Origin of the sequence: Acinetobacter sp. WCHAc060006, assembly GCF_004209135.1 — a bacterium.
Classification (GTDB): Bacteria; Pseudomonadota; Gammaproteobacteria; order Pseudomonadales; family Moraxellaceae; genus Acinetobacter; species Acinetobacter cumulans.
This window is the reverse complement of sequence record NZ_SGSS01000018.1, coordinates 1-57,671: the sequence shown is the minus strand read 5'-3', so window position 1 is coordinate 57,671 and position 57,671 is coordinate 1. Positions and strand designations below refer to the sequence as shown.

The 57,671-nt window shown below is 40.2% G+C and carries 55 protein-coding genes (1 of these 55 running past the window's edge); 20 read left to right on the top strand and 35 right to left on the bottom strand.

Annotated features, from left to right (window positions below; translation table 11 throughout):
* The 6 genes from EXE29_RS11520 to efp all read right to left on the bottom strand — a co-directional run.
* Window positions 1-798, bottom strand: the start of a protein-coding gene (locus EXE29_RS11520) for a transglutaminase TgpA family protein (RefSeq protein ID WP_120364308.1). The gene continues 1,203 nt to the left of window position 1, outside the view; the window shows 798 of its 2,001 coding nt (coding positions 1-798); its start codon is at window positions 796-798; the stop codon falls past the left edge of the window.
* A 3-nt stretch (window positions 799-801) separates the two neighbouring features.
* Window positions 802-1,707 (bottom strand): DUF58 domain-containing protein, encoded by a 906-nt coding sequence (locus EXE29_RS11515; RefSeq protein WP_117007242.1) that lies wholly within the window; start codon window positions 1,705-1,707, stop codon window positions 802-804.
* Between the two features lie 12 nt (window positions 1,708-1,719).
* Window positions 1,720-2,673, bottom strand: a complete 954-nt coding sequence (locus tag EXE29_RS11510; protein ID WP_410159313.1) for an AAA family ATPase — start codon at window positions 2,671-2,673, stop codon at window positions 1,720-1,722.
* A gap of 253 nt (window positions 2,674-2,926) precedes the next feature.
* Entirely contained in the window at window positions 2,927-3,229 is a 303-nt protein-coding gene (locus EXE29_RS11505) for a YbdD/YjiX family protein (protein ID WP_106984723.1), read from the bottom strand.
* A gap of 13 nt (window positions 3,230-3,242) precedes the next feature.
* A complete protein-coding gene (locus tag EXE29_RS11500) occupies window positions 3,243-5,342 on the bottom strand; it encodes a carbon starvation CstA family protein (RefSeq protein ID WP_106984722.1) in 2,100 nt (699 codons plus the stop codon).
* A gap of 182 nt (window positions 5,343-5,524) precedes the next feature.
* The gene (gene efp / locus EXE29_RS11495) at window positions 5,525-6,094 is read right to left on the bottom strand and encodes an elongation factor P (RefSeq protein WP_106984721.1); all 570 of its coding nucleotides are present in this window, start codon (window positions 6,092-6,094) and stop codon (window positions 5,525-5,527) included.
* 386 nt (window positions 6,095-6,480) lie between these two features.
* Here efp and epmB point away from each other — a divergent pair, with 386 nt between their 5' ends.
* Genes epmB through EXE29_RS11480 form a run of 3 tightly spaced genes read left to right on the top strand, consistent with a single transcriptional unit; the run spans window position 6,481 to window position 11,410 of the window.
* Window positions 6,481-7,497 (top strand): EF-P beta-lysylation protein EpmB, encoded by a 1,017-nt coding sequence (gene epmB / locus EXE29_RS11490; RefSeq protein ID WP_106984720.1) that lies wholly within the window; start codon window positions 6,481-6,483, stop codon window positions 7,495-7,497.
* A gap of 14 nt (window positions 7,498-7,511) precedes the next feature.
* Window positions 7,512-9,257: a cyclic-di-GMP receptor FimW-related protein gene (locus tag EXE29_RS11485; protein ID WP_120364309.1), complete on the top strand. Its 1,746-nt coding sequence runs from the start codon at window positions 7,512-7,514 to the stop codon at window positions 9,255-9,257.
* A complete protein-coding gene (locus EXE29_RS11480; RefSeq protein WP_106984718.1) occupies window positions 9,239-11,410 on the top strand; it encodes an EAL domain-containing protein in 2,172 nt (723 codons plus the stop codon). Before EXE29_RS11485 ends, EXE29_RS11480 begins: the two co-directional genes overlap by 19 nt.
* 143 nt (window positions 11,411-11,553) lie before the next feature.
* Here EXE29_RS11480 and rpmE read toward each other — a convergent pair whose 3' ends face one another.
* The 5 genes from rpmE to EXE29_RS11455 form a co-directional block, all read right to left on the bottom strand.
* Window positions 11,554-11,778, bottom strand: a complete 225-nt coding sequence (rpmE, locus tag EXE29_RS11475) for a 50S ribosomal protein L31 (protein WP_106984717.1) — start codon at window positions 11,776-11,778, stop codon at window positions 11,554-11,556.
* Window positions 11,779-11,977: 199 nt separating this feature from the next.
* Complete coding sequence (locus EXE29_RS11470; protein ID WP_137287921.1) at window positions 11,978-12,481, bottom strand: hypothetical protein; 504 nt, start codon at window positions 12,479-12,481, stop codon at window positions 11,978-11,980.
* Between the two features lie 119 nt (window positions 12,482-12,600).
* The gene (locus tag EXE29_RS11465) at window positions 12,601-13,575 is read right to left on the bottom strand and encodes a bile acid:sodium symporter family protein (protein WP_106984715.1); all 975 of its coding nucleotides are present in this window, start codon (window positions 13,573-13,575) and stop codon (window positions 12,601-12,603) included.
* A gap of 175 nt (window positions 13,576-13,750) precedes the next feature.
* On the bottom strand, window positions 13,751-14,152 hold the full coding sequence (gene gloA, locus EXE29_RS11460; RefSeq protein WP_106984714.1) for a lactoylglutathione lyase: 402 nt from the start codon (window positions 14,150-14,152) through the stop codon (window positions 13,751-13,753).
* A gap of 195 nt (window positions 14,153-14,347) precedes the next feature.
* Window positions 14,348-16,489, bottom strand: a complete 2,142-nt coding sequence (locus EXE29_RS11455; protein WP_120364310.1) for an AmpG family muropeptide MFS transporter — start codon at window positions 16,487-16,489, stop codon at window positions 14,348-14,350.
* Window positions 16,490-16,669: 180 nt separating this feature from the next.
* Between EXE29_RS11455 and EXE29_RS11450 the strand changes: the two genes are divergently transcribed.
* Window positions 16,670-19,309, top strand: a complete 2,640-nt coding sequence (locus EXE29_RS11450) for a Lon protease family protein (RefSeq protein ID WP_120364311.1) — start codon at window positions 16,670-16,672, stop codon at window positions 19,307-19,309.
* Between the two features lie 57 nt (window positions 19,310-19,366).
* On the opposite strand, the gene grxD is transcribed toward EXE29_RS11450, so the two are convergent.
* A complete protein-coding gene (gene grxD / locus EXE29_RS11445; protein ID WP_106984711.1) occupies window positions 19,367-19,708 on the bottom strand; it encodes a Grx4 family monothiol glutaredoxin in 342 nt (113 codons plus the stop codon).
* A 198-nt stretch (window positions 19,709-19,906) separates the two neighbouring features.
* Here grxD and EXE29_RS11440 point away from each other — a divergent pair, with 198 nt between their 5' ends.
* Entirely contained in the window at window positions 19,907-21,118 is a 1,212-nt protein-coding gene (locus EXE29_RS11440) for an aspartate aminotransferase family protein (protein ID WP_120364312.1), read from the top strand.
* A gap of 76 nt (window positions 21,119-21,194) precedes the next feature.
* Here EXE29_RS11440 and EXE29_RS11435 read toward each other — a convergent pair whose 3' ends face one another.
* The 3 genes from EXE29_RS11435 to surE form a co-directional block, all read right to left on the bottom strand.
* Window positions 21,195-22,124 carry a LysR family transcriptional regulator gene (locus tag EXE29_RS11435; protein ID WP_106984709.1) on the bottom strand — a complete coding sequence of 310 codons (930 nt, stop codon included), beginning with the start codon at window positions 22,122-22,124 and terminating at the stop codon, window positions 21,195-21,197.
* Between the two features lie 91 nt (window positions 22,125-22,215).
* Complete coding sequence (locus EXE29_RS11430; RefSeq protein ID WP_106984708.1) at window positions 22,216-23,040, bottom strand: peptidoglycan DD-metalloendopeptidase family protein; 825 nt, start codon at window positions 23,038-23,040, stop codon at window positions 22,216-22,218.
* Between the two features lie 111 nt (window positions 23,041-23,151).
* Window positions 23,152-23,928 carry a 5'/3'-nucleotidase SurE gene (gene surE, locus EXE29_RS11425; protein ID WP_106984707.1) on the bottom strand — a complete coding sequence of 259 codons (777 nt, stop codon included), beginning with the start codon at window positions 23,926-23,928 and terminating at the stop codon, window positions 23,152-23,154.
* Window positions 23,929-24,040: 112 nt separating this feature from the next.
* Between surE and EXE29_RS11420 the strand changes: the two genes are divergently transcribed.
* The 4 genes from EXE29_RS11420 to EXE29_RS11405 all read left to right on the top strand — a co-directional run bounded on the left by EXE29_RS11420 (window position 24,041) and on the right by EXE29_RS11405 (window position 26,919).
* Entirely contained in the window at window positions 24,041-24,418 is a 378-nt protein-coding gene (locus tag EXE29_RS11420; protein WP_117007249.1) for an MCR_0457 family protein, read from the top strand.
* Between the two features lie 212 nt (window positions 24,419-24,630).
* Window positions 24,631-25,005, top strand: coding sequence for an MCR_0457 family protein (locus EXE29_RS11415; protein WP_106984705.1), 375 nt, complete (start codon window positions 24,631-24,633; stop codon window positions 25,003-25,005).
* Between the two features lie 116 nt (window positions 25,006-25,121).
* Window positions 25,122-26,270 (top strand): D-alanyl-D-alanine carboxypeptidase PBP5/6, encoded by a 1,149-nt coding sequence (dacC, locus tag EXE29_RS11410; RefSeq protein ID WP_106984704.1) that lies wholly within the window; start codon window positions 25,122-25,124, stop codon window positions 26,268-26,270.
* Window positions 26,271-26,379: 109 nt separating this feature from the next.
* Window positions 26,380-26,919, top strand: a complete 540-nt coding sequence (locus EXE29_RS11405) for a gamma carbonic anhydrase family protein (protein WP_120364313.1) — start codon at window positions 26,380-26,382, stop codon at window positions 26,917-26,919.
* Window positions 26,920-27,018: 99 nt separating this feature from the next.
* Here the strand turns inward: EXE29_RS11405 and EXE29_RS11400 are convergent, their stop codons facing one another.
* Window positions 27,019-27,981 carry a DMT family transporter gene (locus tag EXE29_RS11400; protein ID WP_120364314.1) on the bottom strand — a complete coding sequence of 321 codons (963 nt, stop codon included), beginning with the start codon at window positions 27,979-27,981 and terminating at the stop codon, window positions 27,019-27,021.
* 116 nt (window positions 27,982-28,097) lie between these two features.
* Here EXE29_RS11400 and EXE29_RS11395 point away from each other — a divergent pair, with 116 nt between their 5' ends.
* From EXE29_RS11395 to purB, 5 genes are all read left to right on the top strand, one after another.
* On the top strand, window positions 28,098-28,628 hold the full coding sequence (locus EXE29_RS11395; RefSeq protein ID WP_106984700.1) for a helix-turn-helix domain-containing protein: 531 nt from the start codon (window positions 28,098-28,100) through the stop codon (window positions 28,626-28,628).
* A 163-nt stretch (window positions 28,629-28,791) separates the two neighbouring features.
* Window positions 28,792-29,277: an NUDIX hydrolase gene (locus EXE29_RS11390; protein WP_106984699.1), complete on the top strand. Its 486-nt coding sequence runs from the start codon at window positions 28,792-28,794 to the stop codon at window positions 29,275-29,277.
* Window positions 29,278-29,281: 4 nt separating this feature from the next.
* Window positions 29,282-30,418 (top strand): tRNA 2-thiouridine(34) synthase MnmA, encoded by a 1,137-nt coding sequence (mnmA, locus tag EXE29_RS11385; RefSeq protein ID WP_106984747.1) that lies wholly within the window; start codon window positions 29,282-29,284, stop codon window positions 30,416-30,418.
* Between the two features lie 13 nt (window positions 30,419-30,431).
* Window positions 30,432-31,163 (top strand): high frequency lysogenization protein HflD, encoded by a 732-nt coding sequence (gene hflD / locus EXE29_RS11380; RefSeq protein ID WP_117007253.1) that lies wholly within the window; start codon window positions 30,432-30,434, stop codon window positions 31,161-31,163.
* A 59-nt stretch (window positions 31,164-31,222) separates the two neighbouring features.
* The gene (gene purB / locus EXE29_RS11375; RefSeq protein WP_106984697.1) at window positions 31,223-32,611 is read left to right on the top strand and encodes an adenylosuccinate lyase; all 1,389 of its coding nucleotides are present in this window, start codon (window positions 31,223-31,225) and stop codon (window positions 32,609-32,611) included.
* 184 nt (window positions 32,612-32,795) lie between these two features.
* Here the strand turns inward: purB and EXE29_RS11370 are convergent, their stop codons facing one another.
* Window positions 32,796-33,038 (bottom strand): hypothetical protein, encoded by a 243-nt coding sequence (locus EXE29_RS11370; RefSeq protein WP_120364315.1) that lies wholly within the window; start codon window positions 33,036-33,038, stop codon window positions 32,796-32,798.
* 286 nt (window positions 33,039-33,324) lie between these two features.
* On the opposite strand from EXE29_RS11370, the gene EXE29_RS11365 reads away from it, so the two are divergent.
* The gene (locus tag EXE29_RS11365) at window positions 33,325-33,927 is read left to right on the top strand and encodes a DUF2238 domain-containing protein (protein WP_120364316.1); all 603 of its coding nucleotides are present in this window, start codon (window positions 33,325-33,327) and stop codon (window positions 33,925-33,927) included.
* A gap of 31 nt (window positions 33,928-33,958) precedes the next feature.
* Here the strand turns inward: EXE29_RS11365 and EXE29_RS11360 are convergent, their stop codons facing one another.
* The 10 genes from EXE29_RS11360 to EXE29_RS11315 form a co-directional block, all read right to left on the bottom strand.
* A complete protein-coding gene (locus EXE29_RS11360) occupies window positions 33,959-34,381 on the bottom strand; it encodes a hypothetical protein (protein ID WP_117007254.1) in 423 nt (140 codons plus the stop codon).
* A 36-nt stretch (window positions 34,382-34,417) separates the two neighbouring features.
* The gene (locus EXE29_RS11355) at window positions 34,418-34,834 is read right to left on the bottom strand and encodes a hypothetical protein (RefSeq protein WP_117007255.1); all 417 of its coding nucleotides are present in this window, start codon (window positions 34,832-34,834) and stop codon (window positions 34,418-34,420) included.
* A gap of 21 nt (window positions 34,835-34,855) precedes the next feature.
* Window positions 34,856-35,317 (bottom strand): hypothetical protein, encoded by a 462-nt coding sequence (locus tag EXE29_RS11350; protein WP_106984692.1) that lies wholly within the window; start codon window positions 35,315-35,317, stop codon window positions 34,856-34,858.
* A gap of 107 nt (window positions 35,318-35,424) precedes the next feature.
* Window positions 35,425-36,387 (bottom strand): protease SohB, encoded by a 963-nt coding sequence (gene sohB, locus EXE29_RS11345; protein WP_106984691.1) that lies wholly within the window; start codon window positions 36,385-36,387, stop codon window positions 35,425-35,427.
* Between the two features lie 137 nt (window positions 36,388-36,524).
* Window positions 36,525-37,202 carry a hypothetical protein gene (locus EXE29_RS11340; protein ID WP_120364317.1) on the bottom strand — a complete coding sequence of 226 codons (678 nt, stop codon included), beginning with the start codon at window positions 37,200-37,202 and terminating at the stop codon, window positions 36,525-36,527.
* A 228-nt stretch (window positions 37,203-37,430) separates the two neighbouring features.
* Window positions 37,431-38,105, bottom strand: a complete 675-nt coding sequence (locus EXE29_RS11335) for a hypothetical protein (protein ID WP_106984689.1) — start codon at window positions 38,103-38,105, stop codon at window positions 37,431-37,433.
* Window positions 38,106-38,208: 103 nt separating this feature from the next.
* Window positions 38,209-39,135 (bottom strand): phosphate ABC transporter ATP-binding protein PstB, encoded by a 927-nt coding sequence (pstB, locus tag EXE29_RS11330; protein ID WP_106984688.1) that lies wholly within the window; start codon window positions 39,133-39,135, stop codon window positions 38,209-38,211.
* Between the two features lie 12 nt (window positions 39,136-39,147).
* A complete protein-coding gene (pstA, locus tag EXE29_RS11325; protein WP_106984687.1) occupies window positions 39,148-40,539 on the bottom strand; it encodes a phosphate ABC transporter permease PstA in 1,392 nt (463 codons plus the stop codon).
* Window positions 40,539-41,918, bottom strand: coding sequence for a phosphate ABC transporter permease subunit PstC (pstC, locus tag EXE29_RS11320; protein ID WP_120364318.1), 1,380 nt, complete (start codon window positions 41,916-41,918; stop codon window positions 40,539-40,541). The genes pstA and pstC overlap by 1 nt, the downstream gene beginning before the upstream one ends.
* A 98-nt stretch (window positions 41,919-42,016) precedes the next feature.
* A complete protein-coding gene (locus EXE29_RS11315; protein WP_106984685.1) occupies window positions 42,017-43,042 on the bottom strand; it encodes a substrate-binding domain-containing protein in 1,026 nt (341 codons plus the stop codon).
* 429 nt (window positions 43,043-43,471) lie between these two features.
* Between EXE29_RS11315 and EXE29_RS11310 the strand changes: the two genes are divergently transcribed.
* On the top strand, window positions 43,472-44,524 hold the full coding sequence (locus tag EXE29_RS11310; protein ID WP_120364319.1) for a Rieske 2Fe-2S domain-containing protein: 1,053 nt from the start codon (window positions 43,472-43,474) through the stop codon (window positions 44,522-44,524).
* 110 nt (window positions 44,525-44,634) lie between these two features.
* Here the strand turns inward: EXE29_RS11310 and EXE29_RS11305 are convergent, their stop codons facing one another.
* The 3 genes from EXE29_RS11305 to EXE29_RS11295 form a co-directional block, all read right to left on the bottom strand.
* Window positions 44,635-45,240 carry a hypothetical protein gene (locus EXE29_RS11305; RefSeq protein ID WP_120364320.1) on the bottom strand — a complete coding sequence of 202 codons (606 nt, stop codon included), beginning with the start codon at window positions 45,238-45,240 and terminating at the stop codon, window positions 44,635-44,637.
* 341 nt (window positions 45,241-45,581) lie between these two features.
* Window positions 45,582-47,114, bottom strand: coding sequence for a pyridoxal phosphate-dependent decarboxylase family protein (locus EXE29_RS11300; RefSeq protein WP_120364321.1), 1,533 nt, complete (start codon window positions 47,112-47,114; stop codon window positions 45,582-45,584).
* Window positions 47,115-47,117: 3 nt separating this feature from the next.
* Window positions 47,118-48,491, bottom strand: coding sequence for a diaminobutyrate--2-oxoglutarate transaminase (locus EXE29_RS11295; RefSeq protein WP_120364322.1), 1,374 nt, complete (start codon window positions 48,489-48,491; stop codon window positions 47,118-47,120).
* A gap of 481 nt (window positions 48,492-48,972) precedes the next feature.
* Here EXE29_RS11295 and EXE29_RS11290 point away from each other — a divergent pair, with 481 nt between their 5' ends.
* The gene (locus EXE29_RS11290) at window positions 48,973-49,677 is read left to right on the top strand and encodes an SIMPL domain-containing protein (protein ID WP_106984681.1); all 705 of its coding nucleotides are present in this window, start codon (window positions 48,973-48,975) and stop codon (window positions 49,675-49,677) included.
* A gap of 193 nt (window positions 49,678-49,870) precedes the next feature.
* Complete coding sequence (locus EXE29_RS11285; protein WP_120364333.1) at window positions 49,871-50,467, top strand: undecaprenyl-diphosphatase; 597 nt, start codon at window positions 49,871-49,873, stop codon at window positions 50,465-50,467.
* 71 nt (window positions 50,468-50,538) lie between these two features.
* On the opposite strand, the gene proB is transcribed toward EXE29_RS11285, so the two are convergent.
* On the bottom strand, window positions 50,539-51,672 hold the full coding sequence (gene proB / locus EXE29_RS11280; protein WP_120364323.1) for a glutamate 5-kinase: 1,134 nt from the start codon (window positions 51,670-51,672) through the stop codon (window positions 50,539-50,541).
* A 30-nt stretch (window positions 51,673-51,702) separates the two neighbouring features.
* Complete coding sequence (gene cgtA / locus EXE29_RS11275; protein ID WP_106984679.1) at window positions 51,703-52,917, bottom strand: Obg family GTPase CgtA; 1,215 nt, start codon at window positions 52,915-52,917, stop codon at window positions 51,703-51,705.
* A 266-nt stretch (window positions 52,918-53,183) separates the two neighbouring features.
* Between cgtA and EXE29_RS11270 the strand changes: the two genes are divergently transcribed.
* Entirely contained in the window at window positions 53,184-54,398 is a 1,215-nt protein-coding gene (locus tag EXE29_RS11270; protein WP_120364324.1) for an MFS transporter, read from the top strand.
* 179 nt (window positions 54,399-54,577) lie between these two features.
* Here EXE29_RS11270 and EXE29_RS11265 read toward each other — a convergent pair whose 3' ends face one another.
* Window positions 54,578-54,958, bottom strand: a complete 381-nt coding sequence (locus EXE29_RS11265; protein WP_120364325.1) for a winged helix-turn-helix transcriptional regulator — start codon at window positions 54,956-54,958, stop codon at window positions 54,578-54,580.
* Between the two features lie 118 nt (window positions 54,959-55,076).
* Here EXE29_RS11265 and EXE29_RS11260 point away from each other — a divergent pair, with 118 nt between their 5' ends.
* A complete protein-coding gene (locus EXE29_RS11260; protein ID WP_120364326.1) occupies window positions 55,077-55,931 on the top strand; it encodes an SDR family oxidoreductase in 855 nt (284 codons plus the stop codon).
* Between the two features lie 88 nt (window positions 55,932-56,019).
* Here EXE29_RS11260 and EXE29_RS11255 read toward each other — a convergent pair whose 3' ends face one another.
* Both EXE29_RS11255 and EXE29_RS11250 read right to left on the bottom strand, forming a co-directional pair.
* Window positions 56,020-56,700, bottom strand: a complete 681-nt coding sequence (locus EXE29_RS11255; protein ID WP_120364327.1) for a hypothetical protein — start codon at window positions 56,698-56,700, stop codon at window positions 56,020-56,022.
* Between the two features lie 3 nt (window positions 56,701-56,703).
* Entirely contained in the window at window positions 56,704-57,411 is a 708-nt protein-coding gene (locus tag EXE29_RS11250) for an MFS transporter (RefSeq protein ID WP_120364328.1), read from the bottom strand.
* Between the last annotated feature and the right edge of the window lie 260 nt (window positions 57,412-57,671).

Below are 57,671 nucleotides of genomic sequence, written 5' to 3'. Positions count from 1 at the left end.
CTGCAAACGGCTAGGTACAACTTCACGTTGGTTAAAATGGCTACTGGTCCATCGCTGTCCATCATAGAGATCCAGCACCATTGCCCGCCAATATAATTCATGACGTACGGGTAATTGACTCATCTCGCCAATAACCCGAAAGGCCAACTCACTAGACTGCGATAGTTTGGCAATATCTCCCGGCGACATGCTATCGCTAATACCTGTCACGCTTGAATCATCGGGAATGGGTATATGCCACAGGGGTGGCAAGCGTGGGAAAAACAAAAAGAGCAACACAAAAAATGGCACCGCATACAATAAAAACTTAGCCACATGCGCCAAGTCTTGTTTTAAAGCTATAGTTTTTTGATGCTCGAACTCGCTGGTTTGTATACGGTACAAGCCCGTAAAACAGCTCAGCAAACTTAAAATGACGATCACAGCCATCGCAAAGGATTGACTGAACAGAAATGAACTTGCAGATACAAATAAGGCAAAATTAAATAAAATGATCAGATCGCGCTTATTTTTACTTTCCAAAGCTTTGGCAAATAAAAATGTACTCAGCACTGCAACGCCTGCTTCTACCCCAATAAAGCTTCGATAACTAAAATAGATACTCAATAAAGCAATAAAAGTGAGTAAAAAAGTCCAATGCCTTTTTAAAGAACCATCTACATGATGGCGTCGTAAAAATAAGCATAGCCACATCACAAAAAAGCTAATACTCAATGCAACAGGTAAAAACATGGCCTGAGCGATGAGTAGTAAAGCCAAACTCAAGAGCATTGAAACGCGAACAGAATACGCAACCATAATTTAAGCCTGTGCCAATAAAAGTTGAGCTTGGTACAACTGTGCATCCCCCAAACCGCTGCTTAATTCAGCATGGGGCAAATACATGGCATAATTCAATTGCTGTTGCTCACACTGTTCCACCAACCCCATCATCATGCTCAGCTTCTCTTCATGTGAGGCACTTGGCATGTGATTGTAGTCAATATCAATACGATGCTGATCCGAATACTGCTCAAACACTTTGATATATAGCCCCTGCCCACGTGCAACTTGCTTCCACGATACGGCCTGTAAGGAATCTCCTTCCCGAAATGCCCGTAGTTCACGAAACTCATCCATTTCTTTATCAAACTGCTGTGGATGATGTTTATTTTCCAACTCAGGAGACAGCGCCTGTGGTGCAATCCAGCTGGATTTATTTAAATATAAATAGCTCCATGCACGCACCAAACCGAAGGGATAAATCGAATAAATCTGTATATTCGGATAATGAAATTGTCCTCTTTGCGGTGCATACAATGGTATACGCAACTGTTGCTTCTGCTCCGTCACACACAGTTTAAACAGTTGATCTTCACAACGAATCCACAGATAGCGCGTGAGTACTTGGTTTTGGCGTATGTATACATCTAAATGAAGGACTTGCCCAACTTGGCCCAATTCCGAGACATTGATTTCCAAACGCATGCCATGTAATTGCTTAAAAGTGAGATAAAAACTCATGCACAGTACAGCACTAATTAAAAAGCAAAAGCCTAAAATTAGATTGTTGGCATAGTTCACCCCTGCCACAAAAGTAATAAAAATGAGGACTAAAAATAAATAACCCTGCTGATACATAAACACCAAGACATCTTTTTGGGTCAGGGTTTTCTCACCTGTATATGCAAAGCGTTTCGTCAGCCACTTCTGCCATAAGGACGCCAAAATATTGCCTCCTTAGATTAACTTCACACGTTGCAACAGCAATTCTGCCTCATGCGGATTTAGCCCGATACGGTGCGATGCAACCGCTGTAAAAACTGCCTGCACATCATCTGGAATCACAAAAGATCGTTTTTCAATGAGCGCATACGATTGAGCTGCACGTTTTAAGGCCAATACCCCTCGAGTTGATAATCCATGTCGGCCTTTACGGCTTTCTTCCGCCAAGTCCAAAATATAATCCAAAACTTGATCGCCTACATAAATCTGATGGACTAAGGACTGAAGCATTAAGATGTCCTGTTCTTCAAAGACATGAGCCAAAGTTGCAATCAATTGTTGGCGCGTATTTTGTTGTAAGAGTAGTTTTTCGGCATGGCGCGATGGATAACCTAAAGATAAGCGCATGAGAAAACGGTCTAATTGTGATTCTGGCAATGCATAAGTACCACTTTGAAAGAGCGGGTTTTGTGTTGCAATGACCCAAAATGGCTTAGGCAAAGCATAACGTGCACCATCGACTGTCACGAATCCTTCTTCCATCGCTTCAAGAAGTGCACTTTGTGTTTTTGGACTACAACGGTTAATTTCATCCGCCAATAGTATTTGGGTAAAAACTGGCCCTTGTTTAAACTCAAACTGGTGTTCTTTTTGGTTAAACATATTCACGCCAATCACATCACTCGCGAGCATGTCATTGGTAAATTGAATGCGCTGAAATTGTAAGCCAGCCAAATGCGCCAAACTGCTTGATAGTGTGGTTTTCCCCAAACCTGGTAAGTCTTCAAATAAGACATGACCGCCTGCAAGTAAGCTACACAATGCCAATTTAGTTTGTTGGTTTTTATCTAAAATAATTTGATTAATTTGGGTTAGAAATTCTTCAATTTTCGGGTAATACAGCGCAAGTTGCTGTTCATCCAGCATTTCATTTGGCACTGTAATAGTCTTTTCTTTTCCCCAAAACACGCTTCATTCCCCAATAAAAAACGGTATGGCTTTAACATACCGTGTTTTTATGAATATGCAAAACTTATAACTCAATGATTTTTCTAATATCTAATGACATCAATAGCTATCTGTCTAATGCCAAATATATAAAAAATACCCATCAATAACGTGCGCCAATACAGCCTCTGTGTTTTTCTTATTCATATAACAGTATTTTAGCAGAACAAAAAAAAGCGCCTCGAAAGGCGCTTTTTTATCATTTAACGTGGTCTTAACAAGGACACTTCTTCATATTGCCGCCTGCTGTCGGATAGCGAGCATCCACACAGTAGCGATAAAAGGTTTTGGCATCCATGGCTTCCAAATCAGGATGGTGCTTCTTCATGTGTTCCAAATAATTTTGATAATCTGGCACACCTACCATCAAGCGAAAACTCTGCTGCAAGCGTTGCCACAAAGTCGCAATTCTTGACCAGTTTTTTGGATTCAGAATCAAATCCTTTTGCGACATGATGGTCATTTTAATGATTTTATAAATCACTGTTTTGCCACTTTTTGCAAATTTCAGATTCATCTCTGTCTCCTTATTAATGGTGATTAGATGCCACAATGTCTTTAGGATCACGGTACACAGCTTCACCCTCAACCACAGATGGTTGTGGATTTGCGAGTGCACGACGTACCACACCAATGGCCGCAAATAACATCACGAACGCCACAATCATAAAGAATGCGCACAATGCAGCATTAATTTGATTTGATAAAGCCACGGTATGCATTTCAGCCATAGTTTTTGCTGGCGCTAACAATTCATTTTTTGCTATTGCCGCATTAAAACGATCTGCCTGTGCCAAGAAACCAATTTTCGGGTTTTCGTGGAAGATTTTTTGCCAGCCAGCGGTCATTGATGTAACGAATAAGAATACTGTTGGAATGATTGTCACCCAAACGTATTTTTCTTTTTTCATTTTGAACAGAATAACCGTACCCAAAATAAGCGCCATGGCTGCCAAAATTTGGTTACCAATACCAAACAGTGGCCATAAGCTATTAATACCCCCGAGCGGATCGACCACACCTTGATAAACAAAGAAGCCCCAGCCTGCAACTGCGACAGCTGTGCCTAATAAGTTACCAAAGAAGTTGTGCGAGTTTTTCACTGCAGGAATCACAATACCAACTGTGTCTTGCACCATAAAACGACATGCACGCGTACCTGCATCCACGGCCGTTAAAATAAATAATGCTTCAAACAGAATTGCAAAGTGATACCAGAATGCCATCATTGAACGGTTATTAAAAATTTCCGTAATAATGTGTGCCATACCAATCGCAAAGGTTGGTGCACCACCTGTACGTGACAGAATTGAGTTTTCACCCACTTCTTGTGCAAGTAGCGTCAATGCTTCAGGCGTTACCACAAAACCAAGTGTACGTACTGCTTCAGCCGCGCTTTCAACAGTTGTTCCAAGTACAGCAGCTGGTGAGTTAATGGCAAAATACACGCCAGGTTCAAGAATCGTTGCGCAGACCATAGCCATAATCGCAACAAAAGACTCCATTAGCATGCCGCCATAGCCGATCACACGAATATCTTTTTCATTATTAACCAATTTTGGTGTGGTGCCCGAAGAAACTAAAGCATGGAAACCAGAAATTGCACCGCAGGCAATGGTAATAAATAAGAATGGGAACATCGAGCCTGCGAATACTGGCCCTGTACCATCGACAAAATGCGTCACAGAAGGCATTTTCAGCATTGGCATTGCCACCATAATCCCCACGGCCAAACCAGCAATGACGCCAATTTTTAAGAACGTAGATAAATAGTCACGTGGTGCCAATAACAACCATACAGGCAATACAGAAGCCACAAAACCATAGCCAATCAGCCACCAAGTCAACTCAGTACCTGTTAGTGTAAAGAATGGCCCCCAATACGGATGCTGTGCAACATCACCACCATAGATAATGCCTGCCATCATCAGTACAAAACCAATAATCGACACTTCTGCAATTTTCCCTGGGCGGATATAGCGCATATAAATGCCCATAAAAATTGCAATTGGAATAGTGGCTGCAATACTAAACACACCCCACGGGCTATTCGTAAGGGCTTTGACAACGACCAACGCCAAGACGGCAAGAATGATGATCATCACACCCAAAGCGCCCAACATCACAATGATGCCGGCAAATGAACCCAGCTCTTGCTTGGCCATTTCACCTAGTGAGCGACCATCGCGGCGTGTAGATATAAACAAGACTAAAAAGTCTTGAACTGCACCCGCCAAGACCACACCAACCAAAAGCCAAATTGTGCCGGGTAAATAACCCATTTGTGCTGCTAAGATCGGACCGACTAAAGGACCTGCACCGGCAATGGCTGCAAAATGATGCCCAAACAATACGCCTTTGTTAGTTGGCACGTAGTCCAAACCATCATTTAAGCGATGTGCAGGTGTTAAACGGCGCTCATTGAGTTCAAATACTTTGTTGGCAATAAATAAACTATAAAAACGGTATGCAATACTATAAACACAGATTGCTGCTAAAATTAGCCAGACGGCATTTACATGCTCTCCACGGCTAACGGCCAGTATCCCAAAAGATACTGCACCTACAATGGCCACTAAGAGCCATACAATTTTCGAAACCAAGCCTGGCTTCGATTGTATATTTTCCATGTCAATCCCTCATTTCTGTTGAAATAAATCAGCTTATTTTTTCTAGTTCGAGGTACTGCTGTTTCATCCTGTGAAACTGTACTCCTGTGACTGTTGATTTCCTCTACGACTTTGGCATAAACGCCCATAAAAAAGGGATGATTTTTCATCATCCCTTCTGATAATAGTCTAAAAATTAGCTATTATGCACGTTCTAAATAGTCACCAGTACGAGTGTCTACACGAACTTTATCTTCTTGTTGTACAAACAATGGAACACGTACAACTGCACCTGTTTCAAGTTTTGCAGGCTTACCGCCACCGCCAGAAGTATCACCACGTACACCTGGATCAGTCTCAACGATTTGAAGTACAACGAAGTTAGGTGCAGTTACGTTCAATGGCACGCCGTTGAATAACATAATTGTACATTTTTCGTTAGAATCGTCTTTTAACCATTTAGCAGCATCGCTCATTGCTGTTTTGTCAGCTGCGATTTGCTCAAATGATACTGGATCCATGAAGTTCCACATTTCGCCATCGTTGTACAAGTATTCCATTTCTACTTCTACAATGTCAGCTGCTTCTAAACTTTCACCAGATTTAAATGTTTTTTCTAAAACTTTACCAGTTTTAAGGTTACGTAATTTTACGCGGTTGAAGGCTTGGCCCTTACCTGGTTTAACGTATTCGTTTTCCATGATTGAACATGGGTTACCATCAAGCATGACCTTAAGGCCTGACTTGAAATCATTCGTAGAAAAATAGGCCATGACTGGCGCACTCCAAACTTACTAACTTTAATCTATTAACGTACAAGAACGACAATGCAAACCATTTAAAATGTTGTTATTGTGACCTATACAAAAGACACGTATCTATTATTTTACCATTCTATGCCCGCAAAACGAATAAAATCAGCATAAAAAATCCGTAACTATTCGTTTGCTGCTTAGCGCATACTCGAAAAAACCCGAAAAGCTTCCCCTACATGAGGCTTCGCATTAGAATTGTGCCATACTTCGGACGAGAACCTAACAGCTTCTAATCCGAACAATTCTTAATCTAGATTTATCTTCTATACCCTCAAAGATCTTCTTTTGAAGCCCTATATAAGCAGAATCAGATCATTCATCTAGCACAATTTCAAGCACGTGGCATGATAAACTATTTATACCAAGAGCAAAACTGGCAAACCCAACTGAGCAATTTAGTGACTGATCCAGCAGAACTGCTTGAGCTATTACAACTTTCTCCAGAGCAACTCTTGTCTGGCGCTCTATTGGCCAGTAAACAGTTCAAACTGCGCGTACCTCGTGCATTCGTCGGAAAAATGCAATTGGGTAATGCATTCGACCCCCTCCTTTTACAAGTTCTCCCGCATCATTTAGAGCTTGAAGAACACGAAGGATTTGTCACTGATCCACTGGGTGAAGAGCAAGCCAATCAACAGCCAGGCGTATTACACAAATATAAGTCACGCTTTCTTTTAACGCTCACAGGCGCATGTGCCGTTCACTGTCGTTATTGCTTCCGTAGGCATTTCCCCTATCAAGAAAACCTACCTAAACAAGATGATTGGCCAAATATTCGTGACTATTTAGTAAGTCAGCCTGATATTAATGAAGTGATTTTAAGTGGTGGCGATCCATTAACTTTATCTGATCGCAAACTTCAGCTTTGGATTGAACGCTTAGAATCACTTCCACAAATTAAATTTTTGAGAATTCATTCACGCGTTCCTATTGTTATCCCCAATCGGATCAATGATGCGTTTATTTCTATTTTAAAAAACAGTAGGCTGCGGATTATTCTAGTGGTACACTCAAACCACGCATCAGAATTAGATGATTTCACTTGTAGCCAACTTTCTAAGCTGGTCAAGGAACAAATTACAGTCCTCAATCAGGCTGTTTTACTCAAAGGAGTCAATGATTCTGCCGACGTTTTAGTCGATTTAAGCTATCGCTTATTTGATGCAGGCGTTATGCCATACTATTTACATGTCCTAGACAAAGTTAAAGGTGCTCATCATTTTGATCGATCACCGCAGGACATAGATGACATTTATAAAGCGGTTTTAGCGAACCTACCGGGGTATTTGGTTCCTAAACTAGTTCGGGAAATTGCGGGCGAGAAAAATAAAACACCGCTTTTTGGGGTTTCAACTTTTTGAGTTAAATAATAAAGATGACTAAGCGTACTTCAGACATATTTCAGAAATCGACTGAACTTAAGCTGGATCAACTCAGTTTTTGTCCTACCACTGCCAAAGGTTTGCAGGAATGGCTAAATAGCGTCTCCATTTTACAATTGGGGACTTCATCTAAATCATTATTTAATGCTTTGCTTGAAATTTCTGAATTGAAATGCCAAGAAATGTTGCGATTTGACTTGGTGCAAATCCTACATCCAACCTTAGAAAATGTACTCACTAGCTTAGAAAAGCATTTTGCCAATCACAGTTTAATTACCACTGATCGGAATGACCAGATTATTGAATTGGCGATGTTGTTGCGTAGCCATTTTGCCAAAATCTATATTGATATCGCGATGCGTTGCAATACGCAGCTCAATCAACAAAAATTTTCTATTTTTTCGTTTGGTCATAAAAAGAGTCTGCAAACAGCACGTACAGCATCTATTTTTTATGCTTTGCAACAATTGGCGATGTTGTTATATCAACAACAAATGCTTTATACCACACCTATTCCTGGTCAATGGCATGCAACACATCAATTGGTTGAATATGCGATTCAAAACAATTTTGATCAAACCAATATTAATCAGCTTCTAGGTACGCAACACGAAATCACCACCATTGCGCAAGTGTACTCACAGCTGATTTTATTGGATATATTTAATACCAACCAAATACGACCAGCAGAAATTCAGGGGCTATATTTATGTAGTTATGATTGGGCTAAACTCATTCAGATTCTACCGAAAGAAACCACTTTATCGCGTTATGTTGTGGACTCTAATAAAGACCATCCACCTGTATTTAATTCACATCAGGCATCACATTACACACCTGACATTTTTATTTCGACACAAAACTTACTCGACCATCTCACAGAAACACAAACTAAAAGTGGTCAGTATTTATCAAAAAATGAAAAGCTATTCCTCACGCCTGCCTTACATTTCCACATTCACAATCTATTAATGAATAATGTGGAACGTAAACATGAGCGTTATGATTACTCTGCAAAAATCAACATTTGCTTTGGCTTATCGGTTGCTCATTTTTACCTTTCTAAAGGCAAAACATTGCAAGAAACCCTTGAGCTTGAGTCAAACTATAACCTGCAAAATGAATCAAGTTTTATCAATTCAATGGATACCAACATTCAAACTTCAGTTTCGAATGCCAAAGCCCTTGATCGTGAAGCTAAACAAATTCACTCTGCTGAAGTACTCGACATTAGTGTGAACGGTTACCGTATTAAGTGGACGGGTGCGACACCAGCCAACTTAAAAACGGGTGAATTTATCTTGGTTCAAGAAAATGCACAAAGCCAATGGCGTGGTGGCGTTATCCGCTGGATTAAGCAATCAGCAGAAAAGAGCCTCGAACTGGGTTTAGAAATTTTAACGCAAGATATGTATCCATGCTCTGGTCATATCCGCACAGATCGAAATACTCATAATTATCAGCCTGCACTTTTGGTTCAAACTGCACAACTCGACCAAAACAGTACAACACTCATTTTACCTGGTTCGAATCTATTCCGCGAAAAACAAACGATTCATTTACGTTTAGGTAAAGAGGAACTTAAAGTTTATCTCACCAAGGCTCAATTGATCACACAAAGTTTCATTCGCTTTGAATACGAATTACTGAATGATCAGCAAGAGAATCTAGTGACCGAATTTATTAATAAACAAGTGAATGACACGAAAAATCACGATTTATGGGAAGCGTTGAAGTGAGAAATCCATTATTGTCTAAAAAATTAAAGCGTACAGAAACACGTCTGCTCATCATTGATGACAACCAAATACGTTTTAACCAAATACGTGATCTTCTAACTCAAAGCGAACATCAAGTTGAAGCCGTGCTACTCGATGACTTACAAGGTTTCGAAAAACAGCTCAACCTCAATTGGGATTTGATTATTTTCGGTCGTGCTTATGACTTAAAATATGAACAAGCTTTAAGCTTAATTCGACTGTCAAAGCAACCTAATCTACCGATTTTATTGTTAAAGCCGGATGACTACCAAGCAGACCAATACCCTGCTTATGTGCATAAAGGCATTTATGACATCTTAAATCTAGACTACCCAGATCGTTTTTATTTGGGTTTAATTCGTGCCCTTTCGTTCAGTCGTTTAATGCAAACACAGCAACAACTGTTAAATGAACTAGAAACAGCACAAAGCCAAGCACAATCGCTGGTTGTAGATAGCCATAAAGCATTAGCTGTAATTCAAGAAGGCATTCATATTCAAGCGAATGCAGAGTATTTATCACTGTTTGGTTTAAAGTCTGAAGATGAAATCATCGGCTTACCTTTACTCGATGTCTTACAACCTAAAGATTTACCTGATTTCAAAACACGCTTCAAAAAAATCAGCCAAGGTCAGTTTGACTTTGGTCGTTTTGAGCTTGACTCGCAAAACAGCAAACTCAGCACCAAGAATCCTTTAAAAATAGAATTCATTCCTGCTGCTGAAGATGATGCACTACAAATTGCAATTGATATCGAAAGTACAAGTGGTACAAAAACTTCGAATGATGGTTCGCAAAGTAAGCCAAATACCTATCAGCAAATAAAGCGTGCTATTACACAACAGCCATCAAATATTAATGCGTTGGTTTTATTTGCTTTGGCCTCTGCACCAGAACAAATTTTCCAGTCTGACTGGAACACGCTAAAAAGTTATTTTGAACAAGTTAAAAATTTCTTAAAAGAACAAACCAATGCACCATTGTTTAAAATTGATGGTGGTGTTTATGTTGGTTTATTCCAAGCAGAATCTCAAGCGATACTTGAATCTAAACTCATTGGTTTAAATGCACTTCGTAAACCGCAGTTATTAACCGTGAATAACAATAGCTACCCACTCAATTTACGTTTAGGTTATAGCGTTTTAGAGCAAGAGTTACGAGATGAAACTGTCTTGGAACAATGTGTTGAAAAAGCATTCTTGACTGAGTTACCTCAAAATCAACCTGCACCAGAACTGGAACTTTCAATTCCAAGTCTAGAGTTTGCACCACAATCTCCAGCGGTAACTCTCGAAGCTCAAGCAACAGAAACACAAATACCAAGCGTACAATTCAACACAAGTATTGAAGAACTTGCGCCAATTTCAGCATTGAATGAGTCGCCTATCATTAAGGCACTTCGCACTTGTTTAGAACGTGGTGAAATTCATCTTAAATATCAGCAGCTATACGATAAAGATGACCAGAACATGTACACCTATGAGGTGACCAGTGGTTTTATCTACGACAATAAATGGCGCGATATTTCACAACTCAAAGAACTGGCTGAAGACTCAGAATTATCCATTAAGCTCGATCGTTGGATTATGGTGGAATCATGCAAGCAATTACATAATTTCATCACCCAATATCCTGAAGCAAAATTAATTATTAACTTGAATAAAGAAATCTTACTCAAAGACCGTAGCTTCCCTGAGTTTGTTGCCAAACTGTTGACGATTATTCGTAGTAAGCAACAACATCCTCTGATTTTACAGTTTTCAGAAGATGATATTTATCAATCTCTTGCAGATGCTCAAAAAGCAATTATTGAACTTCGTCGTCATGGCGCTGAAATCGCCATTCGTGATTTTGGTCAATCAATGTTTAGTGAAAGCCTATTAACTCAAGTTGAAGCGAATTGCTTAACATTGCACCCTGAATTAACGCACATGTTAAATTCAGATAAATTATGCGAAGAACTCCAACTCAAAATTGTTGCCTTCAGAGATATTAAGCCCGTACAAATTATGTTACGTGGTCTTAATGACATGACACTGTTTGCCAATGCTTGGAATGTGGATGCACGCTTTATTCAAGGTGATTACTTCCAGAAAAAATTGGATCACTTGATTGATGTACAAGATCAATAATCATCCTCTACATTTAAGTTAAAACCAAAAAAGCCACATTCAATTGAATGTGGCTTTTTTATATAAAGCACCATACGTCAAATGCAAAATACTGGACATAAAAAAAAGCAGGCAAAATGCCTGCTTTTTTTTGGTTTTGGGTATTAACGTTTGATAGAACGTGACATACCAGCAAAACGTTGCTTGAACTTGTCGATACGACCGCCAGTGTCAACGTTCTTTTGCTTACCAGTGTAGAAAGGGTGGCAAGCTGAACATACGTCTAGGTAGATAGATTCTTTACCTAAAGCTGAACGAGTTTCGATTACGTTACCGCAAGAGCAAGTAGCAACTAATTTTTCGTATTTTGGGTGAATATCGGCGCGCATCGTCGATTACTCCATAAAGTTTAAGAAGGTTTTGCTGTCATCGCAATTGACCACTCTCCTACAAGGAGGAGGAAGTGCCTAAAAGGCAGATCAACACCATAACAGACCATTCTTTTGGCCCACCGAGACGGATACCGTCAGAGCTAAGCACAACAAGTTGGGAAAAATTATAGCTGATTTTTTACTGTTAATAAATAGCTCATTCTGACTGAATGACTTTCTTCTGTGCTTTTGCTTGCTCTGAAATTTGTTTAAATTTCATCTCTACACTTTGCTGAAAAGTGTGCTGGTCAAAATGATTCAAGCGCTGAATTAATACAGGACAATAAGTCGCTGAATCCACTTGCTGTAGAGATCTGCTCATCATTTCCAGTGCTTCTTGAAACTGCTGCTTAACGTCTGCATCTACAGGTGAATTAAGTTCCTCTTCTTTAAATAATTCTTCATCATGATTCAAATTAAGCACAGAGATTGCACCCTCTTTGGCGGCCTTGAGCACTTTTACTTTAGCGCCCGTATAGGCTTGTTCAAGTTCAGAATTGAGCTGTGGCTGTTGATCACGGCAAAAGTCCAGCATCGGCTGCAGCGTCAACAAAGGCATCTTTACGATAAGATCTCGATTCACTCTTAGTGTTAAATCATCAGCTATACACACTGTACTGTAGCTGAGAATTAAAAACAGTCCAGCTATTCTTGTTTTCATTTTATCCATTCTGTTCTTAAATTTTAGTCATAGACAACACACTCAGTTTACATGATCCATTAAAAGACTCGATACCTTCCGAGTCTTTTAATCACTTAAACTATTAGATTCAATGCAATTTATTCAACACCACGACTCTGCTTTGACCATAAATTGGCAATTACACCGCAGACCATTAGCTGGATTTGATGGAATATCATAATTGGCAATACGATCATTCCTAATGGCTGACCAATAAATAAAATCTGCGCCATTGGCACACCACTGGCCAAGGTTTTTTTAGAACCGCAAAAGAAAATAGTTTTTTGATCTGCACGATTAAAGCCCATCCAGCGTGGTACATACAGTGCCAATAGCATAATGAGCGTGAGTAGCACAGAACAGGCCAGAATCAGTAGGATTAAGGTCTGAGCACTCACCTGTTGCCACAAGCCTGCTACAACAGCACTACTAAATGCACCATAAACCACCATTAAAATTGAGCCTTGATCAAACACTTTTACAATCTTCGGCATTTTTTTCATATAAGGGAATACATAAGGTCTTAGTAATTGCCCCAATACAAATGGAACCAAAAGCAATAAGGTAATTTGCACTATAGATGCAGTCGGATCAAAATTATGTGTGGTTTCACCTAAAATAAAAAAACTTACTAATAGCGGGGTAATAAACATCCCTACAATATTGGAAAATGAAGCACTACATACGGCACCTGCGACATTACCCTGTGCTACAGATGTAAATGCAATCGAAGATTGCACTGTAGAAGGTAAAAAGCACATAAATAAGAAGCCCCAATACAGCTCCTGCCCTAACATTGGTACCAATAACGGTTTACACAGCAAACCAATGATTGGAAACAACGCAAAAGTAAATGCAAAAACAACACCATGCAACTTCCAATGCATTAATCCTTCTACCACAGCTTCACGCGATAGTTTGGCGCCATGTAAGAAAAATAAAACCGCAATTGCAACTGTCGTGATCGTGCCAAAAATTTCAGCAGCTTGTCCTGAAACGGGCAAAAAAGTGGCCAAAACCACCATGATAAATAACAGTACTGTAAATCGGTCCAACGCCAGCATCTTCAGCATGTCCGCATCCTTTCAATGATTTATCTATTTTATTTAGCTGAGATCAGCTGTTAAAAAGCCCAGTAAGCCTAGAATTTACCTCTGGGTAAAAACCATCTTACTGGGCTTTTCTATTGAAACTGCATTTTCATGCGTGATGTTCAATATTTTGACTGTATTTCAAGCATCTTTCTGATTAGTTATTACGCGCATTGTTGTCTTGCTGAATCAGTTCAATTTTGTAACCATCTGGGTCTTCTACAAATGCAATGACTGTCACGCCACCTTTCATTGGACCCGCTTCACGAACGACATTACCACCACGCGCTTTAATTTCTTCACAGGCTTTATACGCATCATCTACTGCAATTGCAATATGACCATAGGCATTGCCCAATTCATAGCTCGCTGTATCCCAATTATGCGTTAACTCAAGTACTGTATGGTTTTCTTCACCACCATAGCCTACAAATGCCAAGGTAAAACGCCCTTCTTCATAGTCACGTTTACGAAGTAAAGTCATACCCAGCACTTCAGTATAGAACGCTAACGAACGTTCTAAATTGCCTACTCGCAACATGGTATGCAACATACGCATCATCATTTTCCTAAATCTTAAATTATTGTTGAATACTATAGGGATTTAATCCCCAAAGTTCAATTTTAGTCGCAAAGCTTATACAGTTCATTAACTCACTCAATATGCTATTTTTTTGTAAAAAATCATGCTCATTCAATCTTAAAAAACCCGCGAAATTATCGCGGTTTTTTTTAATCAAACTATACTCAAAGTCTATTGCGTGGTTTTTTGTTCATGTTCTTTGAGCAATTTTGCAACCCAAACCACTAAAAACAAAATTGGAATACCAATTAATGCAGTCATTAAGAAAAATTTTGGATAGCCAATATTGGTCACGATCGTACCCGAATAACCGCCTAAAATTTTAGGTGTTAAGGTCATTAAAGAACTGAAAATTGCATACTGCACTGCCGTAAACGATACACTGGTTAAGCTGGATAAAAATGCAATAAATGCTGCCCCAGCCAAGCCAGAGGCTAAATTATCCACAATGATCGCAAAGTATAGCCACATTGAACTATATGACTTAATCACTTTACCTTTCAGCTCAACCCAGCCATTTTCTGCTTGCGCCAGCTGTATTGGTTGTACATCTACACTAAGCACCCCTGCCATATTGGCAACAGTATTAACTTCATAAGCATGTGTTTGTGTAGCAATAATACGCTCAGCATCCAACAGCTGTACTTCAACTTTGTGGCTAGCCGATTCAGCCAAGGCTTTTCCTGGAATCGTCGCGGTAAAAATACCTGCTTTGTCTAATTTAGCTTCAAAGGTTTGGCCATCGAGTTGCACCTGCAGTTTTTGTTGCTCATTTAGAGCATGCGCTGTTTGACCACGCACCACAATGCTATTTTGGCTTTCTTGCGCATTAACCACATTGTCTGCCGTAATCGGAAATACGAGTAATGCCTTGTTTGCTTGATCATTAAGATATGGCATCTCTACTGTTACAGCGCCACTTTTATCTTGCATATAAGTTGCACTCACGTGTATCGCCTCACCAGAGCGCAAATCAGCAACAGGAACTTTTTGCGTCCATGCACCCGTTTCATCTGCCTGCACTTGATAGCTTTTACCACCAGCCTGTACAGTAACTTCACCGAGTGGCTGACCCGATTTCACCAAACCAATAAAAATTAAATTGGTCGAACTGGCTAAAATCGCACCCACAAACATTAATTTCATAATGTTCATACGCTGTGCCAGTAAGCCTCCTAAAAAGCCACCGACCAAGCTAAAAATAACACCATAGACTTTTACCGCTTCAGCAATTTGCTCTTTACTAAAATTTAAGTCTTGGTAAAACACATTAGAAATAACACCGGCAATAATGTCTGAAATACGGTAGAAACCAATCAAAAGCAATAAAACCAATGCCAGCTTTACACCATAGCGCTTAAAAAAATCAGCAACAGGATTGACCCAAGTTTCATAAGCCATCTGCTTGTTTACTGCACCAGCTTTGACTAAGCCACCACCTACGAGTAAAGCAATTGCCCCAGACCCAATAAAACGTATAGATTCCAAGCCAAAGAGTAACAATGAATCCTGTACCTCAAACTGAGTGTTCAGTGCTTCAACTGCATTCCCTGAAAAAATATAGCTAAGTACAAAACTGACCACAGCCACAAAAAACACACCGACCAAACGGTAATAATCAAAGCGCTGATAATTTTTATGGATACGTTCTACTTGTGGTTCACGAATCACTAAGGTCGTAATAATTCCCACAAGCATGACAGCAGCCATAGCAAAATAGGTCGTGCGCCAAGCCTCATATATATAATTACCTTTAGCCGTGCCCAAATAAGCTGCTAAAAATAACGCACCAGCACCAGCAACAATCATACCAATGCGATAACCCGCATTATAGGTAGAAGCTAATACGGTCTGCATTTCAGTTTCTGCCAATTCAATACGGTACGCATCAATCACAATATCTTGTGTGGCTGCCGAAAAGCCCAAAAGTACTGCGCCTGCTGCCATTTGGTAAATATAACTCTGTCCAAGTGCAGGATCCGACAACGCCATAATGGCAATAGCACAGATAATCAGACACTGAGCAATCAGCAACCAAGCACGGCGACGCCCCATTAATTTGGTCAATAAAGGCACTGGGAGCTCATCAATTAAAGGTGCCCAGACAAATTTAAAGGAATAACCTAAAGCGGCCCAACTAAAAAATGTTACGGCGCTCTTATCAATGCCCGCCTCACCTAACCACAGTGACAAGCTAGAAAATATCAGCAGAATTGGAATACCTGCCGAAAAGCCTAAAAACAGCATGATCAGCGCACGTTTATCTAGAAATGCGGTAAATGCCGCTTTCCATCCTGAAGCTTGTGTTGTCATTACATTATTTTTGTCTGAAAATGAATGATGCTATTCAAGCGCTTAATCCGCTTGGTTTCAACCAAATTTATAAAATCTGTACGTAATTTTGTCGAGAAAATCAGCCATGTTGCTTGATCTTTTCAGGCATTTCTGTATACCTTTAAATTCTGCCGTTATTAATATGTTTTGGATTCAACAGTGACCAAAAAACTCGAAACTCTTCAATCTTCTCTTTCCACACCCACTGCTAACCAAAACGAAGTGCCAGAAGCTAAAAAAATAATCAGTGTTTTTGATCAACCAGAGATTCAAACTACCTTGAGCAAAACTCAGCTTCAATTTGAACAACTGACTTATTTAACTGACCTCAAAAAAATTCCAACATCGACCAAACGCTTAAAACCCTTAAATAATTTTTTAGGTCAAGATCGTGCCCGTGCTTCAGTAGAAGCAGGAATTGCATTGCCTTATTCTGGCTATAATATTTTTGCTGTAGGTACGGCTGGTCTAGGCAAACGCACCATGATTAAGCGCTTGCTCCAACAGCACGCTAAAACGATGCCTACGCCAAATGACTGGGTCTATGTCAATAACTTTCAGGTACAACGCCAACCTTTGGCATTAAAACTACCTGCAGGTCAAGCACCTAAGTTTCAAACACAATTACATCAAACGTGGCAGACCATTTTAAAGCAACTTGAACGTCGCTTTACCGCTGAAACATATCACAACAATATCGAACTGATTCGTCAACGGACTGGTGATGAACAGAATTTAGCCTTATTTGAGCTAACCAAAGAAGGTGAAGATCTCGACCTTAAACTCATCACTCAAAATGATGAACATCACTTTGTCCCAATGCATTTTAAAGACAATAAAATGCAAGAAATGTCTAAAGAAGAGATTCATGCGCTCAGTAGCCAACAACGTGCGGAAATCTCTGCCAATATTCGCTACATGGACAAAAAGCTGGATCGCCTTGGCCTACATTTAGGCGATCTAGAAGATGATGCTCGCGATAAAGTTCAGCATTTAAATCGTGATATTGCCAAGCAAGTGGTCATGCCTCGTATTGAATCAATGCTCAATAAATTTAAAGAAGTTGAAGGCCTTGCCCAATATCTAAAACTGTATGCAGAAGACATTATCGAAAATGTAGAAATCGTTTTAGAACAAGAAGAAGACGATTTCCGACCAGGAATTTTTAACCGTGTGCCAGCGCGCTACCAAGCCAATATTGTGGTTACGCATAAAGCTAATGCGGGTGCACCTGTCATTTTTGAAGATTTCCCAACCCATTACAATTTATTGGGTCATGTCGAGCAACTGACTCAAAATGGCACCATCACAACAGACTTTACCTTAATTCGACCAGGTGCTTTACATAAAGCCAATGGTGGTTTTTTAATGCTTGAAGCTGAGCAATTACTTGAACAGCCTTATGCATGGCAAGGATTAAAACGCGCGCTTAAATCGGGTCAACTCAAGCTGTCTTCTCTGGAGCACATGCTCACCCTCACAGGTAGCATTTCGATTGAGCCCGCTGCCATTCCGCTCAACATTAAAGTCATTTTACTGGCTGAGCCTGAAATTTATTATGAAATTTTAGAGCTTGAACCAGAGCTTGGTAGCGTATTTAAAATTCGTGCGGACTTTACCGACACGCTACAGCGTAATGATGACAATGAACATGCTTATATGCAGTTAATTGCAGACTATGTACAGTCGGACAAACTACTTCCATTTGATCGTTCCGCACTATCTGCACTCTTAACAGATTCAAGTCGCCAAGCCGAAGACCAAAGTTCACTGTCTTTACATGCACTGACTTTGGGTGACTTAATTCGCGAAGCACACCACCATGCAGTACAAGCCAATGACAGCATGGTCACAGAACAGCACATTAATACGGCGCTCGACCATCGTAAATATCGACTTGGCTATTTACGCGAGTTGTATTGGCAAGACTTAACCCGTGGTACGCAATTGATTGAAACGCGTGGCCACCGTTTAGGACAAATTAATGCTCTTTCGGTCATTCAATATGCCGATGTCGAATTTGGTCTACCCTCACGCTTAACCGCTTCAGTTTATCAAGGTGGTGGCGATATCCTAGATATTGAACGCAGTGTTGAACTGGGTGGCTCATTGCATGCCAAAGGTGTTTTGCTCATGTCGAGCTTCCTCAAAGCTCACTTTGGTCGCGAACAAACACTCCACTTCTCAGCTGCCTTAGCTTTTGAGCAAAGCTATGGTCAAGTTGATGGAGACAGCGCTACCGTAGCGGAACTCTCTGCCTTAATTTCTGCGATTAGCCAGCTCCCAATTGATCAATCTTGGGCAATTACAGGCTCTATGAACCAATTGGGTCAAGTACAACCCATCGGTGGTGTCAATGCCAAAATTGAAGGTTTCTATGATGCATGTAAATTACAAGGTTTAACGGGCCAGCAAGGCGTCATTATTCCTCGTCAAAATATGCAACACTTAATGCTCCGTAAAGATGTAATTGAAGCCGTGCAAAATGGTCAATTCCATATTCATGCCATCGACAATATTGCACAAGCCTTAGAAATCCTCATGGCGCGTCCTGTCGGTACGCTCGATAAAAAAGGCCGTTATAGCAAAAATTCGATTTTTGCTGCTGTTATGGAACAACTTGAATACTGGCAAGCAATAGAAGATGGCGCAGCTTTTGAGGAAGAAGAAGACAGCAAAAAAAAGAAAAAAAAGAAGAAAGACAAAAAAAAGAAAAAGGCTGAACTCAAAGCGCAACAACAAGCAGATGCTGAAGTGACTTCTTCGACGGATGCAAATGCATCTACTGAAGAAAAATAATCATCTAGCAGACACAAAAAAAGCGCCGTTTATCGGCGCTTTTTTACTTACTCTGAATTAAGCTTCAGGAGCTGGGCTGAATTCTTCAACTAAAGTTTTTAATTCGCCTTTTTGGAACATGTCCAACATAATGTCGCTACCACCGATCAACTCACCGTTGATCCATAATTGCGGGAAAGTTGGCCAGTTTGCAATGATTGGCAAAGTTGCACGAATATCTGGGTTTTCCAAGATATTTACATAAGCAAATGGACGGCCAATTTGACTGAGCGCTTCAACAGCACGTGCAGAAAAACCACACTGTGGGAATTGTGGTGTGCCTTTCATGTAAAGTAAAACAGCATGTTTAGCAATTTGGTCGCGAATTAACGCTTCTGTATCACGAGCTTGTTCAGTCATTGATATATCCTCAATAAATCTGCATCGCATTATACCCAAAACTCAACAAAACAGTATGACTAAAGTAATATTTCCAATTTTATTTACAATCGGGCTTTAAATCATGGGTATATTTTGCTTATATAGAACACCTTGATACTTTCATTTATAAAGTAGCAAAAGTAAATTTTCAATCCTCCGAACAGATAAGAGTTAGTCATGAACAACATTACCCTTGCGCCTGTGCAAACTGATCAACCCTCTCACTTGATGCCTGTATTTGGCCGTCAAAAGATCAGCTTTGTCCGAGGCCGAGGTTCTTATCTTTATACTGAAGATGGTACAGAATACTTCGACGCACTCACAGGTATTGCTGTGTGTGGTTTAGGTCATTCACACCCAGCAGTAACAGAAGCTATTGCAGAACAAGCTGCAACGTTAATTCATACCAGCAATATTTTTGAAGTGCCTTGGCAAACGGCAGCAGCGCAAAAGCTTGCTGAAGTTGCTGGCATGGAAGAAGTTTTCTTCTCAAATAGTGGTGCAGAATCAAACGAAGGCGCAATTAAAATTGCACGTAAATTTGCACACTTACAAGGGATTAGCACACCAAAAATTATTGTTGCAGATCATTCTTTCCATGGTCGTACACTTGCAACACTGTCTGCAACAGGCAACAAAAAAGTACAAGATGGTTTTGCACCACTGGTAGAAGGCTTTATTCGTGTGCCTTTTGGTGATATTGAAGCGATTGAAGAAGCAGCCATTAATCACCCAGACATCGTAGCTATTTTAGTTGAACCGATTCAAGGTGAAGGTGGTGTAAATACTGCACCTCAAGGTTTTAGCTATTTAGAAGAGATCCGTCGCATTTGTAACCAACACAACTGGTTGATGATGTTAGACGAAGTACAAACTGGTAATGGCCGTACAGGCAAATACTTTGCTTACCAACACACCAATATTGTGCCTGACGTATTGACCACTGCCAAAGGTTTAGGCAACGGCTTCCCTATTGGTGCAGTAATGACTCAAGGTCGTGGTGTAGGCGTATTAACTGCAGGTAACCACGGTTCAACATACAGTGGTACACTTTTGGGCTCACGTGTGGTTTACACTGTTATTGAAACCATTCAAAAAGAAAACTTGGTTGCTAATGCTGCTGAAAAAGGTGCTTACATCGTTCAACAATTGACTGAAAAGCTTCAAGATCAGCAAGTCACAGTACGCGGCTTTGGCTTAATGATTGGTATTGAATTACCTAAAGCTTGCGCTGATTTAGTGGATATCGCCCGTGATGAATACCATTTGATTTTAAATGTCACTGCAGGCTCTGTAATTCGTTTGCTCCCTGCATTAAATATCACACAAGAACAAGCTGATCTTTTAGTTGATCGTATTGTTCGTATGGTAAAAGCATATTTAGCTTAAACTTAATGCCATATAAAAAGCCGCTTATTGCGGCTTTTTATATACTTAAAAAGTCTAAGATAATAGTTTAAAAGTCTCATGAAACTTCTTTATAGACTCGACCACCTGAAAGTAGAGAGAAATATTGCTTCAAAATTTCAAGGCTTCGTTGCACTTTAGTGGATTGTTGTTCAGATTTTGGCATGACCGCATATAGAGTGAATGTTGGTAATTTCCACTCTGGTAAAACTTCAACTAAATTGCCATTCATTAAATCTTTTTGCACATCTAAATACAACATACGTGCTATTCCATGGCCCTGCATGCACATATTTTTTGCAATAAGCGTGTTATTGGTTGAATAACGCGATGCAATATCTAATACGATAGTTTCGGCACTCACTGCATGCTGAAATGCAAAACTATGATTGTGTTTTGCCAGATTCGTCATAATCACATCATGTCGAGTTAAATCTTCAGGGCGTGAAATAAATGAATGCTGATGAATATAACTTGGTGAGGCCACCAAAATTTGATCTACACGCGCAAGCGCTACAGATTGTACATTTGGATCTTCTATTCTATGGCCTATTCGTAGCGCAATATCAATGCGACTTTCTTTTAGATCGGCAAATTGATAATCGGCATCAATATGAATATTTAAACCATTATGCGTAGACATCCATTGTGACAATGCTGGAATAATATGATTGGCACACATTTCAGGTGTCGAAACAATGCGTAAATCACCAACCAAATCATCGCGTAATTCATTAATTCTAATTTTGCCACGCTCAGCTGCCGACAACATGTCTTGGCAACTATGAAAAAAAGCCTGTCCAGCTTCTGTGAGGCTTAATTTTCGTGTAGAACGATGCAACAATACAACTTCCATATCCTGTTCTAAAGAACGGATTTGTTGACTGACAGCACTGGTGGTAATACCCAGTTCTCGTGCCGCGCCGCTAAATGAGTTTTTTTCTACTACACAAGCAAAAACACCCATACCCCGAAGTTGATCTAACATGAAGTTCCCTCATAAAACTTTGAGCTGTTTTTGCAATATTAAAAACAACTCATTGTATTATACGAAGAAATTTATGATTTGCATTATCTATTTAATTATTTGGTAAAATTGAAATTGGATTGATAGGTTTCCCGTCTAAACGAACCTGAAACTCCAACATTGTTCGAGATGTACCAGAAGAACCCATCTCTGCAATTTTTTGACCAGCTGTTACATTTTGTCCACTTTTCACTAAAATTTTACTGTTGTGGGCGTATGCAGTGATATAACCACTTACATGCTTGATCAAGACCAAATTACCATATTCTTTTAAACCATCAGCAGCATAAACCACTTGGCCATCAGCAGCAGCCACAATTGGATCACCAACATTCCCTGAATAACGTGTGCCTTTGACATTATTTGCTAAATTAAAGCTTTCAAGTACAGGGCCTGTTGCAGGACGTACCCAACGCAATGAACTTGACGTGACTGGTGTGCTTGGAGCAGTCACGGGTGCTACAGGTGTACGCACAGTCTGTGATGGTGTCGTTGGTGTATTTTGTGGCAATGCAATCGATTGACGCTGAATTGGTGCAGCCTGCGTTACTGCTTGCGTAGAAGCCGCACGACGAGATGACGAATTTTTTAGGCGTAGTGATTGGCCCACATAAATACGATACGGCGCTGCAATATCATTCATCTCTGCAACACTGATATAACTCAAACCATAACGGGCAGCAATTCCACTTAAAGTGTCACCTGAACGCACTGTATAAAAATCTGGAGCAGCAACATAACGAGCTGAATTATTCACCTGAGGTTTTGACGCACAACCACTCAATACCAAGGCAGAAGCAGTGGCCGCAGCAAGTACAAAAGTTTTGAATATAGTAGCTGGGGCTGTAGAGGCAACTTTTGAAAACACCAGGGACATTATTTTCCTCTCTAACAAAAATGAAGCGAATGGTGTGAATGCGCTAAGATTAGCAAAAAACAACTGCAAATAAGCTTCACAGTTGTGTTTTTCACAAAGTTATAACACTTGTTACTGTTTTTGGCTAAATTGTGTGTGTAAGTCCATCAAAATATCGTAATTTGTCGCATCCATTTGAATTGGCGTAATACTGACAAAGCCATTGGCAACGGCAAAGAAGTCCGATTCAATACCAAATACCCCTTTTTTAGGCTCTGCAACAGCTTCGCCTGATAAACCGATCCAAAATACTTGACGGCCACGTGGGTCGACTTGTGTGGTAATTGGCTTAGATTGGCGACGACGACCTTGATAAGTGACTTGTGCACCTTTTAATTCAGCCACATCTGGAATATTAATATTAAAGATGTGTCGTGATGGCAATGCTGGTAAACCGCCTGCAATAAAGTCATGTACCCACTGCGCTGCTTGTGCGAAATCTTGTGGGTCGTTATAACCGCGTACATTTGGCCCTGCCAATGACACGGCAATTGCAGGTTGTGCCATTAAGCGTCCTTCAAATGCCGCCCCTACTGTACCTGAATACAGCACATCGTCCCCTAAATTTGCCCCGCAGTTAATACCACTGACCACCAAGTCAAATTCAAAATCGAATAGTCCATTCATAGACAAATACACACAATCTGCAGGTGTACCATTTACAGCCCACATATCTGGTGCAATTTGAATGGGACGTAATGGGCGATCTAAAGTTAAGGCACTAGAAAAACCACTACGTTCTGCTTCGGGAGCAACAATCACCACACGACCTAAAGGTCTTAAGGCATGAGCTAAAGCTTGGATCCCTGGTGCAAATACACCATCATCATTGGCGATTAAAATATTCACTGAAAAAACCTGTTACCGTTTAAAAATGACCGTTCAGAACATTTGATTGATATATATAGAGAATTATATATATTAAAATTCCGACATCCATCAAAAATGTGTGAATTAAAAAATGATTACAACTTTATCATTTCGTCGCTTACTGGGGTTAAGCTTGGCTGCTGTATTGTCTCAAGCAGTTATTGCTGATGAAGGACTAACGCCTGCTGAAGCCAACACAATTATTAAGGAAGATATCGCATCAACTCAAGTAATGGCGGAAGTTTGCCCTGCAATTATTGGTAAAAATGCCAAATTTGACAGCAACATTCAAAGCTTAATCAAAAGCTATTTAGCAGACTACTCAGAAAAGTCGATGACTTATGAAAAGCTACAAGCAGATGCTGAATATAAATCTTTCTTAGCAGAGTCTCGTACTGCAGCGAAAGAATCTTCTAAAGAAGAGCAAAAATCTGTATGTGATGACGTTTTAAATTACGAAGAAGAATAATGCGTTAAATATTCTCATTCCAATCACCTCATCAGATCAGTAGGTTTGAAGATATAAACCGTCTAAAACTTAGGCGGTTTATATTATACAGTCATTCATTATTCCTTCATGGTTTCAACACCTTCAATACAAAAGCTAGCTGATATTTACCTAAATTCGTTTTAAGCTACAATTCATTCTAGTTATACAACTTTTAAAATTAGGTTTTTTAAATGAAATATCCTCTGCTAAAAACTTTGACTGCTCTTACACTCTCTGCATTTACTCTTCATGTTTATGCTGAAAATGTCGATGTCACACCAAGCGACACTCAAGTAACTCAGCAAGAATTAGCAGCAATGTATGTCCTATCTGATATTTGCCCTTCACTGATTGAAGCAAAAGCACAAGGCAAATTTGAACAAGGTTATGCCAAACTTTTAAAAGAGAATATGCCACAGGTCAAAAATCCAGTTCAAAGCTTAAAAGCCCTATCACAAGAGCCAAAATTTGCACCAATTTTGCAAGAAGCCCAAGCAGATGCAAAAAAAGCAGGTGATGCGAAAAACTTAGAAATTTGCCAAGAATTGACGACATACGCAAATTAAGCTCACTTCGTTACAATACTTTTAAAATAAGCCTTTCTCACCCGTAGAAGTCAGCCTAGCTTTGTCCTAAAATGCTAGGCTCTTGCGCTTATAACAAGTTATTGGAACCACTTAGAATGACCCGAAAAACCGCCCTTGCCGCATTAGTTCTTGCACCTTCTTTTTCATTTGCGGCAACAGTCCTATCTGCACCCCCAGAATTGAATAATAAATCTTATGTGCTGATGGACTATGAGACTGGGCAAATCCTTGCTGCAAAAAATGAAAACGAAAAATTAGCACCTGCTTCAATGACAAAAATGATGACCAGTTACATCATTGAACAAAAGTTATTGAGTGGCGAGCTAACTGAAAATGAAAAAGTGCGCATGAATGAATCTGCATGGTGCCGTGGTACTAGCGCAGAATCTTGTATGTATGTGCCATTAAATGGAACAGCAACAGCACTTGAAATGCTTCGCGGTATTATTATCCAATCGGGTAATGATGCATCTAAAGCAATGGCTGAACACATTGCAGGCAATGAAGGCACTTTCGTTCACATGATGAACCAAGAGTCTAAACGTATTGGCATGAGCAATACGCACTTCATTAATGCCACAGGTATGCCAGCAGAAGGTCACTATTCAACTGCAAAAGACATGGCTACGCTTGCACAACACATTATTCATGACAGCTCTAAGTACTATCCAATCTATTCTGAAAAAGAATTTACTTTCAACGGTATTAAGCAAGGTAACCGTAATGCCTTACTTTATACTGACCCAAGTGTGGATGGTTTAAAAACAGGTCATACAGATGAAGCAGGTTACTGCCTAACAACGTCTGCAAAACGTGGTCCTTTACGTTTAATTTCAGTGATTTTTGGTGCACCAAGCATGAACGAACGTGCGTCACAAACACGTGAAATTTTAGCTTGGGGTTATGCAAATTTTGAAACGGTTAAAGTTCAGCCTGCAAAACAAGTCTTAGCAAAAGCGAAGGTTTGGTATGGTAAAGACAGCGAAGTACAAATTGGCTTACCAGAAAACTTTAATGTAACGATGCCTAAAGGCGAAGCAAACGCGATCAAAACGCAATTGGTGGTACAACCAAAATTGACTGCGCCTTTAAAACAAGGTCAAGTTGTAGGTAAATACGTTGCAACTTTAAATGGTAAAGTAATTGCTGAAAAACCATTGGTGGCATTAAATGCCGTTGAAGAAGCTGGCTTCTTTGCAAAAATGATTGATCACATCAAACAATTCTTTGCTAACTTATTCTAAAATTTTCGAAAGCTGATTTTTTCAGCTTAGACCAAAGCATCCATACCTCGGTTTGGGTGCTTTTTTATTTTATACTCTAAGGAATATTTATTATTTGCGACGGACCGTTATGAACAAAAATATCCGCCCCTATTTACACCATCATCCAAAAATTGACGCTACATGCTATATTGATGAAATGTCAGTGGTGATTGGTGAAGTTCAACTGGCGGAAAATGTCTCAGTTTGGCCTTTTGCCGTGATCCGTGGCGATGTCAATCACATTCATATTGGCAAAAATTCTAATGTGCAAGATCATGCCATGCTCCATGTCAGCCATAAAAAAGCCGATAAGCCTGAAGGCTCTCCACTTATTATCGGTGAAGATGTCACGATTGGTCATCATGTCAAATTACATGGTTGTACCATTGGTAACCGTGTATTGGTTGGCATCAGTAGCATTATTTTAGATGATGCCATTATTGAAGATGATGTAATGATTGGTGCAGGCTCGCTAGTACCACCTCGTAAACGCTTAGAAAGTGGCTATTTATATGTAGGAAGTCCTGTACAAAAAGTCCGTCCACTCACGGATAAAGAAAAAGAGTTTTTACCCTATTCAGCACGGCATTATGTAAAGGTTGCGAATAATTATCTAGAGCAAAGTTAAGCTAAAAATATAAAAAGCGCGGCATAACGCGCTTTTTATTATCATCAATAATTAATCAATTCATCCTTATGCGAACGCTTCAAACCTTATAAGCAAAGGCTAGCTGCCTTCTTGTAACTTCGCGCTTTTTTGAATTTTTATAGAAGCCATACTATGTACCACCATACCTAAGCCAATTAAAAATACGCCGAATAGTGCAAGCTTCGATGGTAAACCCATATTTAAAAAAATCATTTCGCCCAATAAAGTAAATAGCAACTCACCAGCTTGAGTGGCTTCAACCATCGCCAATTGATTTGGCTGGGTATGCACCAAATTGGTTGCTGAGAAAAACAATAAAGTCGCAATTACCCCAGAAAATAAAGCCACTAAAAATGCGTATGAAACCTGACTACTTGAAGGCAATCCATGATCGAGCAAGCCAAACACGGCAATCACCGCCCAAAACGGTAAACTTGCCAACGTCATATTGAGTACCCGCTCAGGTGTTTCTACTTTGCCTTGACACACTTGCATCATTTTTCGATTGCCTAATGGGTACATAAAGGCTGCAAATACCACTGGAATAAAGCCTGCTAAAGCCAATGTCCAACTGATACTGCTCATTTGATCCCACAAAATCAGAATCACCCCTAAAATAATCACACTCGACCACTTTAGCTCTTTCCAAGGCAGTTTCGACCATACACTACCCTGAGCCTGAGATGCACCTGCGCCCAAAAACGGCACCAATAAAGATCCCGCAATAATGGTCGTTTGCCAACTTCCAGCAATCAGCCAACCTGGAGAATAAATACTTGCAAAGGTTAATGGCGCGTAAAACAGTCCAAAGCCAACCGTGCTCCAGAGTAAATATTGTTTAAAATTCTCTTTTAAATGTTGCAAGCTGGACGCTAACTTGCCACGAACAGCAACAATCAAAAGTAGCATTGGCACCATCCAAAAGAAGCGTAACGAAGAGCTCCACATCCAGCTTCCGCCCTCTATTTCCATCGCCCGATTAAAAATAAAGGCCGTAGAAAAAAAACAGGATGCTAATAATCCATAAATAATCGCGCGCACATTACCACCTGCTATTTAAAATTTTTAAATCAATCTTCAGCAATAAAAAGCTTGTGCGTTATAATGCACAAGAATTTCATTGTACGTTATAACGCACAATATAAATAGGTGATGAAATGTCCATATTGCTAAAGCATATTGCTAGTCAACTCAAAAAACTTCGTACAGAAAAAGGTTGGAGTTTGGATCAAACCGCAAAAGAGACGGGTATTAGTAAGGCTATGCTGGGTCAAATTGAGCGTGAAGAATCTAATCCGACTGTGCAAACGCTTTGGAAGATTGCCCTAGGGTTTCACAGCTCTTTAAGTGCCTTCTTACCTGCAGAACAGCAAAATCCAGCCGTGCTTAAGCATCAAGACGAAGCGCTCTCTGTTAAAGTCTTACAAGCATTTGATGCCACACTTGGATATGAAATTTTACACATTACTTTAAAAGCTAACTCATCGCATGATTCATCTATCCATGAAAAAGGTGTGATTGAAGATATTTTGCCTTTGAATGGCAGTATCACTATTCAGACTGAAGATCAGCACTATGTGGCCAATACTGGAGAAAGTATTCGTTTTCATGCAGATCAGGTACATCGCTACCTTAATCACAGTAATCACGACGTAATTTTTTATAATATTATTCATTATGCAAAATAAATGTGAGTGTTTGATCAGTCTGTTAAAATGCTGATCGGTTCAGGCAAAATTTCCAGTGAAACTCGGCATCTTTATCACCCTGTAAGCTTTAATGTTCAGTTCGACATAGCCACACACCCCAAAATTTTATACAATAGCGCATCCCTTACCATGGTGCTGTTATATGACCGCTTGGACTGCGCACGTTACCGTTGCAACTGTTGTTGAAAAAGACGGAAAATTCCTGTTTGTTGAAGAACATACCCAAGGCGTAACGCATACTGTGTTTAATCAGCCTGCAGGTCATGTCGAATGCGGTGAAACCATCATTCAAGCAGCCATACGCGAAACCATGGAAGAAACTGGCCATGCGGTAGACGTAGATGCGCTTTTAGGCATTTATACTTATACGCCTCCAATGTATCCAGACCGTACCTATTTCCGTTTCTGCTTTTTAGCGCATGTGCTGGAATATTTTCCAGAAGCAGAATTGGACACAGGCATTGTTGGTCCAAAATGGATGACATTAGAAGAACTGCTAGAAACAGCTCGTGCGCGTAGCCCGCTAGTTATTAAAGCAGTTCAAGATGCTTTGTCTGGTCAAAAATATCCTTTATCGCTCGTTTATGAGCACCAAAATTCTCCCCTCATTTCAAATTTGGATGCCTAATCCTATGCAACAACGTGTCATCGTCGGTATGTCTGGTGGTGTAGACTCATCTGTGTCTGCAGCGCTTCTTCTTCAGCAAGGCTATCAAGTTGAAGGCCTATTCATGAAAAACTGGGAAGAAGATGACGGCACGGAATACTGCACAGCAATGGACGACCTTGCTGATGCACAGGCTGTTTGCGATAAAATTGGTATTAAATTACACACAGCAAACTTTGCAATGGAATATTGGGACCGCGTGTTCGAACATTTCCTTGCAGAATATGCCGCTGGCCGTACCCCTAACCCAGATATTCTGTGCAACAAAGAAATTAAATTCCGTGCGTTTTTAGACCATGCTGTGAACCTTGGTGCAGACTTTATTGCCACTGGCCATTACTGCCGTAGAGGGGAAACACTTAAAAACTCACGTGGTGAAGAATATGCATCTTTACTTCGCGGTGTAGACAACAACAAAGACCAAACTTACTTTTTACATGCCGTTCATGGCCGTGAAATTAATAAAACTTTGTTCCCTGTCGGCGAGATTGAAAAACCGCAAGTTCGTAAAATTGCGGAAGAATTAGGCCTAGCCACTGCGAAGAAAAAAGACTCAACCGGCATCTGCTTTATTGGCGAACGACGTTTTAATGACTTCTTAAAACAATATTTACCAGCGCAGCCTGGAAAAATTGTGCTTGAAGATGGCAAAGAGGTTGGTGATCATCACGGCTTAATGTACTATACGCTCGGCCAGCGCGGTGGCATTGGTATTGGTGGTATGAAAGGCGTTGCAGAAGGCGCTTGGTTTGTACTGCATAAAGATATCGAAGGTAACCGTTTAGTGGTCGGCCAAGGCCATGAACACCCACTCATGCAAAGCACCATCTTATGGTCTGAAGCCATTGATTGGGTTGCAGGTGAGCAAGAGATTCCTGAAACAGGTTTCCGCTGTACTGCAAAAACACGCTACCGCCAAGGTGATCAGGCATGTACCTTGTACAAAGACCCAGACGCACCAAATGGCGTACGTGTAGAATTTGATGAAGCACAGCGCGCCGTGACGCCAGGTCAAAGCGTTGTATTCTATGCAGGTGAAGTTTGTTTAGGCGGTGGTGTGATTCATCATACCAATGCACCTAAACCAGATTTTATTCAATAAGGATTGTCTCGGCATGACAGAGTTACCGTTTCAACAGCCCCAGACTCTGAACACCCGTCAAAATCGCGCATTAGCGTTGGCAGGTGTTTTTCAAGCCACCCAGTTAACGCACATGACTGCGCTAACGGGTCGCCAGAGTATTGGTGAAAGCGGTAACTTCTATTTTGAACAATTGATTAAAGCCAGCTTAAATATTCGACCAAGTGGCCCATGCCAGTGTCAAACGTTAGCTTTCTTTAATCAATTGGCCGACATCTCCCTCGGTTTAAAAACCTTAGAAAACAGCATTAACCACCCATTTAATACGTCACCTAAATCCAGATTGCCAAAACTTGCCAATACTAAACTGCCAATGAACTACGCAATGGCACTGTTACAACTAGAAAAGAAAGTTTATAGCAATCCCAAATTTGTCGAAATTATTGAACAGTCCCAGCAAAAAATATTAAAACAGCTTTCATTTTTTGATAATAACTATTTACACCCCAGCATCATTGCCAACCTCGCGCAAACCTATGTCGAAACCGCCGGATCTATTAATCCCCGCATCATGGTTCGCGGCAATGCTGAAGCATTTAAAGACTCAAGCCATACCAACCGCATCCGCGCATCGCTGTTTACCGGCCTGCAAATGGCGCATTTGTGGCGTCAGCTCGGCGGCAGTTCTTGGGGCATGATTTTCAGCAAGCGCAAGCTGCTGCAGGATATTCAGGATCTTGCCCGTTTACAGTATCAAACCGTATGAATGATGCTGTATTCGGGCTTTTTTGTTTTACGTTTAATTCCAAAGTTTAAGGAATCGCTATGAACGCTTTAACCGCACTTTCTCCATTAGATGGACGCTACGCAAGCAAATGTGATGCTCTCCGTCCCTTCCTCTCTGAGTTTGGTTTAATCCACGCTCGTGTGACTGTTGAAGTGCGTTGGTTACAAGCGCTTGCAAACCGTCCTGAAATAACTGAAGTTCCAGCGTTCAGTGCTGAAACTAACGCTGCTCTTGATGCAATTGTTGCAAACTTCTCTGAAGACAATGCAAACCGCATTAAAGAAATCGAGCGTACAACCAACCACGACGTTAAAGCCGTTGAGTACTTCCTGAAAGAACAGATTGCTGACATCGCAGAACTTAAAAATGCAGGCGAATTCATTCACTTTGCATGTACTTCTGAAGACATCAACAACTTGTCTCATGCGTTAATGCTGAAAAACGGCCGTGCAGTACTGGTTGAATCTATGCAGCAAATCGTAGATGCGATTGCGGCTTTGGCTGAAACTCACGCTGAACAGCCTATGCTGTCTCGTACACACGGTCAAACTGCAAGCCCGACAACTTTGGGTAAAGAAATGGCAAACGTGGCTTACCGCCTTGCCCGCCAAATCAAACAATTCAACAATGTTGAACTTTTAGGTAAAATTAACGGCGCTGTAGGCAACTACAATGCGCACTACTCTGCTTACCCAGAAATTAACTGGCCTGCTCACTCGCAAGCATTTGTTGAATCACTAGGTTTAACATTCAACCCGTACACAACTCAAATTGAACCACACGACTACATCGCAGAAATGTTTGATGCACTTCGTCGTTTCAACACTGTGTTAATTGACTTTAACCGTGACGTTTGGGGCTACATCTCACTTGGTTTCTTCAAACAACGTTTGAAAGAAGGTGAAGTAGGTTCTTCAACTATGCCACATAAAGTTAACCCAATTGACTTCGAAAACTCTGAAGGTAACTTGGGTATTGCAAATGCAGTATTGGCTCACCTTGGCGAAAAACTTCCTATTTCTCGCTGGCAACGTGACTTAACTGACTCTACAGTTCTTCGTAACATGGGTGTTGGTTTGGCGCAAAGCTTAATCGCTTTTGAAGCTTGCTTAAAAGGTATTGGTAAACTTGAATTGAATGCTGCGCGTATTCTTGAAGATCTTGACCACGCTCAAGAAGTTCTTGCAGAACCAATTCAAACTGTAATGCGTCGTTACAACGTGGAAAAACCATACGAAAAACTAAAAGCCCTTACTCGCGGTCAAGCAATGACACGTGACATGATGGTTGATTTCGTCAACGGTAACGAACTTTCTGCAGTTCCTGCTGAAGATCGTGCGCGCCTTGCAGAAATGACTCCTGCAACTTACACAGGTAATGCAGCAGAACAAGCAAAACAAATCAAAGACTTAATTGCTAAAATCTAATTTAGCTTAAAGTAAAAAAGCGAAGCTCAGGCTTCGCTTTTTTTATTCAACATAGGCTTGCCGAAATAACCACTAAAAAGTGTCTTCTCCACTTAGGATGAAGAGCTTTGCGTTGCAAGGGATGTGGCTTTAAGCTCTTCCTTGCAAAACAGTGTTTCTCATCTTCTACAAGGAGAAAGAATTTTTATTCCCCAGGACAATACTTCGCCCAATCATCCTTCATACGTTGTAATTCACAACCAGTGAGTAGGTCGCTAAAGTAAATATAATACGTTGCATTTGGATACTGAATTTCATGGCGATACAACATACCACGCAAAGAGACAAACAACTCTTCTGGGAAAACACCATTTAACTGGTTTAGTTCTTCAAATTCATAGTTAAAATAGCAATTTTGTTGTGCAACAAATGCTTCTACAACCGCCATGCGCTGTCTCGAATCAATTTAAAATACAGTCGCTAAGTGTAACGGATTCAAGCGCTAAATTGCCAATTCGGCATACTCACTCAGGATGTCATCATCGCAATTGCTTCATCTAAGCTTAAAGTACGTCGCCCCTTTCACAAGAGAAAAGACTAAAACCTGTTTAACAAAATTCAATGCTAAAAACTCAGTTTCACATTAAACTCAAACCGTAAAATTTAGCTTCTCTTTTAACTTTTCACGAATAACAAAAACGATTGAAACAAAACTACAGCTTAAACATTGGCTCATGCTGAGCATTTTACTAATAGCTCTCATCATGGCGAGCATTGATCCCTTAGAGTTTGTACCTTACTTACTGCATCAGGTCGGCACAGTACTCATGCTTGGCTTACTGTTTTTATGCTTCTACAAAGTTGGCCTAAGCTTTTATAGCTTCGCACTCTACATCGGCTTTTTGCTCATTCACATTCTTGGCGCACATTATCTGTATTCTTATGTGCCTTATAGTGATTGGACGCAAACACTCTTTGGCTTCAAGCTCGATCAAACTATGGGTTGGTCACGTAATATGTATGATCGCTTGGTGCATTTGGCATACGGCTTATTGCTCTATCCGCTGTTTCTTCGCTTATTTCAGGTTTGGTTGCCCTCACTCAAACCATTTACGCTGTATGTATTGGTCATTCAATTTGTAATGGCTACCAGCCTGTTTTATGAATGGATTGAGTGGCTGATTGCAATCGGACTCTCTCCTGAAGAAGCAGAAAACTATAACGGCCAACAAGGCGACATGTGGGATGCGCATAAAGATATGTTGCTGGCAACACTGGGAGCAATGATCACTGGCGCTATGTGTTTAATCAAATCAAAATCTATTGAAGAAAGTTAAACAGATGTCCTCAGGCATTTAAGCTAAACATTTATGTAGTCCAATCAATTAAAATTGAATCTGACATGTGCGGATTCAATTTTCGGTCATAATATTTAAAGCAAACTTTTGCGTCCACTGGCATTTTTTGCAGCTCATCATCTATGCGTAAATGCCGTGTAAATTTTGCATGATTCACTAAAATTTCAACCCGCTCAAAAGGCTGTCTTTTGTTTTTATTGCCACTGCTCATATAACGCTGATAAGCCACAACTGTGCCACAAGCTTCAGAGCGAATATCGGTCTGCTGTGATGAATAATAAATATAGCCTGCCAGCAACGTCGCTGCTGGGCCAAACAACAACACATACTGTTTTAAGGTCTGAGTTTCCACGCTACGAAAATGTAGCAGATACAGCCAAGGCCAAACTATGAAGCAAATGACGCCAGCTAAAATAAACAGCAGTGTCATCATGTGTGCAATTTCCTCAACCCGCAATAATAGAGCAAATTAGCGATCAACCCATTTAAAAATTTTAGATTCAGCCAAATCTGGGTATGCAAATTTATCCAAATATTCAAAACAGACATAAGTACCTTTATCTTTACGACTCATATTGTCATCAAAGCGTAAATGTCGATTATATTTTCGGCCATCAAATAGAATCGTAATTCGCTCAAAATGATCATTCTTAGTTGAATAGGTCTTATAAAACTGCACAACACCACATGCCTGTGACGGTAAAATTACTTTTTCTTCTTTTAAATACGCAGCTAAAGCTAAAATTAAACAACCCGGCAACACAGCATAATATGGATAAGTATCGCGATGATTTTTATCCTTTAATTTGGGCACAATAAAAATAACCGTCATAAATGGGACGATCACCAAAGTCAGCAAACCCATAAAAACCATCATGCCAAACATGATTCCCCTCTAAATGAGCTGCTAAGGCGCGAGCCACTCAACAATGTTTGAACTTTTTAAATGTGAATATTTAAAGCGGTCATAAAAGCGGAAACATACTCTTTCATTCACTTGCTTACGCGCCAAACCCGCATCAAAGCGCATATCGCGGGTATAGGCTGAACCTTCAAATTTTAATAAAATTTTTTCATAGGGATTGCAACGCGTCTGAGCTCTACCACTACAGTTCTCATAATGCTTATAGCCCACTACGACAGCACATGCTTTTGAAAGTACCATGGGCTTTTCTTTTTTCATCGACATGCCAACATGATAAGACACTCCCCCAAACACCAACATTAAGCCCATCACCACAAAGGGAAAGACTGCCCATTTTTCCCCTTCTTTTTCGGCTTTGGGCAAATACACCACTAAGCTTGCAATAAATCCAAAGAAACAAAAGAAAAATAAAATTAACCCTAAAATAATCAAAAAATTAGACATGATTCCAGTCGATATTTCACTTAAAGAGCAATCTACCACATTCGTTTATCTTTCCATAAAAAAAGCCCACCAAAGTGAGCTTTAAATACATCATAACCAAAACAATTTTAGAGTTTTGGATCACGCAACTGCACCAGACTCGAATTGGCTTTACTCAATGACTCCATCACTTTAGACATTACCGCAGGCACCAATGAATCTGCCATTTGCGCTGCCTGCAAGCCTAGTTTTTCACCCAAAGTCGGTTTTTTACGTGTCTGGATCAGGTACACATCATGCTGTGGTAATAAGCCTAATAAGTATTCATCTGATGTTTTAAGTTGATCCACCAAATTCAGATCAATTGCATCTTGGCCATACCAATGCTCGCCAGTTGCCACTTTTTCTACATTCAATTGCGGACGGTATTTTTCCACAAAGTGTTTGAATAAGTTATGCGTTTGTTGCAATTCTTCTTCAAACTTGGCTTTGCCTTCAGCGGTATTTTCACCAAACATGGTGACAGTACGTTTGAATTGGCCAGCTGTATATAACTCAAAGTCGATATGCTTTTCTTTTAGCAAGCGGTTGAAGTTCGGCACTTGTGCAACCACACCAATTGAACCGACAACTGCAAACGGCGCAGATACAATTTCAGATGCAATACATGCCATCATATAGCCACCGCTGGCAGCCACTTTATCTACACAAATAGTTAAATGGAAACCTGCGTCACGTAGGCGAACAAGTTGCGCAGCAGCCAAACCATAGCCATGAACCATGCCTCCAGGGCTTTCTAAACGAAGCACGACACGGTCACGCCCTGCTTTTGCAGTGGCTAAAATTAAAGTAATTTCTTCACGTAAACTCGCAACAGCAGATGCAGCTGTATCGCCATTAAAATCTAAGACATAAATTTTTTCATTGGTCTTTTTACGTGCACGCGCTTCTTTTGATAATTGCTGTGTCAGTTGCAAGAGCTCAAATTTTGAAGCAGTAGTTTGCGCAATTTTTTTTCTTTGTTCATTAATACGCGCATTCAAATGACTGATGCGGATTTCTGCAGGCAGTTTAGATGTATGAAATAACATAATATTTTCTTTTCTCAAATCGGCACGAGGCTTATATTTTTAGATTAGGCCAATTGTATGTTTTTTCAATAGCATTTTTGCGAATTACACCTTTTTCTCGATACTTGCTATTTTAAAGCACACTTGCTGGCTCAAACTTAGACATCTTCCGCAACTTGTTGTTCATCTTTTTCGAGTGCTTTACGTAATGCTCGCTCTGCCTGAACATGCAACAACATATCTTGACGGTCAACCTCTGTCACAGCAAATAACCGAACATATAAGCAAAAGATCATATAGTAAAATACCCCAATGAGTGCGGCATTGATCGGCCACCATGTTTGAATCCAAAAATAACCGCGATGACTCGACTCGTTCGGGGTCAAAACTGAATACATCAGGATTAAAACTACAATAATCATCATGCAAACCAGTCCTTCCGAAAGCCAACTGTCTAGCAATGCCTTTTTACCCTGCGCTTCTGCTTTTAGAAATCTGTTCATTTTAAACTGCGCATGTGCCCGCGTATATTCACGCCATGCTTGTCGCCCTTCGCCTTGCTCGAACTGACGATGAATTAAAATATAAAGTACGGGCCCCATGATAATAATGGCGATCACAAATACATCGTACAACCAGCGGTGATAATTACTCATACCCGCACTGGATGCCGTTGCAAATAATCCATCATGAGGCACAAAAACAGCTAAAATCAGGCTGACTGCAACCATAAATATCGCAACAGCATGTGCAATATAAGCTGTCCCAAAAACAGCTCTGAAATATTTCTTTTGCGTCTGTTTTAATAATTCAGCTTGCTGTTTATCTGGAGTCATGCGCTTCTTATGCCATGTTTAAAAACGTCACAATACAACAAATGGTATAAATAAATATTTGTATATCATAATTTTATTAAAAAATTTTCAAATTTTTTAAGTATTAAATTATTCCAATCACAACATAAGCCTAAATCATCGTGTTCAAAATGTTCCACTGCATTATTTAGCCCCCAACCGACCCAATTAAAAATATCTTTTAGATATATTGAACTTACACAGTCAGTGCTAGACCTGTTCTTCGGAGCTATCCTTTTGGAGCATGCTTTTCTTGGCCTGTCTTTGTGCTTCGCGTTTTAATTTTAGAAAATGCTTATGCATATCTTCCGTAGAAAAAAGCTTTAAGAAAAGATAACTTTGACAACAATATAATGCCCATATAATTAGAGCGTTAATAGGCCACCATGCCAAAATCCAAAATGATGATTTGTAGGCTCCTGCAAATGGTGTCATCCATACATACATTGCAATCACGCCAACCGTAAACCCTAATAACACTGCGTAAAATAAGATTTTACTTGAATATAGGATCGTCACTTTCGACTGCGATTGTGCATATTGATATTCTCTAAACCGCTCTTCTGCACTGATTTTAGTGGCGCAGTGCCATAGACGACGAAATTTCACATCATGTTTTTTGTGCTGTAAACGCAAAAAAATCACCACGCCTGTAATACATGAGCTAATCACATAAACATCATATAACCAGCGGTGATAATTGGTCATACCCGTACTTTGGGATGTGGCAAATAAACCTTCATGCGGTATAAACATCGCTACGATCAAGCTCATCATGACCATCAGGGAAGCATAGAGTTTGCCAAAATGTACTGTACCAAATAAAGCTTTATTCACTGAAGCTTGAATCTCTTCAGCCAAGGCTTGTTGGTTGGAATATTTCATATTGCTTTATATTCATGTTCATATCTTAAATATTAAGCAATCAGCATAACAAAAAAAACAGAGCCCTAAGACTCTGTTTTTAAAAAATTTTAAATAATCCAAATTAACCGAAACGGCCGGTAATATAAGCTTCAGTTAACTGATGGTCCGGTTGCGTAAATACTTTTTCGGTTGAGTTTACTTCAATCAAGTCACCCAAATGGAAGTATGCAGTACGGTCTGATACGCGTGCTGCCTGTTGCATTGAGTGTGTCACAATCGCAATGGTGTATTGTGTAGAAAGCTCTGAAATTAACTCTTCGACTTTAGCCGTTGCAATTGGGTCGAGTGCAGAACATGGCTCATCCATTAAAATCACTTCAGGTGAAACCGCAATCGTACGCGCAATACATAAACGTTGTTGCTGACCGCCAGATAAGCCTGTACCAGGCTGGCTAAGACGATCTTTTACTTCGTCCCATAAGCCAGCTTTACGTAAACTATTTTCTACAATTTCTTCCATGTCGTATTTATCACGTGCTAGGCCATGTAATTTTGGACCGTATGCCACGTTATCAAAAATTGACTTTGGAAATGGATTTGGCTTTTGGAAAACCATACCGACTTGAGCACGTAGTAATACCACGTCCAAATTCGGATCATAAATGTCTTGGTTGTCCAGCATCACCTTACCCGTTACACGACAGCTATCAATCGTGTCATTCATACGGTTTAAGGTACGTAAAAATGTAGACTTACCACAGCCTGATGGACCAATAAAAGCAATCACTTCATTTTCATAAATATTGAGATCAATGCCTTTAATTGCTTCAGCTTCATCATAATAAACATGCACATCTGTTGTGCTCAATTTTACATTTGCACTCTTTGCATCTTTTTTTGCAGAAGCTTGCGTATCAAATTGAGAGACAAAAGACGTTGCAGGAGCTTGAGCGACTGCGTCATCAGACGTAAATTGCGTTTCGTTTTGATTCACTGACTTATCCTGATTTGAGGAATTCGTTGTAGATGTTGCCGTTGCTGTATTCATGTTTTAATCCTATTACCAACGAACTTCAAATTTCTTTCGTAACCAAATAGCCAAGCTATTTAAGCCAATCATGAGTGCCAACAGTACAATAATGGCTGCTGCTGTTCTGCCCTCAAAGAAGTTACGCATTTCATTACCCTGCCATAAAAAGATTTGCACAGGTAATGCTGAAGATTGATCCAATGGTGTTGCAGGTACACTGGCAACAAATGCACTCATACCAATTAATAGCAGCGGTGCGGTCTCACCCAGTGCTTGCGCCACACCAATAATTGCACCTGTTAAAATCCCGGGTAAGGCCAAAGGCAATACATGGTGGAATACGGTTTGTAAACGTGATGCACCCAAGCCTAAAGCAGCTTGACGAATTGAAGGTGGCACAGCTTTAAGTGATGCACGTGTGGTAATAATGACTGTCGGAAGTGTCATTAAGCTTAAAACCAAACCACCTACCAACGGTGCAGATAGAGGTAAATGTAACCAGCCGATAAAAATTGAAGCGCCCAGCAAACCAAATACAATCGATGGAACTGCAGCCAAGTTATTAATATTCACTTCAATCACGTCTGTGATCCAGTTTTTAGGTGCAAACTCTTCGAGGTAAATTGCCGAAGCAACACCAATTGGAATTGAGATCACAATTACAATGAGCATCATGAATAACGAGCCCATAAATGCACCTGCTAAGCCTGAAGTTGCAGGTGAACTACGTGAGTCTGGGCTGGTGAAAATATTGGTGTTAAACGTATTGCTAATAATGCCTTGCGCTTTTAACTGGTCTGCCAATTGACGTACTTCTGGGCTCAACTGTTGTTGATCATCTGGCAATGAACGATTGATATTCCCCGCCAACCATACATCCACATTCGCATCAGCTAAAATTTTCAGGTCTTCTTTTTTACCCACCAAAGATGGATCCGCAAAGACCATATCGCGTAAACGATAAGCTTCTGAACTGGTATATAAACTCGTTAAATCGTCACGTTTTGCTTCAAGCGCTTTGTCTTTTGAAATAAGGCCGTTAACGATCAGCGCATCCCAATCTACCATGCCCATTTCAGTTTGCCATGCAATATAGCGTTCTTGATAATGTGCTGGTGCTTCTCCCGTTTTTTGAACTGGCTTAGGTCCTGCTGTAATAATCGTTGGATCAAAATAGACAGGCACATTCATCGAGCTTTGCCAAAATGCTGGAAGACCTTTAATTAAGATACTTCCAAATAACAAGACAACAAAACACAAGCCCGTAATAACCGCTGAAAAGCCAAAGATACGAAATGCTTTTTCTTTGCGATGACGCTTTGACAAAGAACTTTCGATAATTTTTTTACGCTTTTCTCGTTGCTCTGCTGCAACACGTGGATCCAACGCCTGATCCATAGAAGATGTATTTGAAGTACTCATTATTCGTATTGCTCACGGTATTTGCGCACGATATACAGTGCAACAATGTTGAGACCCAAGGTAATCACAAATAAGGTTAAACCCAATGCGAATGCCACCAACGCCTGCGGACTAGCAAAATCTGTATCGCCCGTTAACTGATTCACAATGGTAATCGTCACTGTTGATACTGCTTCTAAAGGGTTCACATGGAGAAGTGGGCTATTACCTGCAGCCAGTACCACAATCATGGTTTCGCCAATCGCACGGGAAGCGGCCAATAAGAATGCCCCAATGATGCCCGGCAATGCTGCTGGAAGTACCACTTGGCGGATCGTTTCGGATTTGGTTGCACCTAAACCCAATGAACCATCACGTAGTGCACGAGGCACTTGGGTAATAATGTCGTCTGACAGTGAAGAGACAAAAGGAATAATCATGATACCCATGACAAAACCTGCAGTTAAAGCACTGGTCGCATTAATGTCTAAGCCGATATAAGCCCCCATTTGTTTAATAAATGGGCCAATAATCATCAGCGCAAACACACCATAAACGATGGTTGGAATACCTGCTAATACTTCAATTGCTGGTTTTGCCCAAGCTCGAAAACTTGGTTTAGCATATTCGGCTAAGTAAATGGCAATCATCAAACCAACAGGTACTGCAACAAGTAATGCAATACCACTGACCATCAACGTACCCCACAGCAATGGCAATAAACCATAACTGCCTTCAGCATTACCCGAGGTACTAAAGCCTGGATTCCATACCGTACCAAAGAAGAAATCGAGTGGGCTCACAAAGCTAAAAAAGCGCATTGCTTCGCTAAACATCGACATCACAATGCCGACCGTTGTTAAAATTGCCACGCCAGAACATAGCGCCAAGCCAATATTCAGTACTTTTTCAACTTGGTTACGTGCTCGAAATTGCGATGCAACACGACGTTTTGCCCAGACCAATCCTAATAGCGCACTACACAGGACCACGGCCAATTTTGCAAAAGAGCCAATCGACTCCACGTGTTTTAAATGTTCTGCCGCTGCTATTTCATATTGAGCAGGCGTATCACTCACACCAAAGCCCGAAGCAATCGCTTGTACACGATCAATCAGCACACTAATACTTGCTGGATCCATAGTGGCTTTAATTTGCTCAGGCACATTGCTTAGCACTACATGCTTAAAAATGCTAGGTTCAACAATATTCCAAACAATCAAAATTAAAAAAGCTGGGATACCACACCAAAGTGCAACCAACGCGCCATAATAGCCTGGACGCGAATGCAGCATTGCCGAATTATTTCCCTTGCCAGCCAAGTTACGGCTTTTGGTTAAACCAACCTGATAGGCTATTGCTACAATTGCCAGTAGCACCCCTATAAGCAGTAGATTCATGTACTCTCCACCATTTTTTCAATTTTCATTATTTGAAAAAAATGTATTTGCAAAAAGCCAATGACAGGTTTCCCTGCCATCAGCCAATGGTCTTTCTATTACTTAACCGCTTTACCTGCTTTAAAGTCAGCAAGTACTTTTGCACGTTCTTTGTCAGACATAGAAATTAAGCCAGCTTTTTCTAACTTAGAGCCTTTGCCTGTCACTTTTTTGCTAATAAAGAATTCTGTGTATTCTTTTAAGCCTTTAATTGCTTTTAAGTGCTCGCCTTTCACGTAGAAGAACAATGGACGAGATACTGGGTAAGAACCGTTTAGAATCGTTTTCTCAGAAGGTACAACATTGTTTACTGTCGCAACACGTAGCTTGTCACGGTTTTGGTCATAGAAACCTAAACCAAATACACCCACTGCACTTGGAGAGGTTTTCAAACGTGCTAATGTTTCTGTGTAATCGCCAGCAATTTCAATGACCTTGCCGTCTTTACGGAAGTTAGAACATGCTTTTTTCTGCGCGTCTTTGTCTAATTTTGCGAAAGCTTCATAAGTTTCACAGCCAGCATCAACCATTTTCTCTTGGAAAACTTCACGTGTACCGTGGTTAGATGCAGGAATTACTAAAGTGATCGGTTCATTTGGTAAAGATTTATCAATTTGATTCCAACGTGTGTACGGGTTAGGAATCATTTTGCCATTAGCAGGAAGCTCTGCGGCTAAAGCTGCAAATACATGCTGTGGACGTAATTTATAGGCAGCTTTATGTGAGTTAGATGCGAATACAATGCCGTCATAACCAATTTTGATTTCTAATACTTGATTCACACCGGCTTTTTTACAAGCAGCTAATTCAGTATCTTTAATTTTGCGTGATGCGTTTGCGATATCAATTGTATTATCACCCACGCCATTACAGAATTGTTTCAAACCACCTGAAGTACCACCAGAACCAACAACTGGGGTTTTAAATTGTGGGAATGTGTTGCCAAATTCTTCCGCTGCAATACTTGCATACGGTAAAACTGTAGAAGAACCAGCGATTTGAATCGTGTCACGCGCAGCGTTTGCAGTTGTTGCTACAGCCGCGCCAGTTAGTGCCAATGCAAGTGCGATATTATTGAAGCGCATTCTCATCTCTCTCAGTTGATGCATTTTTGGAGTACGCCACTTTGTTATTAAGTTTTGTACTTATTTGGATAACTGCATTTTGATTTTAGAATATGACAACTAAGTTACAACTTTATGACGCTTTGATGATAATTGACCACTAGGCTTTGATTTAAATAATTTTCTTTAGAATTCAATATGTAAGTTAATTTTACCAAATATATTCTTAAATCATTTTTTCATACTTTTTCGTAACACTTCAACAGGATGTCATCTTTTAATGACACATCAACAGGCTTTTTGGCCCTAAATTTTAACTCCAATTGTGTCTTTAAACTCGTGCACTCACTGAGGTGTTCACATTTACCACATACTTCATTCCAATAATTGAAATTTATCTAAACACAAGCTTGACCTATATTCTAAAAAAGCCAGCCTGATGACAGAAAAATGAACAGCAAAACCATTGCGACCTTTAATCCTGATTTGCCAGTACACATGACATTTGAAGAACATGACTGGCATTTACTCGCTGAATATTGGTATCCAATCGCACTTGCGCGAGACATTACAGAGCAACCTTATGGCACGATGCTATTGGACATGCCTTTGGTGATTTATAAAATGAACGATCAGCTCATTGTCGCTAAAGATGCTTGCCCGCACCGCGGTGTTCCGCTCAGCTTAGGTAAAAATGATGGGCAAGGTGTGGTCTGTCGCTATCATGGTTTACGTTTTGGTGAACATGGCCATTGTAATCGCATTCCAGCCCATCCTGATCATAAAATTTCTCCGCGCTTTAACTTACGGACTTATGCCACAGTCGAACGCTATGGTTTGGTCTGGTGTAATTTAACGGCCAATCCTGAAGCTGAGCCAAACATTCCAGTCATGCCTCATTGGGAGGATGCAGACTTTCAACAACTGGTGTGCCCAGCTGTAGATTTTCAGTGTTTTGCAGGCCGACAGCTCGAAGGCTTCATTGATGTTGCGCATTTTGCATGGGTGCATCCCGATACGTTTGGCGACCCTGAAAATGTAGAAGTACCTGACTATAAAACTATTGAGACAGAAACAGGATTTAATGCAGATTACTGGAGCAGTGTTGGACGCTATCCAATTGGTTTAGAACAGCGTGGCAAAGATGGCTTTCAATGGTTGCGTCATTTTGAAATTCATCTGCCGTTTACTGCAACCTTAACGATTCATTTTCCAAACGACAGTAAGCAAGTGATTATGAATGCAGCATCGCCGATGACTGCCCGCTCGACACGCTTATTTGCGCCTATCTGCCGTAATTATGACAAGGACTTGCCTATTGAAGATGCTTATGAATTTAATCTGAAAATATTTGAGGAAGACCGATTAGTCTCGGAATCACAAAAGCCGGAATATTTGCCTTTGGATTTAAGCATTGAAGCGCATTTCCCAGCAGACCGCAGTTCGAGCATGTACCGCAAGTTATTGCGTAAGAAAGGGTTTAGTCCATTGTTTGCGGCTTGATAGAAACATTAGAAATTAGACTTCTATTTCACAAATAACTCTAAGTTTAGTTAAGTAAGTATGTTCCTGAATTATCCTTGAATAACTTCATTATGTCCTAGCATTGAACTTCACTTGTATAGAGCTATTGATATTAATAATTTTTTTAACTTGAAGTATTTATCGCTATATACTTGAAAAAAATGAGTTAATGAATCTGAATCAATTGCATATACAGGTTCATTAGCCGTTTGAAATAGTTCAATTAAATTATAAGTAGAAACTTGAAATTCAATAATTAGATTCCTTAAATTTGTATCTTCTTTTATATCCATTAGAAGATTTAACTTCCTCATCAGAACTCGATCTAAATCATTAACCTGATTATAAATTTTTTTAATTTCTTCTATCGAGTCATTATCTTTGATAACACAGCTGAGATAAGAGGTCATCTTTCCTATTAATGTATTGTAAATATTAATATCATAAAGAATACTTTTTGCTTCACTGGCAATTACTTCACTCTCTTTCTGCTTTCTCCAATTATAAAATGTGAAAAGCAACGCAATTGTTGCAAACATTGTTGCTGACCAACTTAAAACACTTGATGCTGTAGCCGTGTCAGCCTTAAAGAAAATTTGAATGAGCGCATATAAAGCGATTGATACCGCTAACAATGCAAAATAAATAATAATTAATGTGGTTATTGGCTCAAATGGCTTATTTAGTTTTTGCATAAATTTAGTGAGATTCATTTCAATATAAGTTGTTATAAAAAATAATATTTTTTAATATTTTACATTAATAAATACTTGTATCAGCAATATTTTTTTTAGTTTGCATCAAATCACCTGACAAGCGACATGGATGTCGCAAGGCAGCGCTGAAGGGATAGGACATCCCTTCAGCGCTGCAAAGGATTTTGGTTACTTTGATCCTTCAAAGTAACAATCTGCCTACACAGTAAAATATCATCACTCAATGAAAAATTGTGGCTGTAAAATCATTAACTGTTTTTTCATTTAGACAAAAAAAGGAGCTCAAATGAGCTCCTTCTTCTACAACTGCAAAACGACAATTAGTCAATTGCAGGTGTATATGTACCATCAGCGATTGGGCCTTTGATACGATCCGCTTCTGCAAGCACAAGAGCAAGTAAATTCTTCACGTTATCTAAAGTGGCTACTGGGCTTAAAGTCGTCATTTTCAAAGATTGAACCTGACCAACTTTAGTTACACCAATATTCGCTTCACCACGAGCAAACAATTCGTCTGCTACGTTTTGGTTCAATGTATCTAACAATTCAACAGGGTAGCCTGCTGGCACTACACGGAACAATACCGATGCAAATTGAGGATCAACCAGCATTTCTAGACCGTCAGTTGCAGTAATATAATCTGCAACATCACGTGTAAGCCCTACACCGTGATCGATCATCGAACCGTAAAGCTCTTCACCTAGCGCTTCAACTGTCATCCACAACTTCAACGCATCGAAACGGCGAGTTGTTTGAAGTGACTTAGATACTAAGTTCGGAACGCCATGCTCTTCATCATAAGCAGAGTTTAAGTACTCAGCTTCATAATGCATGAAACGATAGTTCGCTTCATCTTTAAGCAAGAATGCGCCACATGAAATCGTTTGGAAGTAATGCTTATGGAAATCAAGCGTTACCGAGTCAGACAGTTCAATACCATCTAACATTGAACGATAGTCATTTGAAAGAATCAGTGCACCGCCCCATGCTGCGTCGATATGCATCCACGCGTCATATTTGTTGGTGATTGCACGCACTTCTTTCAATGGGTCAATTGCGCCTGCATCGGTTGTACCCGCAGTTGCAACCACACATGCTACAATTTTGCCCGTCGCGCGAAGGTGCGCCATGGTTTTCTCAAGCGCGTCTATATCCATGCGTGCATTTGCATCTACAGGAACAGTGACAACAGATTGGAAACCCATACCCATCATGGCCATGTTCTTTTGCACAGAGAAGTGTGCATTTTCAGAACAGATCACTTTTACGTTACGCATTGCTTCCGCAGGTACGCCATCACGCTGAACAGACCATGGGTTACCGTTTTCGTCTTTCCAGTTTTTAGCAATACATGCATCACGTGCAAGCAAAACGCCCATCAGGTTAGACTGCGTACCACCAGAGGTGAATACACCTGCTTGACCTGCACCATAGCCAACTTTTTGGCGAAGCCAGTCAATTAACTGAACTTCCATCAATGAACCTGCAGGGCTTTGATCCCAAGAGTCCATAGATTGGTTAGTCGCGTTAATTAACACTTCAGCGATTTGGCTTGTTACCATTGTTGGGCAATGCAAATGCGCTAAAGAATGCGGGTGATGTACTTTTAAGCTTTTATTTAAGAAAAGCTCAACCATACGGTCTAGTGATTTTTGAACGCCCATACCTTCTTTTGAAGGGTTGAACGCAATTGCACTACGAAGCTCTTTAATGCTACCGCCGGTGTACATTTTGTCATTTTGCAACCATGCAGAAACGGCTTTAACCGCTTCGCCCATTGCTGACTGATAGTCAGAAATGGATTGTGCATCATTGCAGAATAACGCTTTACGATGTTCTGCAAAATCTACCATGACTTATGCGCCTCGAGTTGCAACTAGTGCTTCAGCAAGTGCTTTCTTGAAGCGAACGATCACTTCTTCACATTCAGCTTGGTTAATGATCAATGGGCAAAGTAAACGAATTACAGTACCGTTACGACCACCTTTTTCTAACAACAATTTGTTGTTGAAACATGCTGCTTGAATGGCTGCTGCCAATTGAGAATCACCTGGTAAAGAACCCATGTGATCAGCTTTTTGACGTTCATCAACAATTTCAACACCAATCATCAAACCACGGCCACGTACGTTACCGATACATGGGAATTCTACCGCTAATTTTTTAATTTCAGCTTGTAAGAAGTCGCCACGCTCTTGCGCGTTTTGAGCCAAGTTTTGTTCTTTGATGGTTTTGATTGTTGCAAGACCAGTACCCATAGCAAGTTGGTTACCACGGAATGTGCCCGTGTGACCCGCTGGTTGCCATGCGTCAAACTTACGTTTAATACCCAATACTGCAAGTGGTAAGCTACCACCTACTGCTTTAGACATTACAACGACGTCTGGCTCAATACCTGCATGTTCAAAGGCAAACATTTTACCTGAACGTGCAAAGCCCGCTTGTACTTCATCAAGAATCAACACGATGTTGTGCTTTTCAGTCACTTCGCGGATTTTCTTTAACCATTTTACAGGTGCAGTCACTACACCGCCTTCACCTTGGATTGCTTCCAAGATTACAGCTGCTGGCTTAGTTACACCACTTTCTACGTCTTCAATGAAGTTTTCGAAATAATACGTTAATGCGTCTACACCCGCTTCACCACCAATGCCTAATGGGCAACGGTATTCATGCGGATACGGCATAAATTGAACACCTGGCATTAAGCCATTCACAGCATTCTTCGCAGACAAGTTACCTGTCATTGCTAAAGAACCGTGAGTCATACCATGGTAACCACCTGAGAAGCTGATTACTGAACTACGACCAGTGTAAGTTTTTGCTAATTTAATTGCTGCTTCTGTACCATCTGCACCAGATGGGCCACAGAACTGTAAGCAGTACTCTTCTTTACCACCAGGTAATTGCTCAAGTAATGCTTCAGTAAATGCATCTTTTAAAGGCGTTGTTAAATCCAAAGTATGCAATGGGAGACCACTTGCAAGTGTATCGTGGATACTTTGAATTACCGCAGGATGGTTATGGCCTAGTGCCAATGTTCCTGCCCCAGCTAAACAATCGAGGTACTCTGTACCTTCAACATCAGTAACCCAACAGCCTAAAGCTTTTGCTATCGCAAGTGGAAGTTTACGCGGATAGCTACGAACATTGGATTCCATCTGGCTTTGGCGAGTCAAATAGTATTCGTTAGTAGAATTAGCGGCAGGGTTTACAGAAGAAACGCTCATATCGAATTACCATCTCTGATATGGGTTGAAAGAAATAAGTCGGGTGACTTGCGGTCCTTTGACTCGGTGCTTTATGAGTTTCTAGTTAGCTTAAAAAAACTCTTTGAGTATGGGCTAACTAGGAGGCGGATGATACAGACTTTTTCAAGAAAATAAATAACTTTTCGAACCAAATATCTAGTTTCCTAATTGAAAAAAGGGATCAATCCGACCGTTAGAATGAATTATCATCTTACATTGTGACAGACGAAAGAAAATAGTATGTTTTCGTTGTTTTTTAAAGCCACCATCAACAAGAGCAAGCTTTGCCATTTCAATCCAAACAACACTTTGTTTTCAATATATTTTTCAAATATCAAACCATTTAAAATAGATATATATTTTTACAAAGTCATCACAATATTTTCTAAAATAAACCATGATTCGGGCTTATTATCTGAAATAACTCTTAAAGATTGAATTTTATACAAAAGGTTAAATTATGCGTACCTTTTCTTATAGCGCCCTTCTACTGGGTTTAGCATTAAGCACTACAGCCTTTGCTCAAACCAGCGAAAGCATGAATTACAATGTGATTAATATTCAGGCCGAAGCGACGCGTCAAGTCACAAATGATGAAATGAATGCTGTGTTGTATATTGAAAAATCCAACAAACAACCGACTGAATTGGCCAATCAAATTAACCAACTTATGTCCCAAGCAGTACAAACTGCTAAAAAATATCCAAGTGTCAAAATTGAAACAGGCTCACAAAGCACATACCCAATTTATGACAATGACAATCAGAAATTAAAAGAATGGCGTGGCCGTGCCGAAATCCGTATTGAAAGTACAGACTTCAAAAGTGCAAGTCAGTTAATTAGTGAGTTACAACAAAACTTCCAAACCCAATCCATCAACTTTACAGTCTCCGATGCACAGCGTAAAAAAGTTGAAAATGAACTGGTGGTAGAAGCCTCTAAAAACTTTCAGCAACGTGCTCAAACTTTAGCTCAGGCTTGGAATAAAGGTGGCTACAACCTAGTTAACCTTAACTTAAATACCAGCAATTACTCGAATCAACCTGTACCACGTATGGCCATGATGAAAGCCGCGTCTGCCCCGCTCGAAATTGCAGATCAGCAAATGGCTGGAGGCGAATCTAAAATTAGCGTCAATGCATCAGGTAGCATTCAATTGAAATAGCCTCGTCCTTTATATACATCTCCTGCATTCAAAAACTTGAATATGAGAGAAATTTTTTAGCCCGTAGCTTAAAACTGCGGGCTAAATTTCATTTGAAATAGTCTCTTCATTTTTTGCATTTTTATTACATAGTTTTTGCATAAATTTGCTAAATTTTGTCGCATATTTTTTTCTTTATTTTTTTAATATGCCAATTTCAATCGAACACTTAAATTTATGGCTGTATCAGATACTTAATGTGCCTGATCAAGCCTCTAATGGCATGATGAACTATGCTATTTTTGTTGCACATGATCTTATTTACCTCATGCTTTTCATTTTTATTTTTTGTTGGTTACGCGGTAGCTTCGAAACTAAAAAATCTATTTTAAAAGCATTTATTTTTACCGCAATTACCCTAGCACTAGGTGAAACGCTCTCCTTTGTTTTCAATACTCCTCGTCCCTTTGTCATGGACGTTGGCCAAACTCTAATTGAACACTCACCTACTGGCTCTTTCCCAAGCAATCACATGAGTATTTTTAGTGCCATTGCCTTTTCTTATTACTTCTCTGAGCGTCGAGACATTGGGCGTTTTTTAATTGCTGTGGCATGGCTCGTGGCTTGGTCACGGGTTTATGTAGGCGTACATTTCCCAATTGATATGTTAGGCGGTTTCTTTATTGCTTGGCTGGTGAACTATTCTGGCCTAAAAGTATGGAATAAATATAAAGATCAAATCATGATGTGGGTGATGAATATCTATCAAAAATTATTTCGCCCTTTGATTGAAAAAGGCATTATTAAATAAGTCTTTTACTCTGATCAATCCGAATTTTGAATAAAAAAAAACAGCTCCTAAGAGCTGTTTTTTTATGCTAATTAGTAAATTGCCATATGATTGCGATGAATCATTTCCAGTGAGCGTGCTTCGCCAAGGACTTGATGCACTTTATCAGAAGCCAAGCCCTTTACGATTTCTGCAGAACGCGAACTAAAATTCACACGCCCTACTGCAATACGATGGCCTTGTGTATCCACACATTCCACCACATCACCGCGCTCAAAATGACCCTCAACGGCTTTTACCCCGACTGGCAATAAACTACGGTGATTATCACGAATAGCTTTTACAGCACCATCGTCAATCACCAAACGGCCTGCAGTTTGCAAATGTGCTGCCAACCATTGCTGGTGTGCTGTTACACGGTCATTATCGGTAATAAATAACGTGCCCAATAACTCACCCGACATTACGCGTGAAAGTACATGATCGCTATCGCCACTTGCAATAACAGTCGGACAACCTGATTTAGCAGCCAAACGCGCAGCACGAACTTTGGTTAGCATACCGCCACGACCAAACTTACCACCGCCACCAGCCATATCAAACAAAGTCTCATCCATAGCACGTACTGTATGGAACAGTTTTGCATGAGGATTTGAACGTGGGTCTGAATCAAACATGCCTTCTTGGTCCGTTAGGATCACCAAAAGGTCTGCATGAACTTGACCCGCAACCATAGCAGCCAAGGTATCGTTATCACCAAAACGGATTTCGTCTGTAGATACTGTGTCATTTTCATTGATCACTGGAATCACACGCCAGTCGATCAAGTTTTGCAAAGCATCACAAGAGTTTAAATAACGACGACGATCTGCAAGGTCATCATGGGTTAAAAGCACTTGCGCAGTTCGAATAGAACGTTGTTCTAATACACTAGACCACGTATGAATTAAACCCATTTGACCAATGGCTGCACACGCCTGAAGACTGGGTAGATCTGTGGGTCGGCTGTCTAGATTCATTCGAACCATGCCTTCAGCCACAGCACCAGAAGACACCAGAATAATCTCGTGCCCTGCATTGTGTAGATCTGCAATTTGCCCCGCCCAATGCGAGATTGCCTCTAGATCTAAACCTTTTCCGTTTGCTGTGAGTAAAGAAGATCCGATTTTAACAACGATTCTTTTGCAATCCTTAAGCTGACGCTGTCCATCTACCACTTCTATCATCTTGTCCTCAGTTACTCTTAATTATAGAGCTTAACGTACGTAATACGACTCTGCTTGATCTTCGCCATCATCTTCTTCGTCATCGTCTTCACCCAAAATACCGGCAAGACGTTGCTGACGACGCATCTCACGATACGCTTCTTTGGCAGCGATGGTTTGTTCACGTGTTTCAGCTTCAAGCTGATCACGGAATGCTTTCATTTCTGCTGCATATTCAGGGTCTTCAAGCTCGCGTTCTTGTTGCTGCTCGATTTGATCCATTAAGTAATACACAACATCTTTTGTCCCTTCACGGGTCAAACCTGAAGTTTTAAATACTGGGCCTGTCCATTGCAATTCTTCAAGAATGTGGTTACACCACTCTTCACGGCTTTCTTCTGGGAGTTGGTCTAATTTATTGAGTACCAATACCACTGGAAGTTTTGACAGTGTTGGAGAGAACTTTAATAGTTCACCCAAAATTGCTTTTGCATTATGTACAGGATCAGAACCATCAATAGGCTGAACATCGACAATGTGCAATAAAATACGTGTACGAGCCAAATGCTTCAAGAAGCGAATACCTAAGCCTGCACCTTCTGCTGCACCTTCAATCAGACCTGGAATATCGGCCATTACAAATGAACGGTGACTATCTGCATCGACCACACCTAGGTTTGGAATCATTGTTGTAAACGGATAGTCTGCAACTTTTGGCTTCGCCGCTGATACTGCACGAATAAATGTAGATTTACCTGCATTCGGCATACCCAACAAACCAACGTCTGCCAACACTTTTAACTCAAGACGAACTTCACGGAATTCGCCTTTATTACCATGTGTGCATTGACGTGGTGTACGGTTAGTTGATGATTTGAAGTGGGTATTACCTAAACCACCATCACCACCGCGAGCAACAATCACTTTTTGGCCGTCTTCAACTAAGTCAGCAATGATGTCACCAGAATCTGTATCTACAATTGTTGTTCCTACTGGAACTGTTAGTACGACGGATTCACCGCCGCGGCCAGCACAGTTTGCGCCTGAACCATTTTTACCACGCTCAGCTTGGTATTTACGGGTATAACGATAATCTACGAGTGTGCTTGTGTCGTCGTCAGCTTGAATATAAATGCTACCGCCTCGACCACCATCACCACCATCTGGACCACCAAATGGTACGAATTTTTCACGGCGAAAACTGGCTACGCCATTGCCACCGTCGCCAGCCTCTACGGTAATGACTGCTTCATCAACAAAGCGCATCTTGCCAATCCTCTAAAAACTTTAAAACCGCCTATTCTGCCATATTTTAATGAATTTCTCGAATAGTATTATTCAGCATTCGCTGAGTATTTTTAATGAAGCACTCAATTTGACCCCAAAATCGCCGGTTGTTTTGCCATTGTGAATGTCTATTTTGCTTATATTTTCGGATTTATTCATTTTACAAATCATGCTATAGCTTTTACTTATTTGTGTTCAAAGATTGCGCCCGATATAGTGCCGTGATGCTGTCATAGGGATGAGTGATGCATCATCAATCAAACAATTTTGCTCAAACTGAGCTGTCTTCTCAATTTGTACTACTCATGGCTTTAGCCTGTGGTCTTTGTGCAGGATCAGCTTATTTTAATCAGCCTCTTATTTATTCTATTCAGTACAGCCTCAAAATCAGTACGGACCAAGCGAGCTTATCTGTGGTATTGGCTCAAGTTGGCTATGGCTTAGGACTGATGCTCCTTGTACCTTTGGGTGATTTGCTCAACAAAAGAAAACTCATTGTTTGCCTAATGGTGTTTGCGGGCCTTTCACAAATACTTTTATCGTTGAGTACAACGCTGATTTGGCTGTATAGCTTTACCCTTTGCGCTACTTTTGGCGCAATCTCAGCACAAATTTTAATTCCTTTTGCATCGAGTATTAGCTCACCCGCTCAAAGTGCTGCTACAGTCGGCAAACTCATGAGTGGCTTGGTCATGGGAATTATTTTATCGCGCACATTTGCAGGTTTTGTTTCGACCTTTTGGTCATGGAATATGGTGTATTTAAGTAGTGGTATCGTCACGCTTTTATTTGCCATGCTCATGTGGCATAAGTTGCCCAATACCCAAGCCAACACGCAATTAAACATTGCAAAAATTTATCAATCCTTATTTGAGCTTGCGAAGTCGGAACCGCATTTAATTCGACGTGCCTGTGCGGGAGCTTTAGGTTTTGCCATTTTATCCATGGTTTTTACATCAATGACCTTTGTACTGGCCAACCCGCCTTATGAATTTTCAGATTTTCAAATTGGTTTGTTTGGCTTACTAGGCATCATCGGTATTTATTCATCCAGCTGGTCTGGGCGTACGGTTGGCTTAGGTAAAGAAAATAAAGTCGCACTGATCTGCATCAGTCTCATGCTACTGTCTTGCCTACCATTGGCCTTTGCCCAATTGAATATTGTGGCATACGCCTTGGGCGTACTGATGAGCTACTTTGGTCTAACCGCATTTCATGTCCTGAACCAAAATTTAGTCTATCGTATTAATCCAACTGCACGTTCACGTATTAATGCTGTGTATATGACCATTTACTTTTCGGGTGCTACCTTAGGTTCTCTAACTGCCGTATATGCATGGCAACATTGGGGCTGGTTCGGCTGTGTAAGCTGCGCATACCTCTTTGCTCTTGGGATTTTAATCATCGATCGCCTTGATTTTAAAACGATGCAACGCACCTCAACCACGGATGCCGAGTAAAGCGGATACATGTAAACACAGCGGTATTAAATTAGCGTCGTATACTCAAAACACATATTCTATGGTTGCTCAATCGCAACCATGACTACATGCCTCTAAGTTCTCGAAGCCCTGAATTTATCCGCTATTTTAATTTCAAATTCGATGTTTTTACCCAGTACTTATCGTTGCCATACAGACTAAGATACTTTAGAAACAGTTGCTTTATTCTCCAAAATATCCGGTAATTTTGTTTCAATCCAACCAATCAAATACAGTAATTTTTCAGCTGCTTGTGAACCTGTAATAGTCAGTTGGTATTCGACCTTCGGTGGCACAACTGGATAAACAGTCCGTAGAATAAAACCATCGTTTTCGAGCATTTTCAGCGTCTGTGCCAGCATCTTTTCACTAATGCCTTCTATCCGTTGTTTAAGTTCACTAAAGCGATGCACGCCATCATTTAAACAACGCAAGACTAACACCGACCATTTATTGGTTAAGTGCTCCAAAATGTCACGTGATGGACAATCTGTGGATAAAACTTGACCTAATAATTTACTTGAAGCGTAGTTAGCCATCAAATCTCCCCTGTTGGTAATAAACTTACTTTTTGGTACGTACTTACATTTAGTAAGTTAACAGATTACTATTTATGCATCAAGTTTATTTTTCATACAAAAACATGAGGGTTTATAGATGAAAATTGCAATCACAGGTGCAACGGGTCAACTCGGTCAATTGGTTATTCAAGCTTTATTAAAACGCGTCAGCGCGGATCAAATTGTGGCTTTAGTGCGTGACCAAAAAAAAGCAACTGCTTTAGCTGAGCAAGGTGTTGAACTACGTCATTTTGATTATGATGCCCCTGAAAGCTTAGCGCCAGCGCTACAAGGGATCGACAAATTATTACTCATTTCTGCCAATGAAGTTGGCCGTCGCACACCACAGCATAAAGCAGTGATTGAAGCAGCTCAATTGGCACAGGTTCCTTATATTGCTTATACCAGTCTATTACGTGCTGACACTTCACCTTTGGGCTTAGCACAAGAACACCGTGAGACTGAAGCACTGATTCAAGCCAGTGGTCTGCGCTATACCTTGTTACGCAATAATTGGTATAACGAAAACTATCTTGCTGGCGTTGAGCACAATGTAGCATCTGGCAAACTCTTTAGCGCCACACAAAATGGTCCGATTAGCTCAGCATCACGTGCAGATTATGCCGAAGCTGCAGCCGAAGTTTTAACAACTCAAGGGCATGAGCAAAAAACCTATGAATTAGCTGGCTCACAAAGCTTCACTAAAACTGACTTAGCAACTTATATTGCACATGCCGCATCTAAACCTGTGCAATATTTAGAAATTGATGCGGAAAGCTTTGCACAAGGGCTTACACAAGCTGGCTTGCCAGAGCCTGTGGTCAATTTAATTACTGAAGCTGATGTTGAAACTGCACATGGTGCAATGTTTAGTGACCGTACTGATTTGGAACAATTGATTGGTCGCAAAACCACAACCATACAATCCCAAGTAGAAGCCTTATTTAAATAAAATAAATGACTTGAAGCATAACTACACTGTGTAAATCACACATAGCCTACCCCATTGAGCAATCAATGAGGTTAGGCTTTTTATTTTATTATGGGTGAATATTTTTCAATGCTAAGTTCATTTGCATATCTAAATTAGCCTGAGTATCGCGTTCAGTGTTGTACATCGTCGCACGAAAGGCCGCAATATTTTGTAGTGTAATTGGATCATTTAATTGTAGCTTTGGTTTAAATTGATGATCTACATTCAAACGAACAGACTCATTAAAATCAAAATACACAGGACCATTAAACATAATTTTAACGGGAATCTGATACTGACCTTGCAAATGAAATGGCACATCTAAATGAATAGGAATGTCTAGTTTTAAAGGAAATTTCGGCAACAATCTATTTTGATAAATTAAGTCTATTGTGGTTTCCAAAGGCATATTTTGCCGAATTTTCAATTGTGTTTGATAGTCCAAATCAACTTGAATTGGCACTTCTACTGTAAATTGTAAATCTGCTAAATATTTGCCTTTCAATGGCAAATCCATTTGTCGCTTTAAATCTATTTGAGTATCTAAAGTGCCACGCGCATGCGCCTGTAAATAATTACCCACATGTATGATTGTAGGCAATGAATGTGATAACTGAATATTTGCTTGTCGTGCTTTCACCTGCAAAGACGCTTGTACATTGAGATATATCCAAAACAGCAATGCCACCAAACTGGTAATCGCAATAAAACCACATAACCAATACTTCGCGGAATAGCGTCGATCCATACACTACTCTCCTGTTGAATGAGGTGCTTGGCGTGCCAATTTCATATCTTTGAGCGGAATAACCAGTTCACCCTGCTTAATTTTGACAGCTAAAGTATTTTGCACATCGACCGTGGCTTTAAGTGCCGTTGAAATGGGTACATTCAAATGGCCATCAATGGGGATATTGGCTTGTATTTTCGTATTTAAAGGAATATTTAAATTTTCTTTCAGCTGTGTTTTGACTGGAGCATCAAATTTTAAATGAACTTTTTGCGCCAAAGGAACGTCCATATTAATAGGCACATCGAGTTGAATCGGAATATTTCCCTTTAAAGGTAAAGTGATATCCTTTCCCAAAACCCGAACTTGAACTTTGGTATTGATGGGCATGTTTTGATTAATTTTGAGTACTTCACGAACAGGAATCGTCGTTTGAATAGGCACCTGATTATCAAAATACACTCGCGGTGTAAGTGTTTGCGTGAGTGGAATTTGCAACTGTTCTTGTATCGGAATTGATGCATTCACTCGCCCAGAAACATCGACATTGAGTGCATCGTGTATTTTCACTTCTGCTTGTAAAGGTTCTTGTAAATCGATACTTACACTTTGATTTTCGAGTGGAATATAGATATTAAAGTGTTTAAACACCCAAATCGCGATGAGCACACCGCAAATGGAAGCTAACACAATCAATGCTAATCCACTTAGCACGTGTTTTGCCTGCAAAACCGATCCTTGTATTTTTATTTTTCAATCTTTGAGTGTGCTGAATAAATACCGTAAGGTGTGCAATTTTTTGTATGTTAATTTGCAAAATCAGTAACCGTTTGACTCTAAAAAACTCAATACTAGTTCATAATGTTTTTGAGTAATAAAGTTAAATACTAGGTAATAAATAATCATACTTAGTAATAAAGTTTCATACGAATTTTCAAAATAAAGAAAATATATTCAGTATTTTCAGTATTTTCAGTATTTTCAGTATT

Excerpts from the sequence above, each read along its gene's own strand:
- EXE29_RS11505 (WP_106984723.1), bottom strand. The coding sequence starts at position 3,229 with ATGAATCTGAAATTTGCAAAAAGTGGCAAAACAGTGATTTATAAAATC.
- EXE29_RS11270 (WP_120364324.1), top strand. The coding sequence starts at position 53,184 with ATGCATCATCAATCAAACAATTTTGCTCAAACTGAGCTGTCTTCTCAA.
- EXE29_RS11260 (WP_120364326.1), top strand. The coding sequence starts at position 55,077 with ATGAAAATTGCAATCACAGGTGCAACGGGTCAACTCGGTCAATTGGTT.
- EXE29_RS11465 (WP_106984715.1), bottom strand. The coding sequence starts at position 13,575 with ATGCTGAAGATGCTGGCGTTGGACCGATTTACAGTACTGTTATTTATC.
- dacC (WP_106984704.1), top strand. The coding sequence starts at position 25,122 with ATGACCCGAAAAACCGCCCTTGCCGCATTAGTTCTTGCACCTTCTTTT.
- EXE29_RS11415 (WP_106984705.1), top strand. The coding sequence starts at position 24,631 with ATGAAATATCCTCTGCTAAAAACTTTGACTGCTCTTACACTCTCTGCA.
- EXE29_RS11265 (WP_120364325.1), bottom strand. The coding sequence starts at position 54,958 with ATGGCTAACTACGCTTCAAGTAAATTATTAGGTCAAGTTTTATCCACA.
- gloA (WP_106984714.1), bottom strand. The coding sequence starts at position 14,152 with ATGCGTATGTTGCATACCATGTTGCGAGTAGGCAATTTAGAACGTTCG.
- EXE29_RS11405 (WP_120364313.1), top strand. The coding sequence starts at position 26,380 with ATGAACAAAAATATCCGCCCCTATTTACACCATCATCCAAAAATTGAC.
- pstA (WP_106984687.1), bottom strand. The coding sequence starts at position 40,539 with ATGAGTACTTCAAATACATCTTCTATGGATCAGGCGTTGGATCCACGT.
- pstB (WP_106984688.1), bottom strand. The coding sequence starts at position 39,135 with ATGAATACAGCAACGGCAACATCTACAACGAATTCCTCAAATCAGGAT.
- EXE29_RS11350 (WP_106984692.1), bottom strand. The coding sequence starts at position 35,317 with ATGTCTAATTTTTTGATTATTTTAGGGTTAATTTTATTTTTCTTTTGT.
- EXE29_RS11295 (WP_120364322.1), bottom strand. The coding sequence starts at position 48,491 with ATGAGCGTTTCTTCTGTAAACCCTGCCGCTAATTCTACTAACGAATAC.
- EXE29_RS11255 (WP_120364327.1), bottom strand. The coding sequence starts at position 56,700 with ATGGATCGACGCTATTCCGCGAAGTATTGGTTATGTGGTTTTATTGCG.
- efp (WP_106984721.1), bottom strand. The coding sequence starts at position 6,094 with ATGGCCTATTTTTCTACGAATGATTTCAAGTCAGGCCTTAAGGTCATG.
- EXE29_RS11290 (WP_106984681.1), top strand. The coding sequence starts at position 48,973 with ATGCGTACCTTTTCTTATAGCGCCCTTCTACTGGGTTTAGCATTAAGC.
- EXE29_RS11365 (WP_120364316.1), top strand. The coding sequence starts at position 33,325 with ATGCTGAGCATTTTACTAATAGCTCTCATCATGGCGAGCATTGATCCC.
- EXE29_RS11455 (WP_120364310.1), bottom strand. The coding sequence starts at position 16,489 with ATGACAACACAAGCTTCAGGATGGAAAGCGGCATTTACCGCATTTCTA.
- EXE29_RS11335 (WP_106984689.1), bottom strand. The coding sequence starts at position 38,105 with ATGAAATATTCCAACCAACAAGCCTTGGCTGAAGAGATTCAAGCTTCA.
- epmB (WP_106984720.1), top strand. The coding sequence starts at position 6,481 with ATGATAAACTATTTATACCAAGAGCAAAACTGGCAAACCCAACTGAGC.
- EXE29_RS11420 (WP_117007249.1), top strand. The coding sequence starts at position 24,041 with ATGATTACAACTTTATCATTTCGTCGCTTACTGGGGTTAAGCTTGGCT.
- rpmE (WP_106984717.1), bottom strand. The coding sequence starts at position 11,778 with ATGCGCGCCGATATTCACCCAAAATACGAAAAATTAGTTGCTACTTGC.
- hflD (WP_117007253.1), top strand. The coding sequence starts at position 30,432 with ATGACAGAGTTACCGTTTCAACAGCCCCAGACTCTGAACACCCGTCAA.
- EXE29_RS11390 (WP_106984699.1), top strand. The coding sequence starts at position 28,792 with ATGACCGCTTGGACTGCGCACGTTACCGTTGCAACTGTTGTTGAAAAA.
- EXE29_RS11470 (WP_137287921.1), bottom strand. The coding sequence starts at position 12,481 with ATGAAAACAAGAATAGCTGGACTGTTTTTAATTCTCAGCTACAGTACA.
- EXE29_RS11485 (WP_120364309.1), top strand. The coding sequence starts at position 7,512 with ATGACTAAGCGTACTTCAGACATATTTCAGAAATCGACTGAACTTAAG.
- purB (WP_106984697.1), top strand. The coding sequence starts at position 31,223 with ATGAACGCTTTAACCGCACTTTCTCCATTAGATGGACGCTACGCAAGC.
- EXE29_RS11435 (WP_106984709.1), bottom strand. The coding sequence starts at position 22,124 with ATGTTAGATCAACTTCGGGGTATGGGTGTTTTTGCTTGTGTAGTAGAA.
- EXE29_RS11440 (WP_120364312.1), top strand. The coding sequence starts at position 19,907 with ATGAACAACATTACCCTTGCGCCTGTGCAAACTGATCAACCCTCTCAC.
- grxD (WP_106984711.1), bottom strand. The coding sequence starts at position 19,708 with ATGACTGAACAAGCTCGTGATACAGAAGCGTTAATTCGCGACCAAATT.
- EXE29_RS11395 (WP_106984700.1), top strand. The coding sequence starts at position 28,098 with ATGTCCATATTGCTAAAGCATATTGCTAGTCAACTCAAAAAACTTCGT.
- EXE29_RS11500 (WP_106984722.1), bottom strand. The coding sequence starts at position 5,342 with ATGGAAAATATACAATCGAAGCCAGGCTTGGTTTCGAAAATTGTATGG.
- EXE29_RS11315 (WP_106984685.1), bottom strand. The coding sequence starts at position 43,042 with ATGCGCTTCAATAATATCGCACTTGCATTGGCACTAACTGGCGCGGCT.
- proB (WP_120364323.1), bottom strand. The coding sequence starts at position 51,672 with ATGATAGAAGTGGTAGATGGACAGCGTCAGCTTAAGGATTGCAAAAGA.
- EXE29_RS11480 (WP_106984718.1), top strand. The coding sequence starts at position 9,239 with ATGGGAAGCGTTGAAGTGAGAAATCCATTATTGTCTAAAAAATTAAAG.
- EXE29_RS11310 (WP_120364319.1), top strand. The coding sequence starts at position 43,472 with ATGAACAGCAAAACCATTGCGACCTTTAATCCTGATTTGCCAGTACAC.
- EXE29_RS11430 (WP_106984708.1), bottom strand. The coding sequence starts at position 23,040 with ATGTCCCTGGTGTTTTCAAAAGTTGCCTCTACAGCCCCAGCTACTATA.
- cgtA (WP_106984679.1), bottom strand. The coding sequence starts at position 52,917 with ATGCGCTTTGTTGATGAAGCAGTCATTACCGTAGAGGCTGGCGACGGT.
- EXE29_RS11355 (WP_117007255.1), bottom strand. The coding sequence starts at position 34,834 with ATGTTTGGCATGATGGTTTTTATGGGTTTGCTGACTTTGGTGATCGTC.
- EXE29_RS11305 (WP_120364320.1), bottom strand. The coding sequence starts at position 45,240 with ATGCAAAAACTAAATAAGCCATTTGAGCCAATAACCACATTAATTATT.
- EXE29_RS11300 (WP_120364321.1), bottom strand. The coding sequence starts at position 47,114 with ATGGTAGATTTTGCAGAACATCGTAAAGCGTTATTCTGCAATGATGCA.
- mnmA (WP_106984747.1), top strand. The coding sequence starts at position 29,282 with ATGCAACAACGTGTCATCGTCGGTATGTCTGGTGGTGTAGACTCATCT.
- pstC (WP_120364318.1), bottom strand. The coding sequence starts at position 41,918 with ATGAATCTACTGCTTATAGGGGTGCTACTGGCAATTGTAGCAATAGCC.
- EXE29_RS11370 (WP_120364315.1), bottom strand. The coding sequence starts at position 33,038 with ATGGCGGTTGTAGAAGCATTTGTTGCACAACAAAATTGCTATTTTAAC.
- EXE29_RS11340 (WP_120364317.1), bottom strand. The coding sequence starts at position 37,202 with ATGACTCCAGATAAACAGCAAGCTGAATTATTAAAACAGACGCAAAAG.
- EXE29_RS11360 (WP_117007254.1), bottom strand. The coding sequence starts at position 34,381 with ATGATGACACTGCTGTTTATTTTAGCTGGCGTCATTTGCTTCATAGTT.
- sohB (WP_106984691.1), bottom strand. The coding sequence starts at position 36,387 with ATGTTATTTCATACATCTAAACTGCCTGCAGAAATCCGCATCAGTCAT.